Annotated in this window: 49 protein-coding genes and 5 pseudogenes (1 of these 54 only partly in view); 28 read left to right on the plus strand and 26 right to left on the minus strand. The window is 62.1% G+C overall.

What is annotated here, in order from left to right; all coding sequences use genetic code 11:
* Positions 1-272: 272 nt before the first annotated feature.
* Entirely contained in the window at positions 273-605 is a 333-nt protein-coding gene (locus ACF2JD_RS12355) for a cupin domain-containing protein (protein WP_425935191.1), read from the minus strand.
* A gap of 201 nt (positions 606-806) precedes the next feature.
* Between ACF2JD_RS12355 and ACF2JD_RS12360 the strand changes: the two genes are divergently transcribed.
* The 4 genes from ACF2JD_RS12360 to dhaM all read left to right on the plus strand — a co-directional run bounded on the left by ACF2JD_RS12360 (position 807) and on the right by dhaM (position 4,837).
* Positions 807-2,165, plus strand: a complete 1,359-nt coding sequence (locus ACF2JD_RS12360; protein WP_440987531.1) for a solute carrier family 23 protein — start codon at positions 807-809, stop codon at positions 2,163-2,165.
* Positions 2,166-2,403: 238 nt separating this feature from the next.
* Positions 2,404-3,474 (plus strand): dihydroxyacetone kinase subunit DhaK, encoded by a 1,071-nt coding sequence (dhaK, locus tag ACF2JD_RS12365; RefSeq protein ID WP_408866387.1) that lies wholly within the window; start codon positions 2,404-2,406, stop codon positions 3,472-3,474.
* A 15-nt stretch (positions 3,475-3,489) separates the two neighbouring features.
* On the plus strand, positions 3,490-4,119 hold the full coding sequence (gene dhaL, locus ACF2JD_RS12370; RefSeq protein ID WP_440987532.1) for a dihydroxyacetone kinase subunit DhaL: 630 nt from the start codon (positions 3,490-3,492) through the stop codon (positions 4,117-4,119).
* 1 nt (position 4,120) lies between these two features.
* On the plus strand, positions 4,121-4,837 hold the full coding sequence (gene dhaM / locus ACF2JD_RS12375) for a dihydroxyacetone kinase phosphoryl donor subunit DhaM (protein WP_440987533.1): 717 nt from the start codon (positions 4,121-4,123) through the stop codon (positions 4,835-4,837).
* 96 nt (positions 4,838-4,933) lie between these two features.
* Here dhaM and dhaR read toward each other — a convergent pair.
* Positions 4,934-6,843 (minus strand): annotated as a pseudogene (gene dhaR, locus ACF2JD_RS12380) (dihydroxyacetone kinase operon transcriptional regulator DhaR).
* A gap of 161 nt (positions 6,844-7,004) precedes the next feature.
* Positions 7,005-7,904, minus strand: coding sequence for a LysR substrate-binding domain-containing protein (locus ACF2JD_RS12385; protein WP_440987534.1), 900 nt, complete (start codon positions 7,902-7,904; stop codon positions 7,005-7,007).
* A 115-nt stretch (positions 7,905-8,019) separates the two neighbouring features.
* On the opposite strand from ACF2JD_RS12385, the gene ACF2JD_RS12390 reads away from it, so the two are divergent.
* The 5 genes from ACF2JD_RS12390 to ACF2JD_RS12410 all read left to right on the plus strand — a co-directional run bounded on the left by ACF2JD_RS12390 (position 8,020) and on the right by ACF2JD_RS12410 (position 13,366).
* Complete coding sequence (locus tag ACF2JD_RS12390) at positions 8,020-9,072, plus strand: agmatine deiminase family protein (protein WP_440987535.1); 1,053 nt, start codon at positions 8,020-8,022, stop codon at positions 9,070-9,072.
* Between the two features lie 42 nt (positions 9,073-9,114).
* Complete coding sequence (locus ACF2JD_RS12395; RefSeq protein ID WP_440987536.1) at positions 9,115-10,227, plus strand: extracellular solute-binding protein; 1,113 nt, start codon at positions 9,115-9,117, stop codon at positions 10,225-10,227.
* 18 nt (positions 10,228-10,245) lie between these two features.
* Positions 10,246-11,367, plus strand: coding sequence for an agmatine deiminase family protein (locus ACF2JD_RS12400; protein WP_440987537.1), 1,122 nt, complete (start codon positions 10,246-10,248; stop codon positions 11,365-11,367).
* Between the two features lie 402 nt (positions 11,368-11,769).
* Entirely contained in the window at positions 11,770-12,825 is a 1,056-nt protein-coding gene (locus ACF2JD_RS12405; RefSeq protein WP_262112386.1) for a YaaC family protein, read from the plus strand.
* Between the two features lies 1 nt (position 12,826).
* Entirely contained in the window at positions 12,827-13,366 is a 540-nt protein-coding gene (locus ACF2JD_RS12410) for a hypothetical protein (protein WP_262112384.1), read from the plus strand.
* 273 nt (positions 13,367-13,639) lie between these two features.
* Here the strand turns inward: ACF2JD_RS12410 and ydiK are convergent, their stop codons facing one another.
* Entirely contained in the window at positions 13,640-14,728 is a 1,089-nt protein-coding gene (gene ydiK / locus ACF2JD_RS12415) for an AI-2E family transporter YdiK (RefSeq protein WP_171275278.1), read from the minus strand.
* A gap of 10 nt (positions 14,729-14,738) precedes the next feature.
* Positions 14,739-16,115: pseudogene (locus ACF2JD_RS12420) on the minus strand (bifunctional NUDIX hydrolase/phosphatase PAP2 family protein).
* 196 nt (positions 16,116-16,311) lie between these two features.
* Between ACF2JD_RS12420 and ACF2JD_RS12425 the strand changes: the two are divergent.
* On the plus strand, positions 16,312-16,689 hold the full coding sequence (locus tag ACF2JD_RS12425) for a hypothetical protein (protein ID WP_106885584.1): 378 nt from the start codon (positions 16,312-16,314) through the stop codon (positions 16,687-16,689).
* A gap of 383 nt (positions 16,690-17,072) precedes the next feature.
* Here the strand turns inward: ACF2JD_RS12425 and ACF2JD_RS12430 are convergent.
* A pseudogene (locus ACF2JD_RS12430) lies at positions 17,073-18,212 on the minus strand (hypothetical protein); the annotation flags it as partial.
* A gap of 223 nt (positions 18,213-18,435) precedes the next feature.
* On the opposite strand from ACF2JD_RS12430, the gene ACF2JD_RS12435 reads away from it, so the two are divergent.
* Positions 18,436-18,753, plus strand: a complete 318-nt coding sequence (locus ACF2JD_RS12435) for a YnjH family protein (protein WP_163156715.1) — start codon at positions 18,436-18,438, stop codon at positions 18,751-18,753.
* A gap of 730 nt (positions 18,754-19,483) precedes the next feature.
* Here ACF2JD_RS12435 and ACF2JD_RS12440 read toward each other — a convergent pair.
* A complete protein-coding gene (locus ACF2JD_RS12440; RefSeq protein WP_440987538.1) occupies positions 19,484-20,932 on the minus strand; it encodes a catalase in 1,449 nt (482 codons plus the stop codon).
* A gap of 159 nt (positions 20,933-21,091) precedes the next feature.
* On the opposite strand from ACF2JD_RS12440, the gene ACF2JD_RS12445 reads away from it, so the two are divergent.
* Complete coding sequence (locus ACF2JD_RS12445) at positions 21,092-21,577, plus strand: GNAT family N-acetyltransferase (protein ID WP_368169171.1); 486 nt, start codon at positions 21,092-21,094, stop codon at positions 21,575-21,577.
* On the plus strand, positions 21,574-22,431 hold the full coding sequence (locus ACF2JD_RS12450; RefSeq protein ID WP_106885588.1) for an AraC family transcriptional regulator: 858 nt from the start codon (positions 21,574-21,576) through the stop codon (positions 22,429-22,431). Before ACF2JD_RS12445 ends, ACF2JD_RS12450 begins: the two co-directional genes overlap by 4 nt.
* A gap of 73 nt (positions 22,432-22,504) precedes the next feature.
* Here ACF2JD_RS12450 and ACF2JD_RS12455 read toward each other — a convergent pair whose 3' ends face one another.
* Both ACF2JD_RS12455 and ACF2JD_RS12460 read right to left on the minus strand, forming a co-directional pair.
* Complete coding sequence (locus ACF2JD_RS12455) at positions 22,505-23,416, minus strand: DMT family transporter (RefSeq protein WP_106885589.1); 912 nt, start codon at positions 23,414-23,416, stop codon at positions 22,505-22,507.
* A 123-nt stretch (positions 23,417-23,539) separates the two neighbouring features.
* Positions 23,540-23,980, minus strand: coding sequence for a DUF2214 family protein (locus ACF2JD_RS12460; RefSeq protein WP_111911773.1), 441 nt, complete (start codon positions 23,978-23,980; stop codon positions 23,540-23,542).
* A 109-nt stretch (positions 23,981-24,089) separates the two neighbouring features.
* Here ACF2JD_RS12460 and ACF2JD_RS12465 point away from each other — a divergent pair, with 109 nt between their 5' ends.
* The gene (locus tag ACF2JD_RS12465; RefSeq protein WP_440987539.1) at positions 24,090-25,700 is read left to right on the plus strand and encodes a diguanylate cyclase domain-containing protein; all 1,611 of its coding nucleotides are present in this window, start codon (positions 24,090-24,092) and stop codon (positions 25,698-25,700) included.
* Between the two features lie 24 nt (positions 25,701-25,724).
* Here the strand turns inward: ACF2JD_RS12465 and ACF2JD_RS12470 are convergent, their stop codons facing one another.
* Genes ACF2JD_RS12470 through ACF2JD_RS12495 form a run of 6 tightly spaced genes read right to left on the minus strand, consistent with a single transcriptional unit; the run spans position 25,725 to position 30,995 of the window.
* Positions 25,725-26,384, minus strand: coding sequence for an HAD-IB family hydrolase (locus ACF2JD_RS12470; protein ID WP_440987540.1), 660 nt, complete (start codon positions 26,382-26,384; stop codon positions 25,725-25,727).
* Positions 26,385-26,423: 39 nt separating this feature from the next.
* On the minus strand, positions 26,424-27,431 hold the full coding sequence (locus ACF2JD_RS12475) for an ATP-binding cassette domain-containing protein (protein ID WP_440987541.1): 1,008 nt from the start codon (positions 27,429-27,431) through the stop codon (positions 26,424-26,426).
* Positions 27,432-27,437: 6 nt separating this feature from the next.
* A complete protein-coding gene (locus ACF2JD_RS12480; RefSeq protein ID WP_041206527.1) occupies positions 27,438-28,214 on the minus strand; it encodes an ABC transporter permease in 777 nt (258 codons plus the stop codon).
* On the minus strand, positions 28,207-29,106 hold the full coding sequence (locus ACF2JD_RS12485) for an ABC transporter permease subunit (protein WP_440987542.1): 900 nt from the start codon (positions 29,104-29,106) through the stop codon (positions 28,207-28,209). Before ACF2JD_RS12485 ends, ACF2JD_RS12480 begins: the two co-directional genes overlap by 8 nt.
* A complete protein-coding gene (locus ACF2JD_RS12490; RefSeq protein WP_440987543.1) occupies positions 29,106-29,939 on the minus strand; it encodes an alkaline phosphatase family protein in 834 nt (277 codons plus the stop codon). The genes ACF2JD_RS12485 and ACF2JD_RS12490 overlap by 1 nt, the downstream gene beginning before the upstream one ends.
* Positions 29,940-29,948: 9 nt before the next feature.
* Positions 29,949-30,995: an ABC transporter substrate-binding protein gene (locus ACF2JD_RS12495; RefSeq protein WP_047440511.1), complete on the minus strand. Its 1,047-nt coding sequence runs from the start codon at positions 30,993-30,995 to the stop codon at positions 29,949-29,951.
* A 181-nt stretch (positions 30,996-31,176) separates the two neighbouring features.
* Between ACF2JD_RS12495 and ACF2JD_RS12500 the strand changes: the two genes are divergently transcribed.
* Complete coding sequence (locus tag ACF2JD_RS12500) at positions 31,177-31,989, plus strand: UTRA domain-containing protein (RefSeq protein WP_440987693.1); 813 nt, start codon at positions 31,177-31,179, stop codon at positions 31,987-31,989.
* A 148-nt stretch (positions 31,990-32,137) separates the two neighbouring features.
* Here the strand turns inward: ACF2JD_RS12500 and ACF2JD_RS12505 are convergent, their stop codons facing one another.
* Complete coding sequence (locus ACF2JD_RS12505) at positions 32,138-32,902, minus strand: helix-turn-helix domain-containing protein (RefSeq protein WP_025328580.1); 765 nt, start codon at positions 32,900-32,902, stop codon at positions 32,138-32,140.
* Between the two features lie 436 nt (positions 32,903-33,338).
* On the minus strand, positions 33,339-34,253 hold the full coding sequence (locus ACF2JD_RS12510) for a LysR family transcriptional regulator (protein ID WP_139744813.1): 915 nt from the start codon (positions 34,251-34,253) through the stop codon (positions 33,339-33,341).
* A gap of 257 nt (positions 34,254-34,510) precedes the next feature.
* Here ACF2JD_RS12510 and ACF2JD_RS12515 point away from each other — a divergent pair, with 257 nt between their 5' ends.
* The 7 genes and pseudogenes from ACF2JD_RS12515 (at position 34,511) to ACF2JD_RS12545 (ending at position 45,883) form a co-directional block, all read left to right on the plus strand.
* A complete protein-coding gene (locus ACF2JD_RS12515) occupies positions 34,511-34,843 on the plus strand; it encodes a hypothetical protein (protein ID WP_168235968.1) in 333 nt (110 codons plus the stop codon).
* 32 nt (positions 34,844-34,875) lie between these two features.
* Positions 34,876-35,562, plus strand: a complete 687-nt coding sequence (locus ACF2JD_RS12520) for a pirin family protein (protein ID WP_025328577.1) — start codon at positions 34,876-34,878, stop codon at positions 35,560-35,562.
* 18 nt (positions 35,563-35,580) lie between these two features.
* Positions 35,581-36,039: a DoxX family protein gene (locus ACF2JD_RS12525; RefSeq protein ID WP_289980842.1), complete on the plus strand. Its 459-nt coding sequence runs from the start codon at positions 35,581-35,583 to the stop codon at positions 36,037-36,039.
* A 231-nt stretch (positions 36,040-36,270) separates the two neighbouring features.
* Positions 36,271-39,667: pseudogene (gene recC, locus ACF2JD_RS12530) on the plus strand (exodeoxyribonuclease V subunit gamma).
* Positions 39,667-43,269, plus strand: coding sequence for an exodeoxyribonuclease V subunit beta (gene recB, locus ACF2JD_RS12535; RefSeq protein WP_440987544.1), 3,603 nt, complete (start codon positions 39,667-39,669; stop codon positions 43,267-43,269). The pseudogene recC and the gene recB overlap by 1 nt, the downstream one beginning before the upstream one ends.
* An 8-nt stretch (positions 43,270-43,277) precedes the next feature.
* Positions 43,278-45,317 carry an exodeoxyribonuclease V subunit alpha gene (gene recD / locus ACF2JD_RS12540; protein ID WP_440987545.1) on the plus strand — a complete coding sequence of 680 codons (2,040 nt, stop codon included), beginning with the start codon at positions 43,278-43,280 and terminating at the stop codon, positions 45,315-45,317.
* 32 nt (positions 45,318-45,349) lie between these two features.
* Entirely contained in the window at positions 45,350-45,883 is a 534-nt protein-coding gene (locus ACF2JD_RS12545) for a transglycosylase domain-containing protein (RefSeq protein ID WP_440987546.1), read from the plus strand.
* 5 nt (positions 45,884-45,888) lie between these two features.
* Here the strand turns inward: ACF2JD_RS12545 and ACF2JD_RS12550 are convergent, their stop codons facing one another.
* Complete coding sequence (locus ACF2JD_RS12550; protein WP_162627299.1) at positions 45,889-46,377, minus strand: hypothetical protein; 489 nt, start codon at positions 46,375-46,377, stop codon at positions 45,889-45,891.
* Between the two features lie 4 nt (positions 46,378-46,381).
* On the minus strand, positions 46,382-46,699 hold the full coding sequence (locus ACF2JD_RS12555; RefSeq protein WP_162627298.1) for a hypothetical protein: 318 nt from the start codon (positions 46,697-46,699) through the stop codon (positions 46,382-46,384).
* Positions 46,700-47,262: 563 nt separating this feature from the next.
* Here ACF2JD_RS12555 and ACF2JD_RS12560 point away from each other — a divergent pair.
* Positions 47,263-47,742 carry a GNAT family N-acetyltransferase gene (locus ACF2JD_RS12560; protein WP_393935789.1) on the plus strand — a complete coding sequence of 160 codons (480 nt, stop codon included), beginning with the start codon at positions 47,263-47,265 and terminating at the stop codon, positions 47,740-47,742.
* A 234-nt stretch (positions 47,743-47,976) separates the two neighbouring features.
* Here the strand turns inward: ACF2JD_RS12560 and ACF2JD_RS12565 are convergent, their stop codons facing one another.
* Positions 47,977-48,375 (minus strand): VOC family protein, encoded by a 399-nt coding sequence (locus tag ACF2JD_RS12565; protein WP_440987547.1) that lies wholly within the window; start codon positions 48,373-48,375, stop codon positions 47,977-47,979.
* A gap of 75 nt (positions 48,376-48,450) precedes the next feature.
* Between ACF2JD_RS12565 and ACF2JD_RS12570 the strand changes: the two genes are divergently transcribed.
* The gene (locus ACF2JD_RS12570; RefSeq protein WP_440987548.1) at positions 48,451-49,395 is read left to right on the plus strand and encodes a helix-turn-helix domain-containing protein; all 945 of its coding nucleotides are present in this window, start codon (positions 48,451-48,453) and stop codon (positions 49,393-49,395) included.
* Between the two features lie 62 nt (positions 49,396-49,457).
* Here ACF2JD_RS12570 and ACF2JD_RS12575 read toward each other — a convergent pair whose 3' ends face one another.
* The gene (locus tag ACF2JD_RS12575) at positions 49,458-50,699 is read right to left on the minus strand and encodes an ammonium transporter (RefSeq protein ID WP_234691500.1); all 1,242 of its coding nucleotides are present in this window, start codon (positions 50,697-50,699) and stop codon (positions 49,458-49,460) included.
* A 25-nt stretch (positions 50,700-50,724) separates the two neighbouring features.
* Positions 50,725-51,063, minus strand: a complete 339-nt coding sequence (gene glnK / locus ACF2JD_RS12580; RefSeq protein WP_025328566.1) for a P-II family nitrogen regulator — start codon at positions 51,061-51,063, stop codon at positions 50,725-50,727.
* Positions 51,064-51,458: 395 nt separating this feature from the next.
* On the opposite strand from glnK, the gene ACF2JD_RS12585 reads away from it, so the two are divergent.
* Both ACF2JD_RS12585 and ACF2JD_RS12590 read left to right on the plus strand, forming a co-directional pair.
* Positions 51,459-52,460, plus strand: a complete 1,002-nt coding sequence (locus ACF2JD_RS12585; protein ID WP_163135519.1) for a sensor domain-containing diguanylate cyclase — start codon at positions 51,459-51,461, stop codon at positions 52,458-52,460.
* A 144-nt stretch (positions 52,461-52,604) separates the two neighbouring features.
* Positions 52,605-53,024, plus strand: coding sequence for a hypothetical protein (locus ACF2JD_RS12590; protein ID WP_106885607.1), 420 nt, complete (start codon positions 52,605-52,607; stop codon positions 53,022-53,024).
* Between the two features lie 61 nt (positions 53,025-53,085).
* On the opposite strand, the gene ACF2JD_RS12595 is transcribed toward ACF2JD_RS12590, so the two are convergent.
* The 4 genes and pseudogenes from ACF2JD_RS12595 to ACF2JD_RS12610 form a co-directional block, all read right to left on the minus strand.
* Positions 53,086-53,235, minus strand: coding sequence for a hypothetical protein (locus ACF2JD_RS12595; protein ID WP_440987549.1), 150 nt, complete (start codon positions 53,233-53,235; stop codon positions 53,086-53,088).
* A gap of 149 nt (positions 53,236-53,384) precedes the next feature.
* Positions 53,385-53,620 (minus strand): annotated as a pseudogene (locus tag ACF2JD_RS12600) (hypothetical protein); the annotation flags it as partial.
* Positions 53,621-54,220: 600 nt separating this feature from the next.
* The gene (locus ACF2JD_RS12605; protein ID WP_440987694.1) at positions 54,221-54,559 is read right to left on the minus strand and encodes a hypothetical protein; all 339 of its coding nucleotides are present in this window, start codon (positions 54,557-54,559) and stop codon (positions 54,221-54,223) included.
* 368 nt (positions 54,560-54,927) lie between these two features.
* Positions 54,928-55,284, minus strand: a complete 357-nt coding sequence (locus ACF2JD_RS12610) for a hypothetical protein (protein ID WP_106885609.1) — start codon at positions 55,282-55,284, stop codon at positions 54,928-54,930.
* Between the two features lie 200 nt (positions 55,285-55,484).
* Between ACF2JD_RS12610 and ACF2JD_RS12615 the strand changes: the two genes are divergently transcribed.
* Both ACF2JD_RS12615 and ACF2JD_RS12620 read left to right on the plus strand, forming a co-directional pair.
* Entirely contained in the window at positions 55,485-56,207 is a 723-nt protein-coding gene (locus ACF2JD_RS12615) for a response regulator (RefSeq protein ID WP_025328561.1), read from the plus strand.
* 7 nt (positions 56,208-56,214) lie between these two features.
* Positions 56,215-56,445, plus strand: partial view of an ATP-binding protein gene (locus tag ACF2JD_RS12620; RefSeq protein WP_440987550.1) — the 5' portion only. Its footprint extends 1,155 nt past the window's final position; the window shows 231 of its 1,386 coding nt (coding positions 1-231); its start codon is at positions 56,215-56,217; its stop codon lies beyond the right edge, outside the window.

Genomic DNA, 56,445 nt, shown 5'->3' on the forward strand with positions numbered 1-56,445 from the left:
TTACGGGAAGGCCTTTTTGCTTTTGGATATTCGCGAACGGGATTAAGGAAACAAGGGACCACAAACAGGGCTGCGACTTGCCACTGGCAACTCGGTCCCTGCCTGTGGCACCTTGTGCTTGAGCCGGACCGCGCCCGTCTCCCCGTCCGCTCTGCCACTAATTTGAAAGGCCTTCCCTTACGGGAAGGCCTTTTTGCTATGCATATTCAGCATCTGAGTCCAAGAAGCCCAATCTGTCGATTGGGCTTCTTTCGTTGTGCCAAGAGACTTCCCTAGTAGTAGATGCAGAGCCAGACGGTGGTCTCGGTAGGATGAGTCCACTCCACCCTGTGCTGAAGGTGCGCCGGGATGTTGATGTAGTCCCCGGGTCCAAGGTGAACGCGCTCCTGGAGCCCGGTATTCGGTGTGATGAAGACCAGAATGGCTTCGCCTTGTATCAACGCTACCCACTCGTGTTCATCCTGATCGAACCATTCCCCCGTGGGGGTCTGTTGTCCCTGGGAGAGGATACGCTCGATGCGAAAGTGATTGGTACTGACCAGGTCGGTGAACAGCTCATTGGGCAGGGGGGAGGGGATCTGGCCAAGCAGGTTGCCTGTGTGCATGGGCTTGTCTCCGGCTGATGGGGGCTAGCTAAGAGTGTAGAAGCTGAAGGGGAGCTTCCCATGGGGAAATTGAGGCCTCCAATGAGGCTTTAAATGGAAAAGTTCGGGAAAATGGTGCCTGATCCGCTGCAATCTCGCCAAATTCTTGCTATTTTGCGCGCCATTACGCAAACGATTTCCTTCACACATTCAGGATGAGTTATGGCAACGCAAGAAATGACGGCCCGCACCGGCAATAGCGGGTTTCTGGACTCCTATTTCTCCATCACCCAGCGTGGCAGCACAGTCCGCCAGGAGTTGCTGGCCGGACTGACCACCTTCCTGGCCATGGTCTACAGCATCATAGTGGTGCCGAACATGCTGGGTGCCGCCGGTTTTGAGCAGGGCCCCGTCTTCGTGGCGACCTGCTTGATCGCAGCCTTCGGCTCCCTGCTGATGGGTCTCTGGGCCAAGCTGCCGATGGCCATAGGTTGCGCCATCTCCCTCACCGCCTTTACCGCCTTCAGTCTGGTACTGGGTCAGGGGCTGAGCATTCCGGTCGCGCTGGGCGCCATCTTCCTGATGGGTGTGCTGTTTACCCTGATCAGCGTCACCGGCGTACGCCAGTGGATCCTGGACAACCTCCCCTCCGGCATCGCTCACGGTACCGGCATAGGTATAGGTCTGTTCCTGCTGCTGATCGCCACCAACGGCGTCGGCATGGTGATCAAGAATGAAGGGGCCGGCCTGCCGGTACAGCTCGGTGAGGTCACCTCCTTCCCGGTCATCATGACGGTGCTGGGGCTGGCCGCCATCTTCGGGCTGGAGCGCCGCAGGGTGCCGGGCGGTATCCTGATGGTGATCGTCGCCATCTCCCTCCTGGGTCTCCTCTTCGATCCCAAGGTAACCTGGCAGGGCTTCTTCGCCATGCCGAGCCTGACTGGCGAAAAAGGCTCTCTGGTTGGCAGCATGGATCTGCTGGGCGCCCTCAATCCGGTGGTGATCCCGACCGTACTGGCGCTGGTGATGACCGCCGTATTTGACGCCACCGGCACCATCCGTGCCGTGGCCGGTCAGGCTGGCCTCATCAACGAGCGTGGCCACATCATCAGCGGCGGCAAGGCCCTGACTGCCGACTCCGTCAGCAGCATGGTGGCTGGCGTGGTGGGTGGTGCTCCGGCCGCCGTCTACATCGAATCCGCCGCAGGTACCGCAGCCGGTGGCAAAACCGGTCTGACCGCTGCGCTGGTTGGCGTGCTCTTCCTGCTGATGATCTTCCTCTCCCCGCTGAGCTATCTGGTACCGGCTTACGCCACAGCACCGGCCCTGATGTACGTCGGTCTGCTGATGCTGGGCAACGTCACCAAGCTGGACTTCAACGATTCGGTCGATGCTCTAGCCGGCATGCTGTGCGCCGTCTTCATAGTGCTGACCTGCAACATAGTCACCGGCATCATGCTGGGCTTCGTGGCGCTGGTCGTGGGTCGTCTGTTTGCTGCCGAGTGGAAGAAACTCAACGTCGGCACCGTCATCATCGCCGTGGCGCTGGTGATCTTCTATGCCGGTGGCTGGGCTATCTGACCCGTCCGCTTATTCCGGTTATAGCGAAGGGCCCTGCGGGGCCCTTTTTCATGGCTGTGAGGCCGTTAACAGTTTCCCGCCCGTTTGCCTCGTGCCGTTTCAGATTGAAACGCCAATGACCCTTCTCCTGTTTCAAATCCGAACCGAACCGGCCGTCATTTTTCTCCCGATTTATCCCGTTAGACTGGCTTCATCAACCATCTGCCTACCCGTGCGGTGGCAAGCCAAGGAGTGAGCCATGAAGAAGCTGATCAATGCCGTCGATGCCGTGGTCCGTGAACAACTGATGGGGATGGCTGCTGCCCACCCCGAGCTCAAGGTACGTATTGAACCCCACTACATCACCCGCGCCGACGCCCCCGTGATGGGCAAGGTGGCGCTGGTCTCCGGCGGTGGCAGCGGTCACGAGCCGATGCACGGCGGTCTGGTGGGCAAAGGAATGCTGGATGGCGCCTGCCCCGGCGAGATCTTTACCTCCCCGACCCCGGATCAGATGTACGAGTGCGGTCAGGCCGTCGATGGCGGCGCGGGCGTGCTGTTCCTGGTGAAGAACTACACCGGCGACGTGCTCAACTTCGAAACCGCAGTCGAGCTGCTGCACGGTGACGGGGTCAAGGTCGGTTTCTCGCTGATCGATGATGATGTGGCGGTCAAAGACAGCCTCTATACCGCCGGTCGCCGTGGCGTTGCCACCACAGTGCTGTGCGAAAAACTGGTGGGGGCCGCAGCCGAAGCGGGCTATGACCTGACCCGCTGCGAAGCGCTGGCCCGTCGCATCAACAACCAGAGCCGCACCATTGGCGTCGCCATGCACGCCTGCACAGTGCCTGCCGCTGGCAAGCCCTCCTTCACTCTGGCGGACAACGAGATGGAGTTCGGCGTGGGCATCCACGGCGAGCCGGGCATAGCGCGCCGCCCCTTCACCGACCTCAATACCCTGGTGGACGACATGTTCGAAGAGCTCTCTGACAACACCCCCTACGGCCGCACCCTGCGCCACTGGGACAGAGCCTCCGGCAGCTGGCAGGAAGAGCACACCTTTATCGAGCCGCTGAATGCGGGCGATCGTGTCATCGCCCTGGTCAACAGCCTCGGCGGCACCCCCATCTCCGAGCTCTATGGCGTCTATGGCCGCCTCGCCACCCTGTGCGAAGAGGCGGGCATCCATCTGGTGCGCAACCTGATTGGCCCCTATTGCACCTCCCTCGACATGACAGGCATCTCCATCACCCTGCTCAAGGTGGATGATGAGCTGATGACCCTGTGGGATGCCCCCGTTCACACCCCAGCCCTGCGTCGCGGCTGCTAAGGAGCCTTTATTCTCATGCTAAGCAAACATCAGATCGTCAACTGGCTGCTCGACTGCGAGCATATCTTTGCCGAGCAGCGTGACTACCTCACGGCGCTGGATACCGACATCGGTGACGGCGACCACGGCCTCAACATGCAGCGCGGCTTCACCAAGGTGGCCGAGAAGCTGCCCGCGGTGGCGGACAAGGACATAGGTCAGGTGCTGAAAACCACCGGCATGACACTGCTCTCTTCGGTTGGCGGCGCCAGCGGCCCGCTCTACGGCACCTTCTTCATTCGGGCTGCGGCCAGTACCGACGCCTGTCAGAGCCTGAGCCTGAGCCAGCTTGGCAAGATGCTGAGTGACGGGGTCGAGGGGATAGTCTCCCGCGGCCGCGCCGAACCGGGGGACAAGACAATGTGCGACGCCTGGTGGCCGGCCCTGGCCGCCCTGCAACAGGCCCAGCTACAAGATCTGCCCCTCAACGAAGCGCTGGACAAGGCGGTGGCCGCCGCTGCGGCCGGTACCGAGGCCACCATAGAGATGCAGGCCCGCAAGGGGCGCGCCAGCTATCTGGGTGAGCGCAGCATAGGCCATCAGGATGCCGGGGCCACCTCGACCCTGCTGCTGCTGACCGCCCTGCGTGACAGAGCGAGGTTGTGACATGATCGGAATCGTCGTTGTCTCTCACAGCGCCATGCTGGCGGCCGGCTTGAAAGCGCTGGCCGACCAGCTCGGCAGCCCGGCCCGATTGCTGCTGGCGGCCGGGGTCGATGACCCCGACCACCCCATAGGCACGGATGCCATCGCGGTGATGAGTGCGATCGAAGAAGCAGATGACGGCAGCGGCGTGCTGGTGCTGATGGACTTGGGAAGCGCGCTCTTGAGCGCCGAGACAGCCCTCGAACTGCTGCCTCCTGAGCTGAGCGCGAGGGTGCGACTCTGCCCCGCTCCACTGGTCGAAGGCACCCTGGCCGCCGTGGTGGCGGCAGGTTCCGGCCTGACGCTGGATGAGGTGGCCGCCGAAGCGCTCGGTGCCCTGGGCCCGAAACAGGTGATGCTGCCCGCCAGCGCGGCGCAGGCCGCCACTGAGACGGCACCGGCAACCGACGACGGCTGGCTGCACTGCGAGGTGGTGGTGGATAACCCCCACGGCCTGCATGTGCGCCCCGCCGCTCGTCTGGTGGCCGCCCTCAAGCCCTTTGCCGCTGAACTCAAGTTGCAAAAAGGTGATAAAGAGGCCAACCCCCGCAGCCTGACCCGGCTCGCCATGCTCAACGTGCGTCAAGGCGACAGACTCACCCTGCTGGCGCGCGGGGAGGATGCCGATGCGGCTTTGAGCTGCTTCCAGCAGCTGGCAGCGGAACGCTTCGGCGACTGAGGCTCCCATTGCTTTATCAAGGCCCCGCCAGTGCGGGGCCTTGTCGTTTTTTCCGCAAGGGAGTTTCTGTGCGTGACGGCGCCACGCCCATCATAGCTATCCGTGGTAGTCGGCGGGATCCATGGATCCATGCCGAGCAGCTTCAGCCGCCGCCACAGGGTGGTGCGGCTGATGCCCAGTTGCCGGGCCATCAGGCTGACCTGTCCCTTGCAGGCGTGGGCGCAGCGCAAGATGGCTTGGCGCTCCAACTCCGCCAACGTGAGCAGCGGCTGCCCCACCACCTCGTCCGCCACCAGTTGATGGCCGTGACGAATGGCGGCGGGCAGCGCCTCCGGCGGGATCTGCCCCTGACTGGCGTGGAGCAGGGCATGCTCGACGGCGCTGCGCAGCTCCCCCAGATTGCCGGGCCAGGGATAGGCGAGCAGACAATCGAGGGCCGCCGGGCTGAACTGGCGCACCGGCTCGCGCCCCTGCGCAGCCAGCTGCTGGCTGATAAGGCCCGGCAGATCGGCACTGCGCTCCCGCAGCCCCGGCAGCCAGAGCTCGCAGGCTTGCAAGGCATAGAGTAGCTGGCGACCGAACTGCCCCTCCTGCACCCGCTGCTCCAGCGGGGCGCTGCTGGTGGCGATGATCCGCACCTTGAGCGGCAGCACGCGGGCCGAATCGAAGCGCTGGATGCGGCCTGTCTTGAGCAGTTGCAGCAGCGCCGCCTGCATGGGGGCAGAGAGGCACTCCACCTGCTCCAGCACTAGCGTGCCGCCGTGGGCCAACTCGAACTTGCCCGCCCGCTCCTGCCCCGCCTCGTCGGAGCCCATCAGCTCCAGCGCCATCCGCTCGCTCGGCAGCGCCTGACAGTTGAGGGTAATGAGGGGCCCTGCGGCCCGTTCACTGCCAAAGTGAATGGCCTCCGCCAGCTGGGCCTTGCCCACCTCCTCTTCGCCGCGCAGCAGGATCGGCCCCTGACTCTGGGCCGCCTGTCTGGCATGGCGCAGCAGCTTGCGCATGGCGCTCGACTCCCCCACCAGCGCCGAGAGCTCGGGCACCGTCTGCCGCAGCTGGTGAATGGCCCGCAGCCGGTCGACCGGATGGAGCAGGGCGATAAAGCTGACCCCCTCCGGCCCCGGCAGCGGCTTGAGGCTTATCAGGGCATTGATGAACTCCCCGGAATGCACCCCGAGCCGCTCCAGGGTCACCTCCACATGACTGAGCGGCGTCTGCTCCTTGATGGCCAGCTGCAAACGCTGGGGCAGCAGCAGGTGCTGCTCCAGGGGCTGGCCGAGACAGAGGGCCGGATCTAGCCGCAGTCGGTTGGCCGCCAGCGCGTTGAGGTAGCGCAGTCGGCCTTGCGGATCCCAGGCCAGCACGCCGTCATCCATGCCGTCGAGCAAAGCGTAAAGCTCGCTCAGATGGTGCTGGGACTCCTGCATCAGGCGCTCCATCTGCAGCAGATGGGCCAGCTCGCGACCGGCGCTGACGGTGAGCGCCAGATCCCCCAGGGTCGCCGCTTCCACCTTGCAGACCAGGGCCATGATGGCGACTTGGCGGCCGTTGCTGTTGTAGACCGGGCTGGCGCAGCTGTGCCAGGGGTGCAGGGTCTGGTTGAAATGCTGGGGGCCGCTGACGCAGAGCGGCACTCCCTCCAGCGCCGCCAGATTGATGGCATTGGTGCCGATGCGCCCCTCGCTAAAAAAAGCGCCGGGGCCAAAGCCCAGGGCTTCGAGTTCTGCCAGCGTCTCGCGATGGCCGGTGCGGGCCAGCAGGCAGCCGCTCTCGTCGGTGAGCAGCAGGGCGCAGGGGCGCCCCTCCATAAATTCGTAGAGATCCTCGAGGGCCATCTCGCCTGTGGTGAGCAAGTCCCGCTTGCGCTGACGCAGGCTCTGCAAGGTCTGCCCCTTGGCACTGTGGGGCGGATGCCAGAGGGTGGCGCTGGTCTGGTGGGCGCAGCGCAGCCAGGAGGCCTGCAGATAGTCAGTGCAGGGCTGGGGTGGCAGACGGTCAGATGACATTGTCACTGTTCTATCCGGCAAGAGTGCAGCCAGAGGGCATACCCATAGTCAGGCAAGGGTTGGAGCGGCAGGCGGTCAGATGGCAGGGTCACATGCAATATCCGGCATAGAGAGAGGCCGACCATTTAACCATGCCCGTCCGCCAGATTCAGTGACCTGCCTCAGAGGGCGGCAATGGCATCCTCATTCCCGCCTGACGCCCCCTCGGCAAATTGTTGGCCGAGCCAGTGACAGAAGGCGCGGCACTCCGGCATCCCTTCGCTCTCCTGGTGGATAAGCAAGCTCCACTGGGGCCCCTTGACCCTGCAAGCGGAGAGCGGCAGCAACTGCCCCAGCTCCCTGGCCGGTTGGGAGAGCCGTTCGCTCACCAGCGCCACACCGAGCCCGGCGCTGGCCGCCTCCAGCAGCAGGCCGGGATCGGAGAAGTTGAGCCCCCGGGTCTGCAGTTGCAGATCCTCCCCCCCTTTGAGCGTCCAGTGGTGCCAGTCCAGCTCTCGCTCCCCATGGAGGGTGGTGCGCTGTGCCGCCGGTTGGGCCAGCACGGCAGGCGCGGCCACCGGCAGCAACCTGTCCGCCAGCAGTGGCTGATGGCGACACTCGGCCTGCGGCGCGAGATCCCAGCGCAGGGCGAGATCTATGGTCTGTTCGGCCAGATCGGGCACCTCGTCGCTGGTGAAGAGCCAGAGATCTATGTCGGGGTGCTGGCGATGAAACGCCCCCAGTCGGGGCAGCAACCAGTGGCGGGCGATGGCGGTGCTGGTGTTGAGCACCAGCTGGTTCGGCTTGCGGTACTGCTCGAGGCGCTGGATCCCCACCGCCAGTTGCAGCAGCACGCTCTGGGTGGTCTCCAGCAGATCCTGTCCCGCATCGGTCAGGGCGACCGAGCGCCCCTGCCGGTGAAACAGCGGCTGGCCGAGCAGCTCCTCCAGGGAGCGGATCTGCTGGCTGATGGCGGACTGGGTGAGGTGCAGCTCCTGCGCCGCCTGATGAAAACTGCCGAGTCTGGCCGCCGCCTCGAAGCCCCGCAGCACGTTGAGCGGGGGCCAGTGTTTGAACATCATTGATTAGCTCCACTTATCACTTGCACTGAAAATCGATCGTTTTTTCGCCGTGTTATGTGGGAATAGTCTATTCCCATCGTCAGCAACCTTAATAGTACCTAATCAGAGAGGGAATATGCGGGAACAGGGAATAGTGGCAAAGGGCTGGTTCATGCCCGCCGAATGGTGCCAGCACGCCGCGACCTGGATGGTCTGGCCCCACAACAAGGTGCTGTGGGAATCCGGCTGGGGCGTCACCCTGGCCGAGGTGCAGCAGGACTTCGCCCGGGTGGCCAACGCCATTGTCCGGTTCGAGCCGGTCAGGCTGGTGGTCGACCCTTCCGCGCTGGCCGAGGCGCGCGCCCTCTGTGACGGCAGGGTGACCCTGATCCCGCTCCCGGTGGATGACAGCTGGTGCCGGGACTCAGGCCCCACCTTCATCTGCCACCCCGAACTGGGCTGCGCCGGGGTGAGCTGGCGCTTCAACGCCTGGGGCGGCAAGTCGGTCCATCAGCTGGACGAGGGGCTGGCTCGCCGCATCCTCAACAGCCTGGAGCTGGAGTGTATCGGCAGCTTTCTGGCCAACGAGGGGGGCGCCATCCATGTGGACGGCGAAGGCACCCTGATCACCACTGAATCCGTGCTGCTCAACAGCAACCGCAACCCGGGCATCAGCAAGGGTGAGATCGAACAGATCTTCGGTCGCCTGCTCGGTATCGAGAAGACCATCTGGCTGCCGGGGGATCCCGACCACGTCACCGGCGACATGACGGACGGCCATGTGGACGGGGTCTGCGCCTTCAGTCGCCCCGGCCAGCTGCTGGTGGATGCCACCCGGGATGCCACCTCGACCTATGGCCTTGTGGTGCGGGAGAACCGCCGCGCCCTGGCCCTGGCCACCGATGCCAGGGGGCGCACCTTCGAGTTGCAGGATCTGTACGACGCGAGCGAGGCCATAGACCCGGAGGCAGAGGTGTTCTGCGCCTCCTACACCAACTTCTACCTCGCCAACGACGCCGTCATCATGCCCGCCTATGGGGTGGCGAGCGACCGGGAGGCGGCGGCTGTGCTGCAAGGTGCCTTCCCGCAAAGGGCTGTGGTGCCGGTCTCGATCAACCGGCTGGCCCACGGCGGCGGCGGCATCCACTGCATCACCCAGCAGCAGCCCGCCTGGCCGCTGTTGGGCTGAGCGTTGCACGGCGGCGGCCAATCACAGGGGAGTAACCACATCATGATCAGGAAGACACTCGGGTGGATGGGCTGCCTGGCCCTGCTGCTGAGCCTTGCGGCCGAGGCCGGGGAGGCCGATGCGGCAACAGGGGGGGAGAAGGTGCTGCGGCTCTACAACTGGGCCGACTACTTTGCCCCCGATACCCTCAGCGCCTTTACCAGAGAGACAGGGATCCGGGTCATCTATGACGTCATGGACAGCAGCGAGACCCTGGAGGCCAAGCTGATGGCCGGTCGCAGCGGTTATGATCTCATCTTTCCCGGCGATACGGTGGCGGAGCGGCTGATGCGGGCGGGCAGCCTGCAACCGCTGGATCAGGGCAAGCTAGAGCACCTGGCGGACATAGAGCCCGGCTTGCGGCGGCTGCAGCAGGCCTATCCCCATTCACGGGATGCGGTAGTGCCCTACACCTGGGGCACCATAGGGCTCACCTATAACGCAGCCATGATCCGGCAGCGGATGGCGGATGCCCCGGTGGGCAGTCTCGACCTGCTGTTCAAGCCCGAACTGGCGGCAAAATTTGCCGACTGCGGCATCTCCATCATCGACTCCCCCGACGAGGTGCTGGCCGTGGTGCTGCACTATCTGGGGCGGGATCCCCACAGCGGCAAGGCCGAGGATCTGGATGCCGCGCTGGCGCTGCTCAAGGGGCTCAAGCCCCATATCCGCAAGTTCCAGTCCCAGCCGGTGACCCAGCTGGTCAACGGCGACCTCTGCCTGTCGCTGGGTTACAGCGGCGACATGACGCAAGCCAGGCGCGCCGCCGCCGAGGCGGGCAAGCGCAGCGACTTTGAATACCGGCTGCCGAAGGAGGGGAGCACCATCTGGATGGATACCATGGCGATCCCGGTGGATGCGCCCCATCCTGACTATGCCTACGCCTTCATCAATTTCGTGATGCGCCCGGCCAACATGGCCGCCATCACCAACAGCACCGGCTATCCGACCGCCAGTGCCAAGGCGAGATCCATGGTGGATGCCACCATGACAGCCAACCCGGATATCTATCTGGATGAGGCCAGCTACGGACGCCTCATCCCGGGCCAGGATCTTGCACAATCCCAGATGCGTGCCCGCATGCGAGCCTGGACCCGCTTCAAGAGCAGTTTCTGAATCCAAGGAGTAAAAGAGATGTCATCCCGACGCCAAGTATTGAAACAGCTGGTCGCCATGGGGGCGCTGGCCGGACTGAGCGCCCTGCCGAGGGCCCAGGCCGCCACCCCGGAGGCCAAGGCGAGCGCCGTCGGCCGCTACCATATGCCGGACGAGGCCGGGCCCCAGGCCAGGGTCTGGGTCGCCTTCGGTGCCAGCCGTGACATCTGGGGTCGTAACTACAAGGATGTGCAGGCCACCATAGGACGCCTGGTGCAGGCCATGGCGCCCCATACCGAGGTGAACGTGCTCTGCCGCGAAGAGGAGGAGGATCTGGCACGCCAGCTCTGTGGCGAGGGGAGCACCCGCTTCATCCACGCCGAGCTGGATGACATCTGGCTGCGGGATACCGGCGGCGTCTTCGTTCGCAATGGCGAGGGGGAGCTGGGGCTGGTGGACTTCAACTTCAACGGTTGGGGCGACAAGCAGGAGCACGAGCAGGATGGGGGGGTGGCCGAGTGGGTCAGCACCCAGGCAGATGCCCATTATCTGCAGAGCAGGCTGACTGGCGAAGGTGGGGGCATAGAGGTGGATGGCAAGGGCACCGCCATCCTGACCGAGAGCTGCTGGCTCAACGGCAATCGCAATCCGGGCCTCACCAAGGCGCAAGTGGAGGCGGAGCTCAAGGTCAACCTGGGACTGCGCAAAATCATCTGGCTGCCGGGCATCAAGGGTCGTGACATCACCGATGCTCACGTGGACTTCTACGCCCGCTTCGTGCGCCCCGGCGTGGTGGTGATCAACATGGACAACGATCCTGATTCCTACGACTACAAGGTGACCCGCCAGCACCTGGCCATCCTCAAGCAGGCCACGGATGCGGACGGCAACAAGCTGGAGCTGCATGTGCTGCCGCCCCCGCTGGGTGGGAGAGACAATAAATTCAGCCGTAGCCGGGACTTTGCCGCTGGCTACATCAACTACCTGCCGATCAACGGGGCCGTCATAGTCCCCGAGTTCGGCGACAAGGCGGCAGACCGCTATTGCCAGGATCTGCTGGCCCGCCTCTACCCGGGGCGCAAGGTGGTGGCGGTCAACATAGACCCGGTGGCGGCGGGGGGCGGCGGCATTCACTGCATCACCCTGCATCAACCGGCCTGACCCTCATCTACCCACTGATAACCCGGGGCGTTGCAACGCCCCGGGTTATTGCCCCACGTCCATTTTTGTTAACCACGCCCCCCTGAACCGCCGCCGTTCCGCATATTGGCCCACTACGCCATATGGGGTGTCACCTCGATCACACTCCCGAGTTATTCAAGTTGCTGAGACGGGATGGCGCTTTCCATTGCCACTATAGGGGTGTATTTTTTGCTCGGCGGCCGAAATTAGAGCCAAGAGAGGATGACTGGCGAATACGTTCAGCGCCAGAGACTGACCGTTAGAACTTTGCACTTAAAATGCGTTTTTCGTGACTGTTATCCGGGCGGTTTGGAGTGATATGTAAGGCTCTATTATCTGTTCGTACCGACGTCCATCTAATCACAACTAGGTTTTTTTTTAATGACGACACTCCAGAGCATCGAGGTCAGCGGCAGAGACGTACAGCCGCACAAGAGTGTGAAAGATCCAAATTTCACTTCGCGAACTGTACTTACTAACAGTCCATGGCAATTCGTTGAACTGTGGCTCAAGAGACATAGAAAGAAGGAGGCACTTTTCTTCTGGGGCCAAGCTAGCCAGTTTGGAAAGGCTGCTATTGGCTTACCAACTCAAGCGGCCCCTTTGTTGCACTATTACTCTTTCATGAATGCAACAAAGGCTTTGTTATCAGCGAAAGGGATATCTTTTTCGCCTATGCACGGTGTGCGATCACATAACATGAACGGTGCAAGCTCGAAAATCAGCATCGTAAATGAGGGAGTCAGAATCCTTAACAATGGGATTCTTCCTGCACTCTCCAGTTACTTCGGAGAAGCTGAAACGAGCACTACACATAGCTTGCAAGAACTCCTGTTCAATTTGCCTCATGTCCACCGAACATACTGCCTGACTTATCCAAATCAGACTGAGATGTTCATACCGATTGTGAAACCTCGTTTTAGACATGATGCCGCTACCAACGAGGTTCGGCTCCATGCGCAGATTTCCAAAAACTTCCAATCACACAATGTAATAAGAAGAATTGCGCCGAAATTCATTCTGGACACTACCGCAAACGCCGCTGAATATGAGGTTGTCTCTGCCGCGAGCCGTCCGTTTACTCGCCCGCAAAAACCGACAACAGCTGATCTGACAGCGCTCGCATCCCTTCAAGATGATTTACGCCGAGACCTGTTTTATATCAACGGCAGCGAAACACTTTGGTACATACGCTCATCGGTAGCTGGGCCAACGACATTGGCTCGGATGCCTGCAACTATGACGCTCGCTGCCATGCATAGGCTGAGTGAATTATGTCGCTATAAGCCAGTAGAGCTTTCGTCGTTTCTAGGAGGACAAAAGAACTGGTTAATTTCAGAGTTTATTCAGCAATCACCAGACCAATTCATTGATGAAATCGCATCTGAAATGACAGGGCATAAGATCATGGTACCAAATATTAGGGCGGCAACGTAAAGTGAAGATCTACCTCGCCAGCGCGCTTACACACGTTCCGGAAAACGAATTCCTGAACTACACATCAATGCTTCACAGGTTTGCATCCGCCCTAAGTGATCAAGGGCAGAATCAGGTGCTGTATGCATTGATGAATAGCGATCCACAACTTGCAACAAAACCTTCTCGCGATAAACCTCGACTTTGCTATCTCTGGGATAGAGAGATGGTTGAAGATGCAGACGTGGTTGTCGCGGAAGCATCATTTCCATCGATTGGCCTCGGAATTGAGCTGCAGATTGCAGAGATGAACAATATTCCAGTGATATTGTGCTTTGAACAGTCTGAGTCAAAAAGAAGCCATCAAAAATTCTACGAGAACCCTGACAACCAGCAGTATCAACTCCAAATTGGCGACGGCTACATATCGTTGATGGCATTGGGTTTACCAAACCTGTTTTCTTTGGTTCCGTATTCTGATGAGCGTGAATGTTTCTTAGAAACACTTAGGCTTCTTGGAGTACTAAATGAGCCCGTAGGTTCGATTAGCCGTAAGGCGTAATCGGACGTTCGCGTAAATCAATTCCCCCGCTATAACGGCTACTCGAATTTCCCCTCTGGCAGATGCCGCTGACTAACGGATAAAACCGGGACAGCGGCATCTCGTTCGTCCGATTACGCTTCGCTAATCGAACCTACATGGGACGCTAATATGCGGTGAATGCAGGTTGGCGCGGATCAGCCAGCCTGACACGATCGCCATAATCACAATCACCACAAATAACAGAGCCGCCCGATGGGCGGCTCTGTGTATCAGCTATTTATGGCTGAATCGTCACTCCGCCGGGGGCGACGCGGGCGCCTCCAGGGCGGGCGTTTGCTCCCCCTCTTTTATCCAGGCATCCAGCAGGGTGTAGCCCACCGCCAGCACCACTGGGCCTATAAAGAGCCCTATGATGCCGAGCGCCAGCAGGCCGCCGATAACCCCCACCAGAATGAGGATCAGCGGCAGATCGGCCCCGCGCTTGATGAGGAAGGGGCGCAGGAAGTTGTCCATGGTGCCCGCCAGCAGGGACCAGACCAGCAGGAAGGTGCCCCAGGTAGTATCCCCGCTCCAGTAGAGGTAACCCACGCTGGCCAGCAGCACCGGGAAGGGGCCTATCTGGGCGACGATCAGCAGGAACATCAGCACCACCAGGATCATGACGTAGGGAATGCCGGCAATCAGCAGGCCTATCCCGGCCACAGAGGATTGTACCAGGGCGGTCACCACCACCCCCATGGCGACGGCGCGGATGGCCTGGGAGGCGAGCACGACGGCGTTGTCACCACGCTGGCCCGCCAGGCGGTGGGCGAAGCGGCGAATGCCGTCGGCGGCTTTTTCCCCAGAGTGATAGAGCAGGCCGCAGATGGCCACCGTCAGCAGGAAGTGGACGAACAGCAGGCCGAGGTTGCCCGCCTGGGAGGCGAGCCAGCGGGCTGTCTGGCCGAAATAGGGGGCCAGCTTGGTGAACAGCACCTGGCCGCCGCTCGCCAGTATCTGCTGCCAGAACTCAAACAGCTTGTCGCCGACCAGAGGCACCTGTTGCAGCCAGAGCAGCGCGGGGGGCGGGGAGTGGCTGATGCGGGTGCCCAGCTCGATCAGCATGGGGGCCTTCTCCGCCACGTTGGCCAGCGCCATGAACAGGGGGATGACGAACATCAGCAGCAGAATGCAGCTCATCAGCAGGGCCGCCAAGGCGCGCTTGCCCCACAGCAGGCGCTGGGCCATCTGCATCAGCGGCCAGGTGGCTATGGTGATCATGGTGGCCCAGACCAGGGCGGGCAGGAAGGGGCGCAGCACCATGAAGCACGAGATGATGAGCAGGCTGAGAAACAGCAGGCCCAGGGTGATCTTGGCCAAATCCACTTTTTTCATATGCATTGCGTTCCCTTTAACGAGGGGTGGGGCGTGGGTAACGGTCGTCAGTATTCAAGAAAGAGAGTATCCACCAGAGGCCGGCGCTCAACCAGAGCCCCAGGCAGCAATAGAGTAACCACTGGCCGAGCAGGATAGCAGCGAGCTGCTGGTCAGCCAGCGGCAGTGACCACAGCAGCGCCCCGAGGGGCAGGCCGCCCGCCAGGGCACACCACCGGTCAACAGCGGCGAATAACCGTCACGCGGGCAAGGGTAGCAGATTGCCGATACCAGCCCCAGGGTGAACATGGTGAGCCCTGCCAGGGCGCTGGATTGGGTCAGCCAGCCCGCCAGGGCGCTGGCCAGAAACAGCAGAACCCAGGGAGCTTGACGCTGCGCCAGTGCCGCCAGGGGGGCGCGCAACGCCAGCAGCAGGGCACCGAGACCCAGGCCGGCCGCCACGTCCGAGATAAAGTGCACGCCGAGCCAGACGCGGGCCAGCCCGGCCAGGGCTGCCAGCAGCAGGGCCAGCCCCATGCCCTGCCAGGCTTTGAGTGTGGGCAGGGCGCCGAGCAGCAGGCCCCAGAACAGCAGGGTCGAGGCGGTGTGGCCGCTCGGCATGCCAAAGCCCTGGGCGCTCCGTTGCCCCAGCATGGGGTCGAGGTGGAAGGGCCTGGGCCAGGCTATCCCCTCCTTGAGCAGCTGTACCAAGAGGGTGAGCAGCACCATGGCAAACAGCAGGTTGCGCAGCCTTGGCCAGCCCAGCAAGGGGAGCAAGAAGGGGAGCAGGGCCAGCTGGAAGGCCGCCGATCCCAGCAGGTTGCCGACCTCAAGCCAGCACATCGGGCCCGAGCCAGCGCTGCAGGCGCTGGATCAGCGGCAGCTCGGCCCTGTGCAGGGCGCTGCCTTCGCGACTGAAGTCCGACACCCACTGCACCTCGCTCTCGGGGACCTGGGCCAGCCTGGGAGTGATCCAGTCGAGTTGCGTCGGGAAGCGACGCTGATCATGGGGCAGGCGGGCGGCCTCGATCAGCCTGGCATTGAGGATCTCGCCACCGAGGTTGGGGGCCTGGAGCAGGGAGACAAAACCCGAGCCGCGCTGGGCCCGGATGGGGGTCAGCGTCTGGCAGGCGAATACGGTGGCGCGCTGCCAGCGCCCCAGCTCCCCGGTGATACGGCCATGGAGCCCAGTTTCCTCGAACAGCTCCCGCAGAGCCGCCTGGGCGGGCGTCTCGCCCCCGTCTATGTAGCCGCCACTCAGGCTGTAGCGATCGGAGATCCTGTCCTGGACCAGCAACAGATCCTGCTGATGGCGGATCACGCAGGCGGCCGCCCCGGGAGGCGCCTCGGCGGCGAACAGGGAAGATGACAGGGAGCCGAGCAGCAGAAGCAGTAAAAGAGCGGGTCTGAGCATGATGGCGCGACTAAGGGAATAGATGGGGGACAAGGGTCACAGAAATCAGATACTTGGGCAATGACTTCCGGTGGATGGCCGGCGCCGGCAGGGGGCGTCTCGGCCCAATCTGGGGCGCAAGGATTGCCGTCGGCGCGGGCAGTCCCTAGTATTGGCGGCTATTGTTCTTCTCATTCAACACATCTTGGGGCCTTTCATGCGACAGTTCGGTTTCTTCCTGGGGATTGCCATCGGCGTCATCCTGATACTGTTTGGCAGCATCGTCATCTTCCAGGCCTTGCCTGCCGCACTGGACGTGCTGGAGATGCCGAGCCGCATTCCGTTCGTGCGCGAGGTCTACACCTGGCTGATGACCAGTGCCAATGGCCTCACCAGCCAGCTGGAGCAGAACTTCCTGGAAGCCTTCCAGACGGTGCTCAAGCTGATCCTGCTCATCACCTTCATGTGGGTCTGCGTCAAGCTGGTCAACATGGGGGTGCTGATCATCCGGGCCGGGGTCGACCTCATTCGCACCGCCATCGAGCACAGCGAAGACAAGGTGGCCAAGCCCACCGAGCAGGACCGCCACCTGTAAGGCTCCCCTGCCCATTCGCAGATAAACGACAGGCCATCCTAGGATGGCCTGTTTGCATGGTGAACGGGTTCGCCCTCTTAGTTGAGCAGCTTCTCCAGCTCGGCTTCGGCATCCGCCCTGGCCTGATCGCTCTGCTTCTTCCCCCGGGTTTCCACCTTGTCGGCCTGCGCCTGCGCCTGCACGGTGCCGGTCGCTCCGCTTACCACCTTGCTCAGCTGTTGCTGCGTCTTGGCTGCGGCGCTGACGGCCTTGTCCGCCTGTTGCTGCGTACTGGCTGCCGCCTGCTTGGCGGTGTCGCTGATGGCCTTGTCCGCCTGCTGCTGCGCGCTGGCTGCGGCCTGCTTGGCGGTGTCGCCGACGGCTTTGCTCGCCTGTTGCTGCGCGCTGGCTGCCGCCTGCTTGGCGGTATCGCTGACGGCTTTGCCCGCCTGTTGCTGCGCGCTGGCTGCGGCCTGCTTGGCGGTGTCGCTGACGGCTTTGCCCGCCTGCTGCTGTACGCTAGCTGCAGCCTGCGTGGCGGTATCACCGACGGCCTGCTGGGCGGAGTGGCTCACGGCCTGGTTGGCTTGCCGCAGAAGATCGGTGGCATCGCTCACCGTCCGGGTGGCTGAGTCACTCACGGCCTTGCTGGCTTGCTGCGGCGCCTTGGCGGTGGCACTGCCGACCGCCTGTTTGGCTGAATCGCTGATTGCCTTGCTGGCCTGTTGCTGTGCCGAGGCAGTGGCGCTGCCGACCACTTGTTTGGCTGAATCGCTGACTGCCTTGCTGGCCTGTTGCTGCGCCTGGGCTGTGGCACTGCCGACCGCCTGTTTGGCTGAGTCGCTCACCGCCTTGCTCGCCTGTTGCTGCGCCTTGGTGGTGACGCTGCCGACCGCCTGGGTGGCCGAGTCGCTCACCGCTTTGCTCGCCTGCTGCTGCGCCTGGGCAGTGGCACTGCCGATCACCTGGCTGGTGGAGTCGGCCAGGGCCTGGGTCGCGCTCTGTTGCAGGTTGCCCATCACATTGCCAAGCAGGGAACCGCTGGTTCCCGTCATCACCTTGCCGGCGTCGGTGAGGGCGGTGGCGGTCGGGTTGCCGGCCTGCCACTCCTGCATGGCACTCGGCCAGGCCGGGGTCGCCGCCGTCAGATTCTCGCCGAAGACCTGGGTCGCGCCGTCTCCCTTCTGCAACATGACGGAGAGCTGGTTGGTGTCGGCGTTCCACACCATGCCGGCCTGTTTGGCCACATCCGGCACAGGGGCGTAACGGGAGACCACGTAAAACAGCGGCCCCTCCTGCTGCAACTCGTTGGCCGTCTTGAGCAACTGCATGGTGCTGTCGTAGTTGGGCCCCAGCATGGCGGTCATCCTGTCCTTGATCAGCGGTTGCTCGAACAGGTTGGCCTCGTTCGGATCGAAACCGACCAGGGGTTTGAGCAGGGCCCACATCAACTGGCTGGTGGGGCTCATCATCAGCAAGGGGGCCACGCAGGCGGACAACATCAGACTCAGGCAGGCGGCCTTGAGCAACGGCATGATACGCATCGACAACATATCCAAGTAATTATTTGATTAATAAGGTTATATACTGTCTTTTCCCGACAGCATGACCCGAACTGGCCCGGCTCTTCACACATGGGGAGCGGCGGGCGCTGGCAGGCTATCATATTGCTTCCGGAATGCCAGATGAGCCGACACTTATTGGTCAAGTCGGCGACGCTGGTGGTCGCTTTAGGGGATCACTCTCTCGTTGTCACAGGTGTCACTCATGATCCGAACCGCGTTTTGTCTGTTTGCCCTAGGCGGCCTGCTCCCCGCCCAGGCGGCCCCTGGGTCGAACACCCTCAGCCACTCGGTGGGTACGGATCTGGTGTTGCCCCTGGGCTCACTGCCCGAGCGGGTCTGCTGGTATCAGGATCAGAAATATTCCCTCGGATCTCGCATTCAGCAGGGGGATCTCTGGCTTGAGTGCGGCCCGCAAAACGAGCAGGAGAGCAACGGGCCCCTGGCCTGGCGCGAACCCGCCATCTACGAGCCGGTCGACGAAGGGGCGGTCAACAGGGAGACGATCAGGGTGGGTCAGTGAGCCTTTTCTTGATCCAGCTACAGACACGGCCGTGATCCCTGTCGCATAATGCAGCTCCTTTCTTCTCTTGGCTGGAACCTAAGAAATGGCTCGTCGCTCTTCCAATGCACAACGTCGTCGCAGTAGCTGGTGGTACAAACGCTTGTTGGCAAGGGAGCGGGAAGAGCGCGAAGCGCGTTCCGTTCGGGATTGATACTGCATTGAAAAACGGAGCCTCGGGCTCCGTTTCCTATTCATTACCACTGGTTCATTACCGCAGGCAGGTTTATTACCACGGGTGAATAATGGTGCCGCTCTGCCAATGCACAGCTTGGTTGCCGTAACGGGCGGTACCAACGCTGGTTGGCAAGGGAGCGGGAAGAGCGCGAGGGCGCTGCGTTCGGGATTGATACTGCATTGAAAAACGGAGCCTCGGGCTCCGTTTCCTATTCATTACCACTGGTTCATTACCGCAGGCAGGTTTATTACCGCAGGTGGATAATGGTGCCGTTCTGCCAATGCACAGCTTGGTTGCCGTCGTGATCTGGTGATACCAATGCACAGCTTGGTTGCCGTAACGGGTGGTACAAACGCTTGTTGGCAAGGGCGCGGGAAGAGCGCGAGGGCGCTGCGTCCGGGATTGATACCGCATTGAAAAACGGAGCCTCGGGCTCCGTTTTGTATTTATCACCGTCAGCATTATGACAACGGGGGCCATCAGGCCCCCGTTTTGCTTTTTCAGATCTGCGGCTTAGCGCTGCAAGGCGGCCAGTGCCAGCTCGACCCGCTTGGCGTATTCGGGATCGGCCTGCTCGAAGTGCTTGAGCTGGGCCGCGACTATGGCGTCATCCTCCACATGGATGAGAGAGCGCGCCAGGTTGGCGGCGAGGCGAGCACGTTGCCCCTCGTCCATGATGCGGAACAGGTTGCCCGGCTGGCTGTAGTAGTCGCTGTCATGGTCACGGAAGTCGTAGTGCAAGGCCGCCCCTTCCAGACTCAGGGCCGGTTCGTGCTGCTCGCTCGGCTGCTGGGTGCCGAAGCGGTTCGGCTGGTAGTTGGGGCTGGCGCCACCGTTGCTGTCTCCCCGCATGGCGCCATCACGATGGGCGCCGTGGTGGAAGGGGCAGCGCGGGGCGTTGACCGGCAGCAGACCGTGGTTGACGCCGAGGCGATAGCGCTGGGTGTCACCGTAGGAGAAGAGTCGCCCTTGCAGCATGCGATCCGGCGAGAAGCCGATACCGGGCACCACGTTGGCCGGGGTAAAGGCCGCCTGCTCCACGTGGGCGAAGTAGTTGTCCGGGTTCTGGTTGAGCTCCAGCACGCCGACCGGGATCAGCGGATAGTCGCTGTGCGGCCACACCTTGGTGAGGTCGAACGGGTGGATTTTGTAGGTCTGGGCCTCGGCCTCCGGCATCACCTGCACATAGACCTTCCAGCGCGGGAAGTTGCCTTGCTCGATGGCGTTGAAAAGGTCTGCCTGGCTGGTCTCCCTATCCTGCCCGACGGCATTGGCCGCCTCTTCATCTGTGTAGAAGCTGTGGCCCTGCTCTGTCTTGAAGTGGAACTTGACCCAGAAGCGCTCACCGGCCGAGTTGATAAAGCTGAAGGTATGGCTGCCGTAGCCGTTCATCTCCCGCAGGCTCCTGGGGATGCCGCGATCGCTGAACAAGATGGTGACCTGATGCAGGGATTCCGGGTGGCGTGACCAGAAGTCCCAGGCGGCGGTGGCGCTGCGCAGGTTGGTGCGCGGATCCCGCTTCTGGGTGTGGATGAAGTCAGGGAATTTCAGGGGGTCGCGGATGAAAAAGACCGGGGTGTTGTTGCCCACCAGATCCCAGTTGCCCTGCTCGGTATAGAACTTGAGGGCGAAGCCGCGCACGTCCCGCTCGGCATCGGCGGCGCCCTTCTCACCGGCCACTGTGGAGAAGCGCAGGAAGACAGGGGTCTGCTTGCCGACTGTGTTGAACAGGTCGGCCTTGCTGAACTTGCTGATGTCGTGGGTCAGGGTAAAGGTGCCGTAGGCGCCGGAGCCTTTAGCGTGAACCACTCGCTCGGGAATACGCTCGCGGTCGAAGTGGGCGAGCTTCTCCATCAACCAGATGTCTTGCATCAGCACCGGGCCGCGGGGGCCGGCGGTGAGGCTGTTGTTGTTGTCGACGACGGGGGCACCGTTGGCGCTGTGCAGGGTCTTGTCAGTCATGAATATCTCTCCTTGTTGATAGGGGGTCAGCCTACGGATCTGCACAGTGATGGGCCAATGGGCTTTTCCTAGCCCTTTGATAGGAAAGACAAATGGGTGCGGGGGGATGTGTAACCGCGCCGGATATTGCATGATGGGGGTTTCGAGAAGGAGCCTCATATGCAGATTACTATCCGTCATGCCGAACCCACCGATGCCCCCGCCTTGCGGGATCTCTACGCCCTGCCCAATGCTCAGGCGGGCACTCTGCACCTGCCCACGCCTCCCCTTAGCCAGTGGCAGAAGCGGTTGGAGAGCAGTGATGTAGTCGCCTTGGTGGCGGAGGTAGATGGGGGGCTGGTGGGCCAGATAGCATTGCATGTGGAGCCCAATCCCAGACGCAAGCATGTGGCAGGTATTGGCATGGGGGTGCGGGATGACTGGGCGGGCAAGGGGGTTGGCTCCGCACTGATGGCTGCGGCACTGGATCTGGCCGATAACTGGCTCAACCTGCACCGGATCGAACTGACGGTTTTCGTCGATAACGAAGCTGCGTTGGCGCTTTATCGCAAGTTCGGCTTTGTGGAAGAGGGGCGAGCCCGCGACTATGCCTTCCGGCAGGGGCGCTATGTGGATGTGTTCTATATGGCGAGGGTCCGCCCGTGATCGACTATCGCGAGCGCCTGACTCCTGTGCTGCGAGCGCTGGAGCAGGAGCCGGATCTCTCCATCGAGGAGCTGGCGAGCCGCGCCTGCCTCTCCCTCTACCACTTCCACCGGGTCTTCACCGCAGTAGTGGGGGAGGCGCCGGGGGAGATGTGCCGGCGGCTTCGGATGCAGCGGGCGGCCTGGCAGCTCTGCTACACAGACGCCAGCGTCACCGCCATCGCTCTGGGGGCGGGACTCGGCAGCTCCCAGGCCTTTGCCAAGGCGTTTCGCCGTCACTATGGCTGCACCCCGGGGGAGTTTCGCCGTGACAAGGGCAAGAACGGACACCATGAGCGCAAGGATGGACACGCATGGAACGACCCCCTCCCTTATGCTGAAGGCCACTCATCAGCAAGGAGCAACACCATGAAAACCGTCGAGATGGATGCCCGCACCCTGGCCTATATCCGGGTCACAGGCCCCTATGGCGAAGGCTATGACGCCGTCTGCAACCGCCTGCACCAGTGGGCCGCGCCCCGTGCTCTGGAAGGGGGGGAGTGGATCTTCATCTACCATGACAACCCGCAAGTGACACCGCCGGCCCAGTGTCGCACCGACATAGGTGTCACGGTGCCGGTGGGGACCCAGGGGACGGGGGAGGTGGAAACTCAGCTCATCCCCGCCGGGCGCTACGCCCAGTCCCGCTACCTCATCACGGATCGCAACCAGTACGGGCCGCGCTGGCAGGAGCACATAGGCGACATAGTGTCCGCCGGGCTGGAGTTTGGCAGCGGCCCCTGTTTCGAGCTCTATCACAGCGTGAGCAATGATCCCCTGCAGGACGATGTCAGCTTCTGCTCCAGCGTGCGATAAAGGTGCGGCAATAAAACGAGGCGCCCAAAGGCGCCTCGTTTTATTGGGGGTGGGTGATGTCGCCATGCCTACATCAGGGCTGGCTGGGCACCTTGTCCCGGCGGGACTTCCACCACCAGCGCAGGCGGATCTGGGAGATCAGCATGCCAGCCAGCATCAGGGCACAACCCACTATGGCCCGCTCGTCCAGATGCTCCCCCAGCAGCAGCACACCGCCGATGGCGGCGAATACTGTCTCCAGGCTCAAGATGATGGCGGCGTGGGCCGGATGGGCACCGCGCTGACCGACCACCTGCAGGGTGTAGCCGATGCCGACCGAGACCAGCCCCGCGTAGAGCAGGGCCTGCCAGCCCGCCACGGCACCGCCGAGGGTCGGGGTTTCGATGACAAAGGCAGTGCCAAGACTGAGCAGGCCGCACACCACGAACTGCACACCCGCCAGGCGGATAGGGGCGACCCGGTTCGAGTAGTGATCCAGCACCAGCAGGTGAATGGCCCAGAACAGGGCGCCGATCACCTGCAGCAGATCACCGTAGCCTATGGTGAACTCCTCGGTCACGCTGAGGTAGTAGAGCCCGGCCATGGCGATGAGGGCACCAATCCAGGTGTTGGCCCCTGTCTTGTGGCGCAGGGCCAGGCCGATGACGGGCACCAGTATGATGTAGAGACCCGTGATGAAGCCCGCCTTGGCGGCCGTGGTGTAGAGCAGCCCCACCTGTTGCAGGGAGGCGGCGCTGAACAGCACGCCCCCGGCGATCAGGCCCCCGACCAGCAGCAGGCGGCGATCGCCTGCGGGTGACCCGGTTTGCGGCCTGGGCTGGCGCGACTTGAGCCACCACAGCAGCGGCAGCAGGGAGGCGGCACCGAGCAGGAAGCGCAGGCCGTTGAAGGTGAAGGGCCCCATGTGATCCATCCCCAGGCGCTGGGCGACGAAGCCCAACCCCCAGATGGCGGCGGCCATCAATAACATCATGTTTGAACGCATACGGATTCATCCCTGAGAGAGCAGTGACAGGGGCACTCGGGCCCCTGTCAGTACGATACCCGTCTGCGGGGGGGGTTGTCGCCGGTGATTTGCAATCAGATGGGGGCCAGCCCGGGGACGCTATCAGCCGCTTGCCAGCCTGGCGAGCAGGGGCAGCAGGGCGAGCATCAGCAGGTTGCCCCTGAGGATCCAGATCACCCAGAACTGCTGCTGGATGGAGACTATGGGGGCGCGTCCCTGACGCAGGGAGCGGCGCCAGTGATGGAACAGCCGGCTGGGGTAGCCGAAGCTGAGGGCCATGGCGAAGAACAGCAGCAGCTTGGTGCGATAGCCGGGATTGGCCAGCAGGGCCGCCGGTTGCAGCGGGTGGGCGAGCACCATGAGCACGCCTGTGATGAAGATGAGCAGCAGCGCCAGCGCCGCCAGGCTGTCCGCCAGCAGCAGCTTGCGTACCTGTTCGATGGACATGCCGCGCCGGAACAGAAAGTACTCCGAGGTGATGGCGCCGGTCAGGGTGATCACGGCGCAATAATGGAGCGCTGTCAGCAGTTCCGGGTTCAACATCCGAGCCAGTTCCTTCTCGTTGGCCACATGGCAAGCTTCCCTTTGGACGCCATAGAGCGGGGCTGATATTCTGACACTACACGACGTCGGGGGATAGCAGGAGTCAGGGTTGGATAAACGAGCAGTCTCCAAAAAGACCTGGTCCCTGGTAGCCCGGATGCGTCTGGGCCTGTTGCTGTTGTTCATCCCGGTGCTGATGCTTGGGGGTATCTACTACCTGCACATGGAGCGCAGCCTGCAACAAGAGTTGCAACAGCGCCTGCTCGCCACCAACCACCAGTTGCGTCACGTCTTCATCGAACCCTATCTGCACGAAATGGAACGCCAGTTCACCCTCATCTACGACCAGGTGAAGGTGGACGACATCAGCGGCCTCCGACTGAACAATGCCGAGTCCTACCTCAAGGAGTGGCGCCTCTACAAGGGGGTCATGGCAGACCTCATCTACATCTATGTCGGCACCGCCGAGCGCCAGATGCTGATCTACCCCGAATGGCAGGCGGATGCGGGCTTCGATCCCAGGACGCGCCCCTGGTATCGGCTGGCCAGCCAGCATCTGGGCAAGATGGTCTGGACCGAGCCCTATTACGACTACACCAACGGCAACCTGGTCATCGCGCTGGCGCGGGCCATCACCGACAAGGAGGGCAAGGTGCGCGGGGTGTTCGCGGTGGATGCGGTGCTGGCCCCCTTCTCCGCCCAGCTGAACCGGCACCTGGGCGACGGTTACCAGATGATCGTCAATCAGTCCGGCAAGGTGCTGGCCCACCCTGACCCGTCCCAACTGCTCAAGCCCATGGCCCACCCGAGCTGGCTCTCCCGCTTCAGCCAGGAGGATGGCATCTTCCTGGATCAGGATTCCCGGCAGTTTGTGGCCTACAGCCGCCTGCCCGAGCGCAACTGGGTGCTGATCAGCGTGCTGCCGGCGTCGAGCATCCAGGCCGTGGTGGCGCGGGCCTCCCTCAACGTGCTCGGGGTTGTGGTGCTGGCCAGCGTGCTCTATGCGCTGCTGGCCCTGGTCTGGTCCCGTTACTTCAGGCGGATGCTGGACGAGATCTCCACCATGATCCGCGCCAGCAGGATGCCGCCCGATGGGGTACCCCAGGGGGGAATGCACGAACTCAGGCACGTCTATGCCGAGCTGGCGGAGGTGAGCAAGGATTACCACGAGGCGCGCCAGCACGCGAACCTGGACAAGTTGACCGGCCTCTACAACCGCCGCTTCTTCGACGAACGCCTGAACCGGCTGCTGCTGGAGCAGCACGCCTTTTGTCTGGCCATGATCGATCTGGATGGCTTCAAGCTGGTCAACGACAACTATGGTCACCAGACCGGGGATGTGGTGCTCAAGCGGGTGGCCAAGCTGGGCAACCAGCTGCTGGAGGATCACGGCTGGGTCTGCCGCTACGGGGGCGAGGAGCTGGTGGTGTTGCTGGCCAACCCTGACATCCACTTCTGCCAGATGCTGCTGGAGCAGTACAGGATAGGGGTCGCGTCCCTGGACTGGCGTGAACCCGGTCTCGGGATCACCTTCAGCGGCGGCCTGGTGGCGAGCGTCCCCGGTCTGGATGCCAAGGGGTTGCTCGATATCGTCGATGCCGAGGTGTATCGCGCCAAGCGGGATGGCAAGAACCGCATCTATCTGGGGGGCGTCGCCCCCTTGGCGCAGCACGAGGTGCCGCCGGCAGACGATGGGGTGCTGCGCAAAGAAGAGGCCTGAAGGGCCTCTTCTTCATTCAGCGGTTCAAGGGAGCAAGTGCCACTCCCACAGGGGCCAGCCCAGCTCTTCGGCCTGCTGGCGCAGCGCGGGGGCCGGATTGACCCCGTGGGGATGAGTCACAGCCCGCAGCATGGGCAGATCGTTGTGGGAGTCGCTGTAGCCAAAGCTCCCCTGCCAGAGGTTGTCCCGCCCGGCAAAGAGCTGGTTGATGCGGGCCACCTTGCCTTCGCGAAAACTCAGGGTGCCGCGGGTCTGGCCGGTCAGCATCCCCTCTTCCTCGTCGAGCAGTATGGCGACGCAGTGATCCATCCCCAGCATCTTCGCCATGGGGGCCACCAGATGCTCGCCGGAGGCGGAGATGAGCACCAGCTCGTCGCCCCGCTCCCTATGCCATTCGATGCGCGCCAGCCCCTCGGGGTAGAGGCGCTCGCGCAGCACCTGCTCGGCAAAGTGGTGGCACTGCTGGCTAAGCCACTGGCGCGTCTTGCCCACCAGCGGCTGCAGGGTGAAAGCCATGTACTGGTGCATGTCCATCTTGCCCTGATGGTAGAGGGACATCATCCCCTGCTCCTCGGCCACCATGCCCGCCGGGGCCAGCTCCCCGGCCACCATGTACTCCAGCCAGAGGCTGGCGGAATCCCCGGCAATCAGGGTCTCGTCCAGATCAAACAGTGCCAGTGCCATGAGGGCTCCTTGCGGTAACAACGAAAATGAAACGAGGCGTCATGCTACCTCACACAGCTGATCCCGGGCCACCGCCAGGGTCACGGCGCTCCCCACAGCCAACAGATCGCCAGCCGAGCGGTTGAGGCAATCCACCGTCAGCAGCCCCGCCTCGCACTCCACCTGATAGCGGATCACGTTGCCGAGCAGCTGTTGCTGGCGAACGATGCCGGGCAGGCTGGGCTCGCCGCTGGTCGCCCCGGCGGGCAGCAGGGTGATGGACTCCGGCCGCAGCGCCAGCTTGCCCTGAAAACGGGGGCCGAACAGCGACTTGCCCTGCTCGGCGCCGAGCAGGTTGTAGTTGCCGATAAAGCCCGCCACAAACTCGCTGGCGGGGCGGGTGTAGATCTGCTCCGGCGTGCCGCTCTGCACTATGGATCCCTTGTTCATCAGGAAGATCCGATCCGACAGGGTGAGCGCCTCCTCCTGATCGTGAGTCACGAAGATGGTGGTGAGTTCGAGCCGCTGCTGGATCTCGCGGATCTGCTGGCGCAGGCTGCGGCGGATGCGGGCATCCAGCGCCGAGAGCGGCTCGTCCAGCAAGAGGATCCTTGGCCGTACCACCAAAGCGCGGGCCAGCGCCACCCGCTGGCGCTGACCGCCGGAGAGCTCCCCCGGATAACGGCGCTCGAAGCCGGTCAGCTCCACCAGCTCCAGCGCCTCTTTCACGCTGGCCGCCAGCTCACGCCCCGGCTGGGGTTTCATCTTGAGGCCGAAGGCGACGTTGTCCCACACCGTCATGTTGGGGAAGAGCGCATAGCTCTGGAACACCATGCCTATGCCCCGCTTCTGGGGCGCCTGCCAGGTAATGTCTTCCCCGGCCACCCGAACCTGACCGCCACCCACCGGGGTGAGTCCGGCCAGCGCCCGCAGCAGGGTGGATTTGCCGCAGCCGGAGGGGCCGAGCAGGGTCACCAGCTCCCCCTTGCGGATGCCGAATTCTATCCCCTCGAATACAGGAGTGTCGCCGTAGGATTTGTGCAACTGATTGACTTCTAAATGAAACATCTTGGATCACCGATGAAATCTGTTGGCTGCCCAGGTGAGCAGCAGGGTCAGCAGGAAGTAGCTCATCACCAATGCACTGGTGAAGTGGCCCGAGGTGGCACGCATGTTGTAGAGGTAGACCTGCAGTGTCTCGTAACGGGTGCCCACCAGCATGTTGGCAAACACGAACTCGCCGAGCAGGAAGGAGAGGGAGAGAAACAGCGCCGCCAAGAGCCCCTTGCGCAGGCAGGGGATCACCACCAGCAGAAAGGCGCGGCGGCTGCTCGCCCCCAGCAGATGGGCGGCATCCATCAGATCCCTGAGCGGCACCCCTTGCAGGCTGTTGGCCAGCGCCCGGTACATAAAGGGCAACACCACTGTGAACCAGGTGCCGATCAGGATCCAGGGCGTGCCGATAATGGGCAGCGGGCCGTCGGCGTAGATCTGCAACAACCCCACCGAGGAGACCACGGGCGGCACCGCGAAGGGGAGCAGGATCAGCAAGTTCATCCAGGGATCCAGTTTGGGGAAGTAGTAGGCCACCACCAGCACTGTGGGCACCAGCACCAGGGTACCCAGCAGCAGGGTGGCGAAGCAGACCAGCAGGCTGCGGCCAAAGGCCGCGAGAAAGCGCGGATCCCCCCAGAGCTTGAGATACCAGTCGAGGGTGAAGCCATCCGGCAGCAGGGTCGCCCCCCAGCGGGTGGAGATGGAGTAGAGAAAGGTAGCCAGCAGCGGCAGCAGCAGGGTGGCGACCAGGGCTCCCAGCACCCAGCGCGGCCAGCTCGGTTGCAAATCATGCATGGGATTGCCCCCTGTTTACATAGCTCTTCTTCAGCAGCCACTGGTTGGCGGCCGTCACCACTCCCAGCAGCACCATCAGGATCACCGCCAGCGCCGCCGCCATATTGGGCTCGAGGAAGATATCGCCGGAGACCAGGCTCGCCACCCGTATGGTCACCAGATTGAAATTGCCTGTGGTCAGGGCGTAGGCGGAGGCATAGGCCCCCACAGCATTGGCAAACAGGATGATCAGGGTGCCGAGCAGCGCAGGCGTCAGCACCGGCAGCGCCACGTGCCACACATACTGGCCCTTGCTGGCGCCGAGCAGCGCGGCCGCCTGCGGCCACTCATCCTGCAGCGCATCGAACGCCGGATAGAGCAGCAGCAGAGCGAGGGGGATCTGGAAGTAGGTGTAGATGAGGATGAGGCCAGACCCCGAGTAGAGGTTGAAGCCGTCGATCAGCCCCCAGGATTTCAGCAACAGGGTGACGGCACCGTTGATGCCGAGAATGATGATGAAGGCAAAGGCCAGCGGCACCCCGCTGAAGTTGCCTGTCATGGTGACAAAGGCCAGCAGCAGCCGCTTGACCCGCTCGCCGCTGTGGCGCAGCGCCGCGGCCCCCAGGGTGCCGATGGCGAGCCCGGCCAGACTGGCGATACCGGCGATGCGCAAGGAGTTGCCGAAGGATTGCAGGTAGAAGGGGGAGCTCAAAATCTCCCGATAGTAGTTGAGGCCCCAGCCATCGGGGGTCTGGAAACTGCCCACCAGCACCCAGACCATGGGGGCGAGCTGGAACAGTATCATCAAGAGGAAAAAGGGCAGCAGCACCAGGGCGGGCAGCCAGTGGCGGCGCGCCTTGTGCTTGGTGGCCACGGGTTGATCCACGAGGATCTCGGTGGTTGCAGGCATCATCAGTGCACCTCGCGCATAAAGGCCGCCTTGAGCAGCGGGGGAGCCACCGGCTTGTCGTGAGGAATGCCCAGCAGGTCGGCCATCAGTGCGCAGAGCTGGGTCTGGGCGATCACCACCCCATCCGGCCAGTGCTCGACGAAGGCATCGCCAAAGAGCCAGAGCGGCACGGTGCGCTCCTCGGCCAGGGTGCCGCCATGGCTGAGATCGTTGTTCATACCGTGATCCGAGGTGATCACCACCTGATACCCCTCTGCCAGCCACTGGGGCAGCAGATCGGCCAGCAGGCTGTCCATCCGGCGCGCCTGGTTACGGTACTGGCGGGAATCCAGGCCAAACTTGTGGCCGGCGTCATCCACCCCCATGGGGTGGATCAGCAGAAAATCGGGGTCATGTTGGGTTCTGAGCCACTCCCCATCCATCAGCAGATGGCTGTCGGGGTAGTTGTCATCCCAGTAGAAGCAGCCGTGCTGGATCGGCAGTTGCTCGTCATGGGTATAGCGATCCCGGGCCGCCAGCCAGGGGCTGCGGTTGTAGAGTTCGCTCACCCAGTAATAGGCCGCCGCTGCGGTGCCTTTGCCCGCGGCGCGGGCCAGATGGAAGATGGAGTCGTGCTGGCTGAGGCGACTCACCCCGTTGTGGGTGATGCCGCTCGCCACCGGCGGCACGCCGGTCAGGATGCACTCGTAGAGGGGCCGGGAGAGGGAGGGCAGGGCGCAGCTCAGGGTCGTATGCAGACCGCGCCCCGCCTCCACCATGCCGAAAAGGTAGCCCATGCAATGGGCTACCTCGGCTGCCAGACCATCCACAAGTACCACTATCACCTTGTGTTGCACTGGATTTCCTTACTGCATGTTGATCATGACGGTTTCTTGCCACTGGCGCGGCAGGGCCTTGGAGCTCTGCTCCCAGGCGGCATGATCCTGCACCGGCTTGGCATTGGCATACTGCTCGGCCGGCAGCAGCTTGGCCTTGACGTCATCCGGCAGGGTCACATTGCTGCGGATGGGGCGGGCGTAGCCACGGGCCAGGTTGATTTGACCGGCATCGGAGAGGATGTATTCACGGGCCAGTTTGGCGGCGTTGGGGTTCTTGGCCCACTTGTTGATGATGGTGGTGTAACCGGCGATGACGGAGCCGTCGCTCGGGATCACCACATCAAACTTCTTGGGGTCGATCTGGTCGCGGTAGTTCAGGGCGTTGAAGTCCCACAGCACACCCACTTCCACTTCGCCCTTCTCGATGTTGGCTATGGTCGGGTCGTTCAGTGACAGGCGACCCTGCTTGGCCAGCTGGCCGAACAGCTCCAATGCAGGCTTGAGGTTCTTCTCGCTGCCACCGGTGGCATAGGCTGCCGCCAGCACGCCGTTGTTGGCCTGGGAGGCCACGCCCACGTCACCCAGGGTCACCTTGTAGTCGCCACCCAGCAGGGATTGCCAGCTGGTGGGGGCGGCCTTGACCAGATCCTTGTTGATCAGGAAGGCGATGGTGCCGGTATAGGCCAGCATCCAGTGACCGTCCGCATCCTTGGCCCAGTTGGGAATATCGGCCCAGGTGGAGGGTTTGTAGGGCTGGGTGACCCCCTGCTTGACCGCAACCGGGCCGAAGGCGCCGCCCACGTCGCCGATATCGGCGGTGGCGTTGGCCTTCTCGGCGGCGAACTTGGCAATCTCCTGCGCCGAGCTCATGTCGGTATCCTGATGCTTGATGCCGTAGATGCTGCCCAGCTGCTGCCAGGTATCCTTCCAGTTGGCCCAGCTGTCGGGCATGCCGATGCTGTGAAGCTGGCCTTCACCACGGGCGGCCTTCTCGAGATCCGCGATATTCTCGGCGGCAAACAGCGGTTGACTGATGGCCACCAGGGCCAGTGCACTTGCGATCACGCTTTTCATCATCCCATCCCTCTGGACTAGGTCAGTTAAGGTTCGAGAGGGATGCTAGAGGGGAAATATGACGGTGGCGGGGCGCTTTGATGGCGTTTTCGTGACAATCACCCTGTCATGGCGCTGTCATCAGCAGGGGTTACAACTCGGGGCCGACAGCCGCTGGTCTACTCCAGGGGCGCAAACCGGAATGACCGACAGGGACGTGACAGTGACAGAGCGATTGAGGGAACAGGGGCTGGCCGATGGCCGCAGCCCCTCCAAGTGCGAACAGATTTGCCAGACCCTGCGCCGCTATATCGGCAGCGGCCAGCTGGGGGCCGGGCAGCAGCTGCCCGCCGAACGGGCCCTGAGCGAGCGCTTCGCCACCACCCGCATCACCATCAAGGAGGCGCTCTCCAGCCTCGAAGCGGATGGCCTCATCTACCGGGCCGAGCGGCGTGGCTGGTTCGTGGCGCCGCCCCGCCTCACCTACGATCCCGCCATCCACACCCACTTTCACCAGTGGATAGGCGAGCAGCAGCGCACCGCCGAAACCCGGGTGCTGGCCCACGGCAGTGCGCTTGCCAGCAGCGAACTGTGCCACTGGATGGGGCTGGCGCCCTTCACCCCGCTCTATGAAATCCGTCGCCAGCGCCTTATCGACGGTCGCCCCGTGCTCCACGTCAGCCACCATCTGCTGGCCAGCCGCTTCCCCGATATCGCCAGCGCGCCCCTGGCGAGCTCCCTCACCGAGCTCTATCAGCAGCGCTATGGCATAGGCCAGGGCGGGGCGAGCCTGGAGATCACCCCCTCGGCGGCCCGGGGCGCCATCGCCCGTGCCCTCAATCTGGCTGAGGGGAGCGCGGTGCTCAGGCTGGTGCGGGTCAACTACGACGAGAAGGGGGCGCTGGTGGATTGCGATATAGAGCACTGGCGGCCGGATGCCATTCGCATCTGTCTGGATACGCGTGCCTTGCAGCCGCTCGCAGGCAAACTGCAGCAAACCCAGCTCGTTGATTAGGGAATATCCAGAGCGCTGACGGGCACAGTGGCCATTCGCATCTGCCTGGATACCTGGGCGATGCAACCAGCCGCAGGCAGATTGCAGACTGTTCAACTCACGGAATAACCAGACGCCAACAGAGCGGATCCCGCAGGATCCGCCGGGATCAGTTGTCGATATTGGGGATAAGGTCGTCGAAGCTCTGGTAGCCGCAGTCCGCCAGTTGCAGCGACATTGTGTAGGTCTTGCTGCCCTCCCGCTGGCCTATGGCGGGGCGGTTTAGCTTGAGCTCCTGATGCCAGTACTCCTTCATGCGATCGATGAGGGCCATGGCCTCGCTCTCGTCCAGGTGGAGCTGGCACAGCGCCATATAGTTGTTGGACTTGTGCATGTTCTCCACCAGATAGTCCCCCAGCACAGACATCGCCTGGCGTGCCTGCTGGCGGGCGAAGCGGCTGTGCTGCTCGAAGCTGATGCGCTCGCTGATGAGGAAGTGGTAGCTGTTGTCTATGCCGAGCTGCAGTATGCCGAGCTTCTCCAGCTTGCGCAGATAGAGGTAGCAGGAGGCGTCGGTCAGGCCGTATTCCCGCTTGAGATCGATCAGTGTCTTGTCGCGCCAAAAGATGTTGGCGAGGAAGGCGTAGAGACCGGGCTCCTTGTGAAACGCCTCGTCCTGCTCCTGGGTGAAGACGGCGCGGCGGCTCTGGGCATCCTGGGTGCGATCCAGCAGCTCCTCGAACGAGAGCCCCACCAGATGGCAGATCTCCAGCAGGGTGTCGAACGGCAGTGAGGGCTTGTTCATCATCCGCTTGATGGTAGCGATGGAAACCCCCATGGCTTCCGCCAGGGTCTGATAGCGGATCCCCTTGTCGGTCAGGGTCTTCTTCAGGGTGTCGAGAATGTGGTTGGCCAGGGTCTGGCTGTAGGTCATGCAACTATTCCTTTATCTGCATTTTTAGTCGTGCCAGAAAATGAGAGATTTGTCTGTATCGGGCTCAATTTTTGACACCTAGAAAAACCAGAGGGGATACGTCCGGTGATAACGGCTGAAATGGCCTGACCAGTCATGGTGCAAGGTGGCAGATAATGACACTCGATGGTGCATATCCTTCAACCTTTCAACATTTTGCTGGTGATGCATATTACATCGCACATAATCCAACACGAATCGGATTCAATACCTTCCTGGTTGAGAAAACGATTGTTTGCTTCCAATTTAAGGGTTTTTTTAACCGCAAGGTTTTATTCTTTCCTGGCATTGAGCGGAACTCGCAAGAGGTCCGCTTTTTTTCTTTTCTCCGAATTTGAGCCCGCCGTCAAGGAAGGGGCGCATTTTTTGGCACCTCCTGCACCGCCCTCCCTAGGGGTTATTCCCCCTTGCAGGGGAACAGCTTGGGGATCTCCCGTACCAGCCAGCTCTTGGCCTTGCCCATGGTATCCCGGCGCCACGCCAGCACGACCTGCACCTGATGGCGATACTCGGGGCCTATCACCTTGAGGCGTCCCGCCTTGATGTCCTCTTCTATCCAGCTCAGGGGCATGGTGCCGACGCCAATGCCCGCCAGCAGGGCATCGCGCTTCTCTCCCATGGTGCTGACGGTCAGGCGCGGCTGCTTGTCCAGCAGGCGATAGGTGAGGGCGGGCTTGCGCCGCGCCGTGTCGGCGATGGCGATGGCGCGGTAGCGGCGCAGTGTCTCGTCCGCCAGGGGCTCGGGCTCCAGGTGCAGGGGGTGATCCGGGTGGGCGACATAGAGCATCACCTCCTCCTGCAAGGGCTGATGCTTGATGCCCGTCATCATGATGTCGGGGTTGAGGGAGGAGATGAGCAGATCCGCCCGGCCATCTTCCAGACACTCCCAACTGCCCGCCAGCACCTCGGCCCGCAGCCGCAGCCGGGTATCCGTCTGTTCGGCCAGCCGTTCCACCAGGGGGTAGAGCGCCTGCAGCGGCACCAGGGCATCGACGGCTATGGTGATGTCGGTCTCCCAGCCCCGGGCCAGGGCCCGGGTCTCCCCCACCAGGTGCTCGGCAGCCTCCAGCAGCAGACGACCCTGCTCCAGCAACATGCGCCCGGCCGGGGTGAACTTGGTTCTGTGGCCGCTGCGATCAAACAGCATGGCGTCCAGCTCGTCTTCCAGCTTCTGTACCGTGTAGCTCAACGCCGAGGGCACCTTGCCCAGCTCGTCGGCGGCCGCCGCGAAGCTGCCGCGGCGGTCTATGGCGTCCAGCACCCGGATCGCCTCCAGGGTCAGCGCCCGCTCCTTGTTCGATTCCTTGGCCATATCTAACCTTCAATTTTTTTGAACATGTTTGCCAGATTATCTCGCTAACAACTTAGGGCAAGTGACTTTAATATTCAATCAACGCTTAGGCAGGAAGGCCAAGCGGCCAAATAAAAGGTAGTTCCAGGCTGAGACATCACACAGAACGATGTCTGCTGTAGGTGAAAGAACAACACACTATTTGAATAACCTCTTGCATGGATGCATTGATTCGGGCCAGACCGGCCTTGGCAATGACATAAAAACCAAGAGAGTGAATGAACATGAAAAACGTAATCAAGATGCTGGCCGTTGCAGGCCTGATGACCGCAGGTTTCGCCCAGGCTGCCGTACCGGCCGACATCAACGCCGCCCCTGGCGTGCTGTTTGTGAACTGGAACGCGACCGCCGCCATGGCTGGCAAGGCCAACCCCATGCTGGAGGTGCGCGATGAGTCTGGCGATCTGCTGGCATCGGTTCACGCCAGCCTGATGGGCACCCAGCAGGTCAAGATCCCGAGCCGCACCCAGGGCAACCTGACGGTGAGCCTGGGGGATCAAAGCAGCGACTACCGCATCCCGTTCGGTCTGGGTGACGGTCGCCAGCGTTAATCAACCGCTTACAGGTATTGGAGGAGCACACCATGATGAAATTGAGAGCCGCAGCTGAACGGGGTCATGCCAACTTCGGCTGGCTGGATGCACGCCACAGCTTCTCGTTCGGTCACTACTATGACCCGGACTGGATGGGGCACTCTGTCCTGCGGGTCATCAACCAGGATCTGGTGTCGCCGGGTGGCGGCTTCGCTACCCACCCTCATGCCAACATGGAGATCCTCACCTGCGTGCTGAGCGGCACCATAGAGCACAGGGACAGCCTCGGTCATGCCGAGCAGATCCCGGCGGGGGATTTCCAGCTGATGAGCGCAGGGTCCGGCATCCGGCACAGCGAGTACAACCCCTCGCAGACCGAGCCCCTCTCCCTGTTGCAGATCTGGATAGAGCCGAACGAAGTCGGCACTACCCCGGGTTATCAGCAGAAGAAGATAGCCACCCAGCCCGGGCTGACGCTGGTCGCGTCACCGGATGGGGAGGCGGGATCCTTCAGGATCCGCCAGCAGGCCCGCATCTGGCGACTGCAGCTTGCCGAAGGGGAAACCCTCGAATGGGCATTGCAAGGGCGTCATGGTTACCTGCATATGATTTCAGGGGAGCTGACTGGCAACGGTCTGGCTGCCCGACCCGGCGACGGCCTGCTCAGTCGCGATGAGGCGTCCTGGACGCTCACCGCCTCCGAGGGGAGTGAAGCCCTGCTGTTTGATCTGCCCTGATAGATAAATCTCGGCGAAATGAATGAGTTAACAATTAGCACTTACACTGTTATTACCAAGATGGGTAATCAAAGGAATCTGACGATGGACAAGATGAAAGATGTGGCACTGCTGGCGGGTCGTATTTTGCTGGCGCTGATGTTCGTGATGGCAGGCTGGGGCAAGATCGGCGGTTACGCCGGTACCCAGGGTTACATGGAAGCCATGGGCGTGCCCGGGTTCATGCTGCCCCTGGTGATCCTGCTGGAGCTGGGTGGCGGTCTCGCCATAGTGCTGGGTCTCTTTACCCGCAGCCTCTCGGTGCTGTTGGCCGGTTTCACCCTGATGGCCGCCTTCATCTTCCACTACCAGCCTGCCGAACAGATGCAGATGCTGATGTTCATGAAGAACCTCTCGGTGGCCGGTGGTTTCCTGGCCCTGGCGGCAGCCGGTCCTGGTGCCTTCAGCCTGGATGCCCGCCTCGGCAAGTGCTGGTAACAGCCTGATAGTTCAAGTTTTCCAATGCCTTTCGGCCGGTGCAGCAGCACCGGCTTTTTTATGCCCGCCAGGGGGCGAATGCCGGTACTGTGACGAGGCCCGCCTGGCGGTGGCAAGCGCCTTTTGCATCTTACCCCCCGATCCCCGACAATCCCATTTCGTGTGAAGTGACGGAAATGGCTCGCCTTTTCCGGCGCGCACCCCTCTTCATGAAATTGGCGGGAGTCGTCCATGTTTACCCTCTACCACTCCAATCAGCTGGATCTGCTCAAGGAGCTGCTGGTGAGCCGCATCCGGCAGGCGCCCCTCTCTCACCCCTTCGAGCACGAGCAGATCCTGGTGCAGAGTCCCGGCATGGCCCAGTGGCTCAAGCTGGAGTTGGCCAAGGCCTTCGGCATCGCCGCCAATATCGACTTCCCGCTGCCAGCCAGCTTCATCTGGGAGATGTTCACCCAGGTGCTGGCAGACGTGCCCCGCCAGAGCCCCTACAACAAGGGATCCATGAGCTGGCAGCTGATGACCATTCTGCCCGCCCTGCTGGACAGGCCCGCCTTTGCGCCGCTGGCCGCCTATCTGGGGGGGGATAACGAGGATCCTGCCCAGGATCCCGAGCAAGTAAGGTTGTGGCAGCTCTGCCAGAAGGTGGCGGATCTGTTCGACCAATATCTGGTCTATCGGCCGGACTGGATAGCCCGCTGGGAAGAGGGGGAGGGCCTTGTCGGAACAGGTAGTCAGGAGCTGGCCGGGGTGAGCGGTCAGGATTGGCAACCCGAGCTGTGGCGTGAGCTGGTGGCCCGCACCCTGGCCCTCGCGCCCAGCGGCTACCACAGAGCCAACCTCTACGAGGAGTTTATCCACGAGCTGGCGCGCACCCGTGAATTGCCGGGCAAGCTGCCCCAGCGGGTCTTCGTGTTCGGCATCTCGGCGCTGCCGCCACGCTATGTGGAGGCCCTGCTGGCCCTCGGCAGCCGACCCGAGGTGGAGGTGCACCTGTTCGTCACCAACCCCTGCCGCTACTACTGGGGGGATCTGCTGGACAGAAAAACCCTGGCGCGGCTCGAAACCAGGCTCAAACCCGGCACCGACATCGAGACCCTGCAAGGGCCCGCCAACCCGCTGCTCGCCTCCATGGGCAAGCTGGGGCGCGACTACCTGCATCAGCTGATGGAGCTGGAGGTGCCGCAAATCGAAGCCTTCGTCGATATCGACGAGGTGGATGAGCAGGGCAATATCAGCCTGCTGCGCGCCATCCAGAAGGATGTGCTGGAGCTGGCAGAACGGGGCGCCGGTCAGTTCGACCTCGACAGCAGCCATCACAAGAGCCCCATCAGCCCGGCGGATGGATCCCTGCAGATCCACGCCTGCCACGGCCCTATGCGCGAACTCGAAGTGCTGCATGACCGGCTGCTGGCGCTGTTCGAACAGGACCCGTCCCTCACTCCGAAAGATGTGGTGGTGATGATGCCGGACGTGAACAGCTATGGCCCCTACATTCAGGCGGTGTTTGGTGCCCGTGGCCAGATCCCCTTCGCTGTATCGGACAGAGCCGCGAGCCAGGAGAGCCCGCTGCTGCAAAGCTTCCTCGCCCTGCTGCACCTGCCAAATGCCCGCCTCGGTGCCGGCGAGCTGCTGGCCATTCTCGAGGTGCCCGCCGTGCTGCGCCGCTTCGAGCTGGATGACGACGAGTTCAACCAGCTGCGGGTCTGGGTGCAGGAGACCGGCATCCGCTGGGGGCTGGATGACGGCTATCCCGTCCGCTTCGATCTGCCGCCCATGTCCGGCAACAGCTGGCTGTTCGGCCTGCGCCGCATGCTGCTCGGCTTTGCCATGGGGGATGGGGAGCCGGTGGCTGGCATCTTGCCCTGTGCCGACAACACTGGGGGTCAGCAGGGCCCCTTATGCCGAGATCGAGGGTCAGCAGGGCTTGGCGCTCGGCAAGCTCGCCTGGTTTGTAGATTCGCTGGCCGAATTCCTGCCCCGGCTGCAACAGGCGCAGCCGCTGGCAGAGTGGAACGCCTGCCTGCTGGCGCTGCTGGAGCGCTTCTATCTGGCCGACGAGGATGAAGAGCGTCAGCTGCAGCTCATTCGCAGCCAGCTGGCCGACTGGCAGACCCAGCTCGGGGAGGCCCGCTTCGATCAGCCCATCACCGCCGACCTGTTGCAGGATTATCTCGGCAGCGTGCTGGGGGAGTCCCGCTCCAGCCAGCGCTTCCTCGCCGGTCAGGTCAACTTCTGCACCCTGATGCCGATGCGCTCCATCCCCTTCAAGCAGGTCTGCCTGCTCGGCATGAACGACGGCGTCTACCCGCGCACTTTGGCCCCCATGGGCTTCGATCTGATGGCGGTGGCGTCGCGGCGGGGGGATCGCTCCCGCCGGGATGATGACCGCTACCTCTTCCTCGAGGCGCTGCTGAGCGCCCAGCAGGGGCTCTATATCAGCTATCAGGGCTTCAGCGCCCAGGACAACAGCGACAAGGTGCCCTCGGTGCTGCTGGCGGAACTGATCGACTATGTGCGTCAGGGCTTCGTGCTGGCGGGGGATGAGAGCTTCGACGATGAAACTTCCGGCAAGCGGCTGCTCGAACATCTGATAGTGGCGCACCCGCTCACCCCCTACAGCCGCAACTACTTCTACCCACAGGCGGGGTCCGGCCTCTTTACCTATGCCGCCGACTGGCTGCCCGCCCTCAATCCGGTGCGCGGCGCGGCCAACTTCCAGAGCGGCGAGCTGCCTTTACCTCCCGAATGGGGCAAGGAGCAGGGGCTGGAGCTGGCGGAGCTGCTGCGTTTCTATCGCCAGCCCACCAAGTATTTCCTCAACCGTCGCCTCAAGGTGTGGTTCGAGCTGAACGAAGCCAACATCGAAGACAGCGAGCCGTTCGAGCTGGACGGCCTGCAGCACTACCAGCTCAAGGCCCTGCTGCTCGATGCCCATCTGGCACAGGGGGATAGCTCAGTGCGGCGCGAGCGGTTGCAGCTCACCGGCCTGCTGCCGCAAGGCTGGTTCGGCAGCCTGCTGCTGGAGGATCTGGACGCCGAGATGGGCAAGCTGGCGGATCGGCTGCGCCCCTGGGTTGCGGCCAATGAGGCAGAAAAACGGGCGGTGGAGATCGATATCTCCCTGGCCCAGGGCCAGCTGCAGGGGTGGATTGACACCCAGAAGGGGCGCTTGCTGGTGGTCAAACCCGGCAGCTTCAACGGCAAGGATCTGCTGCTGGGCTGGGTTCAGCACCTCTGCCTCTCATTGAGCTGCGCCCCCGGCGACACCCTGCTGTTCGATGCCAAACAGAGTCTGCGGCTGCCAGCTCTTCCGGCCGAGGAGGCGCGCCCCAGGCTGGCGGCCCTGGTCTCCCTCTGGGCCCAGGGGATGAAGCGGCCGCTGCCGTTTTTCCCCAACACCGCCTGGGAGTGGCTCAGGGCGATCGAGAAGGATCCGGACAAGCCGGAGGCAGCCGACAAGGCGGCCCTCACTCGCTTCAACGGCGGCTACATGGTGACGGGGGAGGGGCAAGACGTTTACGTCGCCCGCTGCTTCCCCGAACTGGATGACGCCGTGCTGGGCCAGTTGCAGGCCCTGGCCCGGGAACATCTGACCCCGTTGCTGACCACCCTGGAGGAGCTGAAATAATGGCCAACCCGCTCAATACCCTGCGTTTTCCCCTCCACGGTGAACGACTGATCGAAGCCTCTGCCGGTACCGGCAAGACCTACACCATAGCCGGTCTCTACCTGCGCCTGCTGCTGGGTCACGGCCCGCTCATTGAAGAGGGGGCCGATGCCGGTCAGCCGAGTGCCCACGAGCGGCCACTCTCGGTGACCGAAATTCTGGTGGTGACCTTTACCGAAGCGGCCACCGCCGAGCTGCGGGGGCGGATCCGCGGCCGCATCCACGAGGCGCGGCTCGCCTTTATGCGCGGCCATAGCAGTGACACCCTGCTGGCCCAACTGCTGGACGAGGTGGACGATCACGAATTGGCGGCCCGTCGCCTGCTGGCCGCCGAGCGCCAGATGGACGAGGCGGCTGTCTTCACCATCCACGGCTTCTGCCAGCGGATGCTGAAGCAAAACGCCTTCGAATCGGGCGCCCTGTTCGAGACAGAATTTTTGACCGACGACAGCCAGCTTCGGCTGCAGGCGGTGAGCGACTACTGGCGCGCCGAGTTCTATCCGGTGGATAAAACCCTGGCGAGCTCGGTGCGCGCGCTCTGGCCTAGCCCCGCCGCCCTGTTGCGGGAGATGAACGGCTGGCTCGACAACAGCGAGCTGGAGATACACCCGGCCTTGGGGGATGAGACCCTCGCCGCCCGCCATCAGGCTGCCATGGCCCGTATCGGGGCTGTTAAGCGCGAGTGGCTGGCGCAGGGGGACGAGATCCGCCGCCAGACCGAGGGGCAGATGAAGCTCTACACCGGCAAGAACTACGAAGGCTGGCTCGCCAAGATCGGCGACTGGGCAGAGGACGAGGGGAGCGGCTACGCGCTGCCCAAGGATCTCGAACGCTTCGGCCAGGAGACACTGGAAGCCAAGTTGAACAAGGGGAAGGCGCCACCGACCCTGCCGCTGTTCAGCCAGATCGACCAGCTGTTGGCGAGCCGCCCCGGTATTCGGGATCTCATCCTGCAACGGGCGGCCAAGGTGGTGCGCAGCCGGATGCAGGCGAGCAAGCGCCAGGCTCATCAGCTCTCCTTCGATGACCTGCTCAAGGATCTCGACGGGGCGCTCGGCTCCAGCCTTGGCGAGCGGCTCTGCGATCGCATTCGCGCCACCTACCGGGTGGCGATGATAGATGAATTTCAGGATACAGACCCCCAGCAGTACCGCATCTTCCACCGGCTTTACGGCGGCCATAGCGACACGGCGCTCCTGATGATCGGTGACCCCAAGCAGGCCATCTACGGCTTTCGCGGCGCCGACATCTTTACCTACATTCAGGCGCGGCGAAATGTGAGCGCCCACTACACCCTTGGGCGCAACTGGCGCTCCAGCGGTGCGCTGGTGGGGGCGGTCAACGGCCTGTTCGAGCGGGCGAAAGATCCCTTTATCTACGAGGCGGATATCCCCTTCCTGCCGGTGGAGGCCCAGGGCAAGAGCAAGGCGCTGCTGCTGGATGGCGTCACCGCCCCCGTGCTCCACTGCTGGCAGCTGAGCGGCCAGCCCACCTTCAACCGGGGGGATTACCAGAGCAAGATGGCCCGCGCCACGGCCGCCGAGATCCACCGCCTGCTGACCCAGGCCCGCGAGGGCAAGGCGCTGATAGGCGACAAGGCGGTGAAGGCGGGGGATATCGCCGTGCTGGTGCGTACCGGTGCCGAGGGCAAGCTGGTGCAGCAGGAGCTGGCACGGCTCGCCATCGCCTCTGTCTATCTGTCGAACCGCGAGAGCGTACTGGAGCAGGTGGAGGCGCGGGAGATTTTGCTTATTCTGCACGCCTGCCAGAACCCGAGCGAAGAGCGCAGCCTGCGGGCGGCGCTGGCGACCGGGCTCTTTGATCTGGATGCCAAAGCGCTCGATGCGCTGGCCTCGGACGAGCGGGCCTGGGAGAGCGCGGTGCAGGAGTTTATGGAGTACCGATCGATCTGGCATCGCCGTGGCGTGCTGGCCATGCTGCGGGCCCTGCTGCACAGGCGCAATCTCGCCTCCTCCCTGCTGGCGAGCCCCTATGGCGAGCGGCGGCTGACCAACTTCCTCCATCTCGGCGAGCTGCTGCAACAGATAAGCAGCGAGCTGGACGGGGAATATGCCCTGCTGCGCTGGCTGGGGGAGGCGGTGAGCCGCCCGGGCGGCCAGGATGCGGAGCAGGTACTGCGCCTCGAATCCGAGCGCAAGCTGGTGCAGATAGTCACCATCCACAAATCCAAGGGGCTGGAGTACCCCCTGGTGTTCCTGCCCTTCATCTGCAGCCACAGAACCGCCGAGACCCCGCTCTATCACGAGGCGGACGAGGGGGGCAATCGCACCATTCTCGACCTGACTGGTGCCGACCATTCGCTGGCCGAAGCGGACAGGGAGCGCCTTGCAGAAGACTTGCGACTGCTCTACGTGGCGCTGACCCGGGGCGTCTACGCCACCTGGCTGGGGCTGGCCCCGGTGCGCTCGGGCAACGGCAAGTCGGAGAAGACAGAGCTGCACCACACCGCCATCGGCTACCTGCTGCAAAAGGGCGAAGAGGGAGATGCCGAGACCCTGGCGACCGCCCTCACCGAGCTTGCCCAGGCGCTGCCCGGGGTGGTGGTCTGTGAGCCCTCGCTCACCCGTCCGGCCCCGCTGCCGCCAGAGGAGGAGCAGCTGGGCGAGCCCCAGGTGCGCCACTTTACCGGCTCCCTTGAGCGGGACTGGTGGATCAGCTCCTACTCCGGGCTGGCGGCCCAGGGGAACGGCCACGGCAAGGGGGTCCTGGCGAACCCCGGCTTCGATGACGAGGTAGTGACCGAGGCGGCGGCCGCTGCGCAGGAAGAGGAGGCGCCCCAGCCCTCCATCTTCACCTTCCCGAAAGGGGCGCGCCCCGGCACCCTGCTGCACAGCCTGTTCGAGACCATCGACTTTCAGAGCGCCGCTGGTGAGCCGCTGGCACAGCATATCGCCACCCTGCTGGCGCAGGATGGTTTTGACGAGAGCTGGGCGCCCGTGTTGCAACAGCAGGTGGAGGCGGTGCTCGATACCCCGCTGGATACTGGTTTTGGGGAGCCGGTGCGGCTGCGGGATCTGGCCCCCGATCGCAAGCAGGTGGAGCTGGAGTTCTTCCTGCCCATGGGGCGGGTGACGGCACCGGCGCTCACCGCCCTCTGCCAGCAGCACGACCCCCTGTCGCGGGGCAACAAGCCGCTGGGCTTCGCCACAGTGCAGGGGATGCTCAAGGGCTTTATCGATCTGGTGTTCGAGTGGCAGGGGCGCTGGTATCTGCTCGACTACAAATCCAACCACCTCGGCATGAGCCCGGCCGACTACAGACGTCCGGCGCTGGAGCGGGCCATGTGTGATCATCGCTACGACCTGCAATACCAGCTCTATTCCCTGGCGCTGCATCGGCTGCTCTCGCTGCGGCTGCCGGGCTACGACTTTGACCAGCACTTTGGCGGGGTTTTCTATCTCTTCTTGCGCGGCATGCCGCAAGGGGGGGTATTCCATACCCGTCCGAGTCGTGAACTGGTGCTGGGGCTCGACAAGTTGTTTAGTAAAGGTGTGATGCCTGACGATCATCGTTTAGAAAAACCAAACAAGGCAGAGGCATGAGGGGCGAGATGAAGAGCGACGGTATGATCGAACGGCTGAAAGCCCTGGCGCTGGCGGGGCGTATCCGCCAGCTGGATCTGCAATTTGCCAAACTGGTGGCCGATCTGGGCGGCGGCCCCGAGCTGGTGCTGGGAGCGGCGCTCACCTGCTTCGAGCTTGGACGCGGTCATGTCTGCCTGCCGCTTGACATGCTCGCTGCCGGATCCCTGCGCCCGTTCGGGCTGGATCCGGATCAGAGCCGGGATCTGCTGGGGGATCTGGCGGATCCTGCGAGCTGGCCCGCCCTCTTTGCGGCAAGTCCGCTGGTTGGCTCTGAACAGCATGAGGGGGAGGCCCCCCGCTGGCCGCTGCGGCTCTGGCACGGGCGGCTCTACCTCACCCGCTACCACGATTTTGAGCTGGGGGTGGCCCGCCATCTGCGCGCGTTAAGTGAACGTGCCGAATGGCCGGAGATAGCCCCGGCCCTGTCGCGCCTCTTTGCCCGCGACCACGGTCTGGTGTTCGGGGCGCTGCTCAAGGCCCGCCTCGCCCCCGATTTCTCGGCCCGCCACTTCGTCGAGAAGTATCTGGATCTGGTGTTCCCCAATGAAGTGGATTGGCCCGCCATAGAGGCGCTGCTGGGGAGCGCCCAGGCGGCGAGCGACCTTGGCAAGCTGGATGCGCTGGTGCCCGAGGCGCTCTGCTGCAATGGCCAGAAGCTGGCGGCGGCCACGGCGGCGGCGCGCCCCTTTGCGGTGATCTCCGGCGGCCCCGGCACCGGCAAGACCACCACTGTTGCCAAGCTCCTGGCCATCCTGGTGGAGACCGGTCTGCAAGCAGGCAAGGCACCGGCGATCCGGCTGGTGGCCCCCACCGGCAAGGCGGCGGCGCGCCTCACCGAGAGCATAGGCTCCGCCCTGCAGGCGCTGGACTTGCCCCCCGAGTGGGCCCAGGCCATCCCCACCGAAGCAGGCACCCTGCACCGGCTGCTCGGGGTCATTCCGGGGCGCAGCCAGTTCCGCCACCACGCGGGCAACCCGCTGCACCTCGACTTGCTGGTGGTGGATGAGGCCTCCATGGTGGACTTGCCCATGATGGCACGCCTGCTCGATGCGCTGCCCAGCCACGCCCGCCTGATCCTGCTCGGCGACAAGGATCAGCTCGCCTCGGTGGAGGCGGGGGCCGTGCTCGGGGATATCTGCAGCTTTATCGAACAAGGCATCAGCCCAGCGCAAGCGGATTGGCTCTCCCGCCAGACCGGCTACCGCCTGCAGGGTTCGCCTGCCGGTGCACCTGTGCGCGACAGCCTCTGCTTGCTTTCCAAGAGCTGGCGCTTCGATCAGCACTCCGGCATAGGCCAGCTGGCGCGGGCCTGCAACGCGGGCGATGCCGCCGCGGTGGAATCGGTCTGGAGTGCGGGATTCAAGGACATCAGCCTGCACCCCTGGACGGGAGAGGCCTACGAGGCCCTGATTGCCCAGGGGGTGGCCGGTTACGGCAGCTATCTGAAGGCGGCCCGCGCCGGAGAAGAGGCGTCTGCCGTGTTCAAGGCGTTCAACGGCTTCCAGATCCTCTGCGCCCTGCGGGACGGACCCTTCGGGGTGCTGGGGCTCAACGAGCGGCTCGAACTGGCCCTGTCTCGGGCCGGGCTGATCCAGCGCGACGGCGACTGGTATGCGGGCCGCCCCGTGATGGTGGTGCGCAACGACCACGGGATCGGCCTCTACAACGGTGACATGGGGCTCTGCCTGCCCGATGAAACCGGCCGCCTCAAGGTGTGGTTCGAGCAGCCGGACGGCAGCCTGCGCGCGCTCTTGCCAAGCCGCCTGCCCCCCCACGAGACCGTCTACGCCATGACCATCCACAAATCCCAGGGCTCCGAGTTTGCCCACACAGTGCTGGTGCTGCCCGACAGCCCCAGCCCGCTGTTGACCCGCGAGCTGGTCTACACCGGTATCACCCGCGCCAAGGCGCGCCTCGATCTCTACGGCGATCGCGCCCTGCTGGCACAGGCCGTGCGGAAAAAGACCGAGCGTTATTCCGGATTGGCGGAGAGGTTATTAGATTGAACATAAAATATATATTTTCGAAAGAGTGGACGTTGATAGAAAAAGCAATGGGAGATGAATGCTGCCTCGAACTTCCTTTTTTGTTAAAAAATGCACTCGTTGTAGGCGAAGACCATCGTTTTTGGAGACATTCAGGGGTTGATTATTTTGCTTTGTTAAGAGCTGTCATCAAAACTGGAGTATTTAAGAAGAGAGAAGGGGGGTCTACAGTTGCGATGCAATTGGTGCGAGTTATCACGTCTAATTACCAAGTTAGCTTAAAGAGAAAGATTGTTGAAATTTCTTTAGCAAGGCGAATCACGAAAAAATATGGTAGAGAAAAAATATTGAACAAGTACCTTCATTTGGCATATTTCGGCTGGGATATGCATGGTGTAATTAATGCGGCTGCAAAGTTAGAAATAGACTTTGAAAAATTGAGCCTCATCGATGCAGCTCAATTAATTGCAAGGTTAAAATATCCACAATCCAAAATGAAAAACTCAAAACAAGATTTAAAAATACTATATAGAACTATACATATAACATATAAACTTAAAAACAACCATGGCGATCTTTATAGATGAAATGGTTAAACTTTTATCAAGAAAGCTATTCCCTCTTGTTTTGCTATAAGAGATTGGAATGTTCCACTAATTATTACATCATCGCTTACTATTAAATCATAATAGTGTGATGATTGTCTTCTTCGTCCTTTTTCAGTTATATGGAGGAGTATCTTATCCTTACCAAAATAGTTCTTATTAATAGAGCCCTGAACAACCCCAGTTGTTCTTCTGTCCCCTTCAAAACGAATTTTCCCATTAACAGAGTCTTCATAACATTTCTCTACGGTTCCATATATATTATTATTTTCAGACCATAAAAGAACGTCATACTCAAGAGTCATGCTTCTGAATGGGTTGTAAATAGTCTTTTCTGTATAGACTATAAGTTTCCATAAACCATTTATATTTGGTGAGGGGAATATTTTTTCTTTGGTGAAAAAGAAAAATAGAGTTAGGATTATACCACCCAATATTGTAGCTAGAATATCAGGTAGGAAGGAATTAAAAGACATTGTTTTATACTCTTTCGTAGTTGCCAGAAAATGTTACATTGAGTCCATAAACCCCCATGTATCCATGTTCATGAATAGTAAGTTGATTCTTGTTTTTGGCGGTCAGGATAAATTGTTTAGGAGTGTTCATACCATCTCCCCAAAATATATATTCGTCACCTAAATTATTTAATATAAGTTCTATCTCTCCTGTCCTCGGTGCTTCCGTATTTGTACCCCATAAAGAAATACCTTTTATTTTAATTTTGTCTTCAGTAATATTAGATATTTCTATAAATGATAATGAATTATATCCTATGCTAGTAAACTCACCTTGCAGCACGTTACTTTCCTTGAATGATGCTCAATGTTAGCTGAGATATAATCCTATACATTTCTTACAATTAACTCCATTGTTTTATTGTATCTCGTATGTTGGGCTTCGCAGGCTCAGCACCAACCTACCGATTGCGTAGGTTGTGGCTGAGCGTAGCGAAGCCCAACGTTTACCGCGAGCTCTCTTTTTTCCTTCCCCTCATCCCCGGCCCTTCTCCCGCAAGGGGAGAAGGGAGATTTGACTCCCTTTGAGTTGGTTTGCACCACAGGTTTATCGGATATTTGTAGGTTCGATTAGCGAAGCGTAATCGGACGATCGCGTAATCAAGCATCATGCAATCGAATATTGCATCATCGAAAATTCGTGCAATCCGCCACTCCCGAACTTTTCCCGATTGCCAACGCTATATCCTCGATGTCGGATGATCCCCTCTCCCTTTGGGAGAGGGCAGGGTGAGGGACGGTAGGGTACAATGAACGAAGTGAATTGCACCGCTCCTATTTATCTGCCAAAAGGTGTAATGCGCTTCGCTTATTACACCCTACCTACTCACGACAGGATCTTATTGATTGCTACTTGAATTTAACACCATCGATCTGGAGCGGGACTACGAACACTGTGTGCAGGCGCGCAGGGATGCCTATTTTTGCAGCTTTCATACCCATGATGGCTTTGCCGACTTTATCGACGGCTATCGGGAGAGGATCCGCGAAAGGCTGGGGCAAGCGCAATGGCATTACCTCCATGTCTGGGTGGGTGAACAACTGGTGGGTCAGCTGGAATTTCGCAGCATTTCCGATGAGCCTGAGACCGGCTATGTGCAGCTTATCTATCTGTTCCCCGAGTATCGTGGCACCGGCCTGGCCGCAGAGTTGCAGGCATATATCCGCCAGCAGTTGCTGGGGGCAGGCTGCAAATGGGCCATTCTCTCCGTGAGTCGCACCAATTTGCGGGCGCTGAACCATTACCGGCGTTCGGGCTGGACCTTTTTGCGTTCCAATCCAAAACACGAAGAGACGGATTTTTATCGACTTGAACTGGCAAAATAATCTCGTATGTTGGGCTTCGCAGGCTCAGCACCAACCTACCGATTGTGTAGGTTGTGGTTGAGCGAAGCGAAGCCCAACGTTTACCACGTAATCTCTTTTTTTCGCCCCCTCATCCCCAGCCCTTCTCCTCCTTTTTTAATAAATGGGAGAAGGGAGCAATGCCGTTACCGCTGTCCGATTACGCTTCGCTAATCGAACTTACGAGAGGGTCAGGGTGAGGGGCCAACCAAGGGGCTAAACAGTCAGCTCCAGCCGGTTGCCTTCGGGATCGAGGAAGGTGCTCTCGTAATAGCCGTCGCCGGTCCAGCGGGGGCCGTCCAGGTGTTTGACCTCGGCGCTCTTGAGCAGCTTGAGACGTGCCGTCATCTGATCCACCGCCTCCACGCTGCCGAGGGAGAAGGCAAGATGGGCCAGCCCTTGCAGCGGGTGCGGCAGGTGCAGATCTGCCGGAAACAGAGTGGGGGTATGCATCAGCTCCAGACTGGCGCCCCCCTCGAAGCGCACGAAGTAGGACGAAAACTGTTTGGTCGGGTTGTGGTAGCGCTCATTGGCCTGCCCGCCAAACAGGGTGCAGTAGAATGCCTTGAGTGCCTCCAGATCCTGCGCCCAGATGGCGATGTGATGTATGTGCATGGCTTGTCTCCTGTGACTCCATGCCCTTGATGTTATGCTCTGGCCTAATCCTTCGACATGGCTGAGCCCGTCCTGATGATGTCTGAAACTGCCAACCCCGATCTCATTGATGTCTCCCCCGACTGCCGCGAGCAGATCTGCTGCGACAGCCTGCTGCCCGCCCTCGGCCAGGAGCGGGTCTGGCTGGCGGGCTACTCGCGCCTCAAGACCCGCTATCGCATCGAGCGCCGCCTGGGGGAGGTGCACTGCTTCCTGCTCACCCTGGGGGGCGAGGGGGAGGTGCGGCTGGGGGATGGCTTCACGCGGCTGCCGGTGGGGGAGTGGGCCCTGATCCCGGCGGGGGAGCCGCTCTGCTATCGGTTGCCAGAGACGCAGTTGCCAGAGATGCAGTTACCGGAGACGGGGCTAACAGAGACGCAGTTGCCAGCACAGCAACAGCCGACGGCAAAGGGCGACTGGGATCTGGTGTGGCTGCTGCTGCACAAGGACTCCCCCTGGGATGCCTTCGCCAGCCGCCCTCGTCTGGGGTGCACCTCCCAGCAGGGGACACTGCTGCGCACCCTGGAGAACCTCTATGCGGAGCAGGAGCGCCATCAGGACCCGTTGCTCAGCGCGCTCCTGGTGGAGCAGCTCGGCTTCTACCTGCGCCGCCTGCTGCAAAAGGGGGAGGGGCAGAGTCGCGGCGAGCGGCTGGCCCTGCGCCTCGAATTGATGCTCAAAGAATCCCTGACCGAGGGCTGGGACATCGCCCGCATGGCCACCGCCCTGCATCTCTCGGAGCGCCAGCTCCATCGGCTCTGTCAGCAGCACTTCGCGCTGGCCCCCATGGCGCTGCTGCAACGGCTGCGCTTGCAGCGAGCGGCGCTCCTGCTGGCGAGCCGGGCCGACTCGGTGAAGCTGCTGGCCGCCCAGTGCGGCTTCAAGAACGAATACCACTTCTCCACCGCCTTCAAGCGCCAGCACGGACTGGCCCCGAGCCACTATCGCCGGTTGCATCACCCCGCCTTCAAGGGGCGCTGAGGGTACCCCAAAAAAGAGCGGGGCCCGAGGTAATCCCCGGGCCCCGCAAGCAGCAGTCTGTGTCAGCTGCTGGATTTGATGCTGACGAACTCGGGATAGGCATCGACGCCGCACTCGTGGACATCCACCCCCAGCATCTCTTCCTCTTCGCTGACCCTCAGGCCCATGGTGGCCTTGAGCAGGCTCCAGACGATGAGGGAGACGGCAAAGACCCAGCCGAAGATAGTGGCGGCCCCCAGCAACTGGGCGCCGAAGGTGGCGCTTGCGTTGGAGAAGGGCACCACCATCAGGCCGAACAGGCCGCAGACCCCGTGTACCGAGATGGCGCCGACCGGGTCATCTATTTTCAGGCGATCGAAGGCGACTATGGCGTAGACCACCAGGGCTCCGGCCAGGGCGCCGATCAGGCTGGCGAACAGCGGGCTGGGGGAGGCCGGGTCGGCTGTGATGGCGACCAGACCACCGAGGGCACCGTTGAGGATCATGGTGAGATCCGCCTTGCCCCAGGTGAGCTTGCTGACCAGCAGGGCGCCGACCACACCGGCGGCCGCGGCAGCATTGGTGTTCACGAAGACGGTGCCGATGGCGGTGGCGTCAGCGGCGCTGGAGAGCGCCAGCTGGGAGCCGCCGTTGAAGCCGAACCAGCCCATCCAGAGGATCAGGGTGCCCAGGGTCGCGAGCGGCAGGTTGGAGCCGGGGATGGGATGGATCTCCCCTTGCTTGCCATATTTGCCACGACGGGGGCCGAGCAGCAGCACGGCGGCCAGGGCTGCGGCTGCGCCCGCCATGTGGACTATGCCGGAGCCCGCGAAGTCGGAGAAGCCCGCCTCTTTCAGGAAGCCGCCGCCCCAGCTCCAGTAGCCCTCTATGGGGTAGATGAAGCCTGTCATCACCACGCAGAACAGCAGGAAGGACCAGAGCTTCATCCGCTCGGCCACCGCCCCCGAGATGATGGAGGTGGCGGTCGCCACGAACACCACCTGGAAGAAGAAGTCGGCGTGCAGTGAGTGGCCCGCATCCTCGGCCTGGCTGCCCATCAGGCTGCCAAAGCTCGGCAACCAGCCGCCGGCGCCGTTGTCCACGTACATGATGTTGTAGCCGACCAGCAGGTACATGACGCAGGCGATGGCGTAGAGCAGGATGTTCTTGGTCAGGATCTCTGTGGTGTTCTTGGCGCGTACCAGGCCCGCCTCCAGCATGGCGAACCCGGCGGCCATCCACATGACCAGCACGCCGGAGATCAGCAGGTAGAAGGTATCGAGCGCATAGCGCAGCTCGCTGACGGATGTGATCAACTCTTCCATGTCGTGTTCCTCGGTTCCAGTCGTATCAAAGGGCGTCTGCGTCTGTCTCGCCGGTGCGGATGCGCACGGCGGCCAGCAGGTCGCAGACGAAGATCTTGCCGTCACCTATCTTGCCGGTGTGGGCGGCCTGGCTGATGGCTTCGATGATGGGCTCGACGTTGTCGGCCTGGGTGGCGATCTCCAGCTTCACCTTGGGCAGGAAATCCACCTGGTATTCGGCGCCTCGATAGAGCTCGGTGTGCCCCTTCTGGCGGCCAAACCCCTTGACCTCGGAGACCGTCAGCCCCTCTACGCCGAGGGTGGCGAGGGCTTCGCGAACGTCATCGAGTTTGAACGGCTTGATGATGGCAGTGATTAACTTCATGCAATGTCCCCAATCCTTGGTGGTTCATTCAGACAAAGGCAAATATTGCGCCAAGAATTTTTCCCTATTTATTCAATGATTTATTTCATCGCTGCCCGAGGGAGTGACGAGAGGTGCCCCATTTGGGCAGGGCTGCGCCAAGGGGGTGCACCGCCATGGTGCAAGGGGGTGGGCAGACAAAAGAGGGAAGGCGTGACGGCGCTCAAGACTGGCGGCAGGCCCTGCTGCTACTGTTATTCAGGGGAGCCTGGGGGCGGCCGATAACCGGAACAAGCGCTGGCGGTTTTCATCGATCAACGGATAGCGGGCTGTGCAGCCGTCTGCCGCTGTCATTTCTCGCAAACATCAGGCTGGAATGCCCCGCACCCTGCGGCGGCAAGACAAGGATGGTTTCCATGCTGCAGGACAATGACACTATCAGGATCCAGGATCTCAATGAGGCCGCGGTACACGGCATTCTGGAGGTCATCAGCGACGGGATCTGGGACTGGAATGCCAACACCGGCTTCGTCTATCGCAATCCGGGCTGGTATCAGATGCTGGGCTATGAGCCGCACACCCTCGACAACACGGTATTCACCTGGGAAAACCTGATCCACCCGGACGATCTGGCGCGGGTGATGGCCCGCTTCGATGCCTATCTGAGCGGCCAGTCTACAGACTACAGGGCCGAGTACCGCTGTCGCTGCCGCAACGGGGACTTCATCTGGATAGAGGATTGTGGCCGCATCATAGCGCGCAACCCGGATGGCTCCGTGGCCAGGATGATAGGGGCGCACCGGGACATTCATGCCCAGCGGGAGCTCTACGCCCGGCTGGAGCTGCACAATCGCTCCCTGGAGCAGCAGGTGGCGGAGCGCACCGCCGAGCTGGAGCGGCTCAACCTGGCGCTCCAGCATCAGGTGGAGGAGAACCGCCGCCTGGCGGAGACGGACTCCCTGACCGGGGCCGCCAGCCGCTATCGGCTGGAGCAGGCCGTCCGGCTGGAGTATGAGCGCGCCCGGCGCTTCAAGGAGCCCTTCGCCGTGATCGCCATGGACGTGGACGACTTCAAGCAGATCAACGATCGCCACGGCCACGGGGTGGGGGATCAGACCCTGATCGACATAGTGCGCCTGACCCGCGGCTCCATCCGCGAGATCGATCTGCTGGCCCGCTGGGGGGGCGACGAGTTCATGCTGGTGCTGCCCAACACCCGCTTGGCGGAGGCCCATGTGGTGGCCGAAAAGCTGCGACAGCGACTGGGCTATGCCAGGGTCAAGGGGGTGGAGCCCATCACCCTGAGTTTCGGTCTGGTGGAGTCCATGCCGGATGAACCCCTGAACCAGCTGATGGCGAGGGTGGACAGGGCGCTCTACCGGGCCAAGCTGGCGGGCAAGGATCAGCTCTCTGGCTAGGGGGCCGCTATCCGTCCCCGGCCGCCCTGTCCAGCCGATAGTCCCTCTTCCCCCCCGAATGCGGCTTGACCTTGGGATCATCTTGACTCCAATCGAGCTCACTGGTCTGATGCGCGCTCTTTCATTCCTGTGAGATGTATCTTAATGAAAAAGTGCCTTCTGATTGCCCTGACCGCCCTGCCCCTGGTTGCCCACGCCGGCCTGATGGATTCCCTGACCGACTCCGTGACCAGCAGCGTCACCAGCACCGCCAAAGAGATGGCCGGTACTGCCGTGGACAGCGCCTCCAACGAAGCGATCAAAACGGCCCTGGATATCAAGGAAGGCGGCTCCAACAAGCAGGCCATCAAGGACAAGCTGGGCGCCCCGGCCAGCACCAAGACCGAAGCCGGTCTGGAAGTGTGGACCTATGACCTGAGCGCCCTGAACAAGGTATCTCCCATGCTGGCAGAGACCTCCAAGACCCTGTTCAAGGATACCGAAGCCGCTCAGAAGAGCGTCGTCATCAAGTTCGAAGGCGAAACCGTCAAGACCCTGAACCTAGCCGACAAAGCCAAGGCCTGAGTCTGAACGACGTGCATGAAAAGGGGCCCGCGGGCCCCTTTTTGCTGGCTGGCGTTCGCCATCACACCTTGAAGCGGCGCACCAGGGCCAGCAGCTGGCGGTTGGAGCCGAGCAGTGACGCTGCACTCTGCTCGGTCTGGCTGCCGTTTTGCACCAGCAGGTTCAGCATGTCGCGAATGCTCACCATGTTGCGGTTGATCTCCTCGGTCACCCGGCTCTGCTCCTCGGCGGCGGTGGCGATCTGGCTGCTGAATTCAGCCTTCTTCGAGCCCGCCGGTGACCTGACCCGTGGTGTCGGCTGCGGCCTGGCAGCTGCGCTTGGTCTGCTCCATGGCGACCACGGCCTCGGCCACCCCCTGGGTAACGCTGCTGCAGGTGAGTCTGGATTCGCTCCGGTGTTATGTTCCGCATGTGGCGATCTCGTCGTGGCGGCCGCCATGGTGCTTGCCGCCCATCATGCCGCTGCCGTCCATCGGGCAGTCGGTCATCATGCCGGGCTGGGCGGCGTGACGGCTTCGCTGGCGGCATAGGCGCCGAGCGGCAGGCCAAGGATCCGAGGTGGCGGTCAGCAGGGTCTTGGCAGTTCTTGGTGCCAGCTCCCGGGTGATGAGGTCGGTGGCGTAGTCACCTGCTGCTGCAGGTAGGCGATGAAGCGGTTCACCGACAGGGCTATTTTGTCCAGCTCGTCATGACCCTTGACCCTGGTACAGGGCCGTCAGGGCGCATGCCGCCCATCATGCCGCTGCCATCCATCGGGCAGTCGGTCATCATGCCGGGCTGGGCGGGCGGGCGTGACGGCTTCGCTGGCGGCATAGGCGCCGAGCGGCAGGAAGGATCAGGGCGGCGGTCAGCAGGGTCTTGGTCAGCAGGGTTTTCTTCATGGTCTGGAATCTCCTGTGCGCAGCAAGCCCTTGCTCGCGTCCTGGCCGAGCAGGCCGGCGATGGCCTCGGGCGCAAGGGTAGTCGGCCGGAGAGTCGCCGAGCACCACACCAGACTGGTGTCTGAACTTTGCCAGTCAGCCTATATCATTGTAGCAGATTCCCTCTCCTGCTCCTTCCTGGTCACCAGCTCGTTGAAGAACCCCAGAGTCACGTCTATGGTCGAGGCACCCCGTAGAGGGCGCCGTCCCGGTAAATACCCCATGGCGCAGTTGGTTCCCGCTGGCGGGGTATTTGTAGGCGGCGGCCCAGACGGCTTAGCGCGGGGAGCCTGCTGCCCCGCCTTGTAGGGCATGCGAGTAGTTCGGCGCCTCGGCCGAGTTCCAGTAGGTGTTGGGGATCAGGGCGTTGGGCCCGCCCTGTGATAGAAGGTGCTGAACTTGGCGCGGCCCGCCTCGCGTTTCTCCGGCAGGGGCCAGATGAGCCACCGAAGACCGGTGGCGTTGCCGTATTACCAGAGTGGGGTGAGCCTCATTGCTGCTCACGGCATCGTGCCAGTTGACGAACAGCAGGCCGGGGCTGACGTCGGCGGTGCCAGTTGACGAACACAGCAGGCCGGGAGCGCCGATCACCGTCAGGGCGCACACCAGCGCCATGAACCCCAGGAAGACGGCGGTATAACGCCCCTTGATTGTGCCCAGATTCCATCCCATAACGACTCCTGTCCACTGTGGCCGGGGCCTTGCCCGATCCTGTTGTTTGAGCCGCCATTATTAGCTATTTCGAAAATAAAACGTTTGTTATCGCTCACATATCCCGGTGCAGGGAGGCAGAAAAGTGGCGCCATGGCGGTGTCAGTCGCAGGACAGGGCGGTTGAGCGGACACGAAAAAAACAGGGTGGCCATGGCCACCCTGTCGTTATCTTGCTTGCTTCGTCGTATCGGTTTACTGGTTTGCCTCGGCAAACGACTTCATGACCTCGACTTACTGGTTCGCTTCTGCGAACTGCTTCATCACCTCGACTTACTGATTTGCCTCGGCAAACTGTTTCATCACTTCTGCGTGCTTGATCATGCCGTCGGCACGCAGGCCGAGGTTTTTCACGAACTCGGCCTTCTTGGCCGGATCTTCAATCTTGTCGTAGCGCTGTTGCAGGTGAGCCTGTATCTGCTCCGGGGTCATGTTCTTCATGCGGGCCATCTTGTCGTGGCGACCGCCATGGTGCTTGCCGCCCATCATGCCGGAACCGTCCATGGGGCAACCGGCCGCCGTGGCCTGGGTCGGCTGGGCGGTGGAGACAGCCTCGCTGGCGGCATAGGCGCCCAGCGGCAGGCCGAGGATCAGGGTGGCGGTCAGCAGGGTCTTGGTCAGCTTTTTCATGGGTAACTCCTGTCGGATGAATACGGGTAGAGGCTCTTTCGCCTTGGTATCCAGTAAACACCGTGGAAGTGTCTGAATTTTGCCAGTTGAAGCCTATTTTGTAGCAGAGTGTGGCATCTTGGCGCTCTGGCACACTTTGACACAACCCGCCCGATTGATTCTCGTATAATCGCCCCAGCTCGATAACGGGAGAGACAATGATGAACCAAGGCAGCCCTCATATTCTGGTGGTCGACGATCACAGCGAGATCCGCGATCTGCTCAAGCGCTTTCTGGAACAACACGGCATGCGCGTCAGCTGTGCCCGGGATGGCAAGGAGATGAAGCGGCTGCTGGACGAGCGGGAGTTCGATCTGCTGGTGCTGGATCTGATGATGCCGGGGGAAGATGGCCTGACTCTGTGCCGCGAGCTCAGGGTGAAGTCCCGTCTGCCCATCATCATGCTCACCGCCATGGGGGAGGAGACGGACCGCATCATCGGCCTGGAGATGGGGGCCGATGACTACCTCGCCAAGCCGTTCAACCCGCGCGAGCTGCTGGCCCGCATCAAGGCGGTGATGCGCCGCACCCAGGCGGAGATCCAGCCCGTCCCCGAGGCCCTGACCCGGGATCTGCGCTTCGATCGCTGGCTGCTCGACATCAATCGCCGCGAGCTGGTGGACGAGGAGGGGGTGGGGATGAGCCTCTCCACCGCCGAGTTCGATCTGCTCAAGGTGTTTCTGGAGCGCCCCCAGCGGGTGCTGAGCCGGGATCAGTTGCTGGATCTGGCCCGTGGCCGGGAGGCGGTCGCCTTCGATCGTGCCATAGATACCCTGGTGAGCCGGCTGCGCCGCAAGCTGGAGCGGGATCCCAAGAATCCCGAGCTCATCAAGACCATCTGGGGCGGCGGTTATCTGTTTGCCGCCGATGTGACCCAGGAGTGAGGCTGGCATGATCAAGGGCTTCTTCGCCAGGCTGCTGCCCAAGGGGCTGACCGGCCAGATAGTGCTGGTGGCCCTGGCGGGACTGGTGTTGATCCAGCTGCTCAGCATCCAGATCTACCGCTCGGATCGGGAGGAGGCGCTCGGCTACGTCAACAGCCGCAACGCCATGCAGCGGATCATCTCTGTGGTGCGGCTGCTCTCCCTCTCCCCCCCCTCCCTCTATCACGAGATCCTCAAG

Source organism: Aeromonas ichthyocola (assembly GCF_046087985.1).
GTDB lineage: Bacteria > Pseudomonadota > Gammaproteobacteria > Enterobacterales > Aeromonadaceae > Aeromonas > Aeromonas rivipollensis.

Bases quoted from the DNA above. Each gene is read 5' to 3' on its own strand.
- ACF2JD_RS12355 (WP_425935191.1), bottom strand. From the start codon at position 605: ATGCACACAGGCAACCTGCTTGGCCAGATCCCCTCCCCCCTGCCCAAT.
- ACF2JD_RS12360 (WP_440987531.1), top strand. From the start codon at position 807: ATGGCAACGCAAGAAATGACGGCCCGCACCGGCAATAGCGGGTTTCTG.
- dhaK (WP_408866387.1), top strand. From the start codon at position 2,404: ATGAAGAAGCTGATCAATGCCGTCGATGCCGTGGTCCGTGAACAACTG.
- dhaL (WP_440987532.1), top strand. From the start codon at position 3,490: ATGCTAAGCAAACATCAGATCGTCAACTGGCTGCTCGACTGCGAGCAT.
- dhaM (WP_440987533.1), top strand. From the start codon at position 4,121: ATGATCGGAATCGTCGTTGTCTCTCACAGCGCCATGCTGGCGGCCGGC.
- ACF2JD_RS12385 (WP_440987534.1), bottom strand. From the start codon at position 7,904: ATGATGTTCAAACACTGGCCCCCGCTCAACGTGCTGCGGGGCTTCGAG.
- ACF2JD_RS12390 (WP_440987535.1), top strand. From the start codon at position 8,020: ATGCGGGAACAGGGAATAGTGGCAAAGGGCTGGTTCATGCCCGCCGAA.
- ACF2JD_RS12395 (WP_440987536.1), top strand. From the start codon at position 9,115: ATGATCAGGAAGACACTCGGGTGGATGGGCTGCCTGGCCCTGCTGCTG.
- ACF2JD_RS12400 (WP_440987537.1), top strand. From the start codon at position 10,246: ATGTCATCCCGACGCCAAGTATTGAAACAGCTGGTCGCCATGGGGGCG.
- ACF2JD_RS12405 (WP_262112386.1), top strand. From the start codon at position 11,770: ATGACGACACTCCAGAGCATCGAGGTCAGCGGCAGAGACGTACAGCCG.
- ydiK (WP_171275278.1), bottom strand. From the start codon at position 14,728: ATGCATATGAAAAAAGTGGATTTGGCCAAGATCACCCTGGGCCTGCTG.
- ACF2JD_RS12425 (WP_106885584.1), top strand. From the start codon at position 16,312: ATGCGACAGTTCGGTTTCTTCCTGGGGATTGCCATCGGCGTCATCCTG.
- ACF2JD_RS12435 (WP_163156715.1), top strand. From the start codon at position 18,436: ATGATCCGAACCGCGTTTTGTCTGTTTGCCCTAGGCGGCCTGCTCCCC.
- ACF2JD_RS12440 (WP_440987538.1), bottom strand. From the start codon at position 20,932: ATGACTGACAAGACCCTGCACAGCGCCAACGGTGCCCCCGTCGTCGAC.
- ACF2JD_RS12445 (WP_368169171.1), top strand. From the start codon at position 21,092: ATGCAGATTACTATCCGTCATGCCGAACCCACCGATGCCCCCGCCTTG.
- ACF2JD_RS12455 (WP_106885589.1), bottom strand. From the start codon at position 23,416: ATGCGTTCAAACATGATGTTATTGATGGCCGCCGCCATCTGGGGGTTG.
- ACF2JD_RS12460 (WP_111911773.1), bottom strand. From the start codon at position 23,980: ATGTTGAACCCGGAACTGCTGACAGCGCTCCATTATTGCGCCGTGATC.
- ACF2JD_RS12470 (WP_440987540.1), bottom strand. From the start codon at position 26,384: ATGGCACTGGCACTGTTTGATCTGGACGAGACCCTGATTGCCGGGGAT.
- ACF2JD_RS12475 (WP_440987541.1), bottom strand. From the start codon at position 27,431: ATGTTTCATTTAGAAGTCAATCAGTTGCACAAATCCTACGGCGACACT.
- ACF2JD_RS12480 (WP_041206527.1), bottom strand. From the start codon at position 28,214: ATGCATGATTTGCAACCGAGCTGGCCGCGCTGGGTGCTGGGAGCCCTG.
- ACF2JD_RS12485 (WP_440987542.1), bottom strand. From the start codon at position 29,106: ATGATGCCTGCAACCACCGAGATCCTCGTGGATCAACCCGTGGCCACC.
- ACF2JD_RS12495 (WP_047440511.1), bottom strand. From the start codon at position 30,995: ATGAAAAGCGTGATCGCAAGTGCACTGGCCCTGGTGGCCATCAGTCAA.
- ACF2JD_RS12500 (WP_440987693.1), top strand. From the start codon at position 31,177: ATGACCGACAGGGACGTGACAGTGACAGAGCGATTGAGGGAACAGGGG.
- ACF2JD_RS12505 (WP_025328580.1), bottom strand. From the start codon at position 32,902: ATGACCTACAGCCAGACCCTGGCCAACCACATTCTCGACACCCTGAAG.
- ACF2JD_RS12510 (WP_139744813.1), bottom strand. From the start codon at position 34,253: ATGGCCAAGGAATCGAACAAGGAGCGGGCGCTGACCCTGGAGGCGATC.
- ACF2JD_RS12515 (WP_168235968.1), top strand. From the start codon at position 34,511: ATGAACATGAAAAACGTAATCAAGATGCTGGCCGTTGCAGGCCTGATG.
- ACF2JD_RS12520 (WP_025328577.1), top strand. From the start codon at position 34,876: ATGATGAAATTGAGAGCCGCAGCTGAACGGGGTCATGCCAACTTCGGC.
- ACF2JD_RS12525 (WP_289980842.1), top strand. From the start codon at position 35,581: ATGAATGAGTTAACAATTAGCACTTACACTGTTATTACCAAGATGGGT.
- recB (WP_440987544.1), top strand. From the start codon at position 39,667: ATGGCCAACCCGCTCAATACCCTGCGTTTTCCCCTCCACGGTGAACGA.
- recD (WP_440987545.1), top strand. From the start codon at position 43,278: ATGAAGAGCGACGGTATGATCGAACGGCTGAAAGCCCTGGCGCTGGCG.
- ACF2JD_RS12550 (WP_162627299.1), bottom strand. From the start codon at position 46,377: ATGTCTTTTAATTCCTTCCTACCTGATATTCTAGCTACAATATTGGGT.
- ACF2JD_RS12565 (WP_440987547.1), bottom strand. From the start codon at position 48,375: ATGCACATACATCACATCGCCATCTGGGCGCAGGATCTGGAGGCACTC.
- ACF2JD_RS12570 (WP_440987548.1), top strand. From the start codon at position 48,451: ATGATGTCTGAAACTGCCAACCCCGATCTCATTGATGTCTCCCCCGAC.
- ACF2JD_RS12575 (WP_234691500.1), bottom strand. From the start codon at position 50,699: ATGGAAGAGTTGATCACATCCGTCAGCGAGCTGCGCTATGCGCTCGAT.
- glnK (WP_025328566.1), bottom strand. From the start codon at position 51,063: ATGAAGTTAATCACTGCCATCATCAAGCCGTTCAAACTCGATGACGTT.
- ACF2JD_RS12585 (WP_163135519.1), top strand. From the start codon at position 51,459: ATGCTGCAGGACAATGACACTATCAGGATCCAGGATCTCAATGAGGCC.
- ACF2JD_RS12590 (WP_106885607.1), top strand. From the start codon at position 52,605: ATGAAAAAGTGCCTTCTGATTGCCCTGACCGCCCTGCCCCTGGTTGCC.
- ACF2JD_RS12605 (WP_440987694.1), bottom strand. From the start codon at position 54,559: ATGGCGCTGGTGTGCGCCCTGACGGTGATCGGCGCTCCCGGCCTGCTG.
- ACF2JD_RS12610 (WP_106885609.1), bottom strand. From the start codon at position 55,284: ATGAAAAAGCTGACCAAGACCCTGCTGACCGCCACCCTGATCCTCGGC.
- ACF2JD_RS12615 (WP_025328561.1), top strand. From the start codon at position 55,485: ATGAACCAAGGCAGCCCTCATATTCTGGTGGTCGACGATCACAGCGAG.